Source organism: Variovorax fucosicus (assembly GCF_030316825.1).
Classification (GTDB): Bacteria; Pseudomonadota; Gammaproteobacteria; order Burkholderiales; family Burkholderiaceae_C; genus Variovorax; species Variovorax fucosicus.
Map to the genome: position 1 here is coordinate 221826 of NZ_JASZYU010000004.1, position 53878 is coordinate 275703.

Below are 53878 nucleotides of genomic sequence, written 5' to 3' on the forward strand. Positions count from 1 at the left end.
CGGCTTTGCCGAAGGCGAAAAGATCCGCGCCGATGCCGACCGTCAACGCGAAGTGACGGTGGCCAACGCCTACCGCGACGCGCAGAAGATCAAGGGTGAAGGCGATGCACAGGCCGCCACCGCGTATGCCGAGGCGTTCGGTAAGGATCCGCAATTCGCGCAGTTCTATCGCAGCCTCGATGCCTACAAGCAGAGCTTCAACAAGAAGAGCGACGTGATGGTGCTCGACCCGTCGTCCGACTTCTTCCGCGCCATGCGCGGTTCCGGGTCGAACACGGTGAATTCGGTGGCGCCGCCCAGCCGCCGTTAGCAGGCCGCGGCGATGAGCTCCGAGGTTTTCTGGAGCGCACTGGCCCTGGTGCTGGTGATCGAAGGCGCCATGCCGTTCCTCTCGCCGGGCAGCTGGCGCAAGGGCTTCCTGCAGTTGCTGCAGTTGCGCGACGGGCAACTGCGCTTCTTCGGGCTCTGCAGCCTCCTGCTCGGCCTGGCGCTGCTCTGGCTGGCGAACTAGCCGTCCGGGTGCGGACCGCGGTCGGGGGCCTCGGGGCACCCGGTAGAATCCGCATTTAACCCACGCCTCCTTTTCCCATGTCCGCTTGGGTCCTCCCGGATCACATTGCCGATGTGCTGCCTTCAGAGGCGCGCCACATCGAAGAACTTCGCCGTCAGCTGCTCGACACCGCCCGTGGCTATGGCTACGAGCTGGTGATGCCGCCGATGCTCGAGCACCTTGAATCGCTGCTTTCTGGCACCGGCGAGGCGCTCGACCTTCAAACTTTCAAACTGGTCGACCAGCTCTCGGGCCGGACGATGGGCCTGCGCGCCGACACCACGCCGCAGGTGGCACGTATCGACGCGCACCTGCTGAACCGGCGCGGCGTGGCCCGGCTCTGCTATTGCGGCCCGGTGATCCACACCCGGCCGGACCGACCACACGCCACGCGCGAACCGCTGCAGTTCGGCGCAGAAATCTACGGCCACGCCGGCCTCGAGGCCGATACCGAAACCCTGCTGCTGGCGCTCGACTGCTTGCGCGCCGCGGGTGTGGGCGAGGGGGTGCTGGTCGACCTGGCCGACGCCCGCATCGTGCGTTCGCTGCTCGCCGACGTGCCTGTCGACGCCCCGGCGCTGGCGCGCGTCCATGCGGCGCTTGCCACCAAGGACAGCAGCGAACTGCGTGCGTTGACGCGGGACTTCCCCGTGGCCGCACGCGAAGGCCTGCTGGCGCTGGTTCAGCTCTATGGCGATGCGGCGGTGCTCGCCGAGGCTGAAAAGGCGCTCAAGGGATCGCCTGCCGTGCGCGAGGCGCTGAACGACCTGCGCCAGCTCGCCACCCGCCTGCGCGGCGCCAACGTGAGCTTCGACCTGTCCGATCTGCGCGGCTATGCCTACTACAGCGGCATGCGCTTCGGCATTTACGTCGAAGGCGCGGCCGATGCACTGGTGCGCGGCGGCCGCTACGACGAAGTCGGCGCCGTGTTCGGCCGCAACCGGCCGGCCGTCGGCTTCAGCCTGGATCTGCGCGAGCTGGTCGAAGTGCTGCCGGCCCGGCCCCTGCGCGCCGCGGTGCGTGCGCCCTGGAGTGATGCCGCCGGCCTGCGCGACGCGATCGCGTCGCTGCGCCGGCAGGGCGAAACCGTGGTCTGCGTGCTGCCCGGCCATGACAGCGAGATCGACGAGTTCCATTGCGACCGCGAGCTCGTCGAGCGTGCCGGTCAATGGACCGTCAAAGCCATCTGAATTTCTGTTTGAGAAGCGAGTAGACATGAGCGTTACCACCGGAAGAAACGTGGTCGTCGTCGGCACCCAGTGGGGCGACGAGGGCAAGGGCAAACTGGTCGACTGGCTGACCGAAAGCGCCCAGGGCGTGGTGCGCTTCCAGGGCGGCCACAACGCGGGCCACACGCTCGTCATCAACGGCGTGAAGACCGCGCTGCATCTGATCCCCAGCGGCATCATGCGTCCCGGCGTCAAGTGCTACATCGGCAATGGCGTGGTGCTGTCGGCCGGCAAGCTGTTCGAAGAAATCGAGGGGCTCGAGAAGGCGGGCGTCGAGGTGCGTTCGCGCCTGCGCATCAGCGAGGCCTGCCCGCTGATCCTGCCGTTCCACGCCGCGCTCGACATCGCGCGCGAGAACTACCGCGAGAAGGGCGGGGTCGAGAAGATCGGCACCACCGGCCGCGGCATCGGCCCGGCCTACGAAGACAAGATCGCGCGCCGCGCGCTGCGCGTGCAGGATCTGAAGCACCCGGAGCGCTTCGCTACCAAGCTGCGGGTGCTGCTCGACCTGCACAACCACGTGCTGACGCAGGTGCTGAGCGCCCCGGCCATCGACTTCGACATGGTGTTCGAAGAAGCCATGCGCCATGCCGAACTGCTCAAGCCGATGATGGCCGACGTGTCGCGCGAGCTCAACGACGCGCACCGCAACGGCGCCAACCTGCTGTTCGAAGGCGCGCAGGGCACGCTGCTCGACGTCGACCACGGCACCTACCCGTATGTCACGTCCAGCAACTGCGTGGCCGGCAATGCGGCCGCCGGTGCGGGCGTGGGCCCGGGCATGCTGCACTACATCCTGGGCATCACCAAGGCCTATTGCACGCGCGTCGGCGGTGGCCCGTTCCCGACCGAGCTCGACTGGGAAGAGCCCGGCACGCCCGGCTATCACATGAGCACCGTGGGCGCCGAGAAGGGCGTGACCACCGGCCGCAGCCGCCGTTGCGGCTGGTTCGACGCGGCGCTGCTCAAGCGCTCGGCGCAGGTCAATGGACTCTCGGGCCTGTGCATCACCAAGCTCGACGTGCTCGACGGCCTCGAAAAGCTCGAGCTTTGCACCGGGTACGAACTCGATGGCGAGATCACCGACATCCTGCCGATGGGCGCCGACGAAATCGAGCGTTGCACGCCGATCTACGAAACGCTCGAGGGCTGGACCGAAAGCACGGTCGGCGTTACGCAATACGACAAGCTGCCGGTCAACGCGCGGCTCTATCTACAGCGCATCGAGCAGGTCACGGGCGTGCCGATCCACATGGTGTCGACCAGCCCGGATCGCGATCACACGATCATGATGCGCCACCCGTACCTTGCGGACTAGCCTCTCCCCCAGGCTTGCCCACTTCGTGTGGCCGCCAACCCCCTTCCGGGGGCAACACCAGCGGCCCGGCAAAGCCGGTTCCGCGGTGTTTCACGAATGAGTAAAGACTGAAGGAATCCACGCCATGTTGACCGAAGACGGCAAGCACCTCTACGTGAGCTATGACGAGTACCACAACCTGATCGAGAAACTCGCGATCAAGGTGCATCAGTCGGGCTGGGAGTTCGACAACATCCTGTGCCTGGCGCGCGGCGGCATGCGCCCGGGCGACATGCTCTCGCGCATCTTCTCCAAGCCGCTGGCAATCATGTCGACCAGCTCCTACCGCGCCGATGCGGGCACCGTGCAGGGCCATCTGGACATTGCGCGCTTCATCACCACGCCCAAGGGCGAGATCGCCGGCAAGGTGCTGCTGGTGGACGACCTGGCCGACTCCGGCCACACGCTGCATGCGGTGGTCGACATGCTGCGCACCCAGTACAAGCCGATCACCGAGCTGCGCACGGCCGTGATCTGGACCAAGGCGTTGTCGACTTTCACGCCCGACTATTCGGTCGAGTTCCTGCCGACCGACCCGTGGATCCACCAGCCCTTCGAAGGCTACGACACCCTGGGGGTCGAGAAGCTCATCGAGAAGTGGTCGGTGTGAGCATGGCGGTGTAGCGCCGCTGCATCTCCTCCGGTGAAAGGTCTTCGATGCTGTGCCCGACGTTCCAGCGGTGGCCGAACGGGTCGATGAAGCTGCCCGAGCGTTCGCCGTAGAACTGGTCTTGCACCGCTATCTGTAGCGTGGCGCCGGCCTCGATGGCGCGCCCGACCACGGCGTCGGCGTCGTCCACATGCAGGTGCAGGGTCACCGGTGTGGCGCCGATGCTGCGGGCGCCGCGAATATCGTATTCAGGAAACTCGTCCGACAGCATCAGCGTGCCGCCGCTGCCGAAGTCGAGTTCGGCATGGCCGATGCGGCCGCTCGGCTCGGTGAGTCGGAATTTCTCGGTTACGCCGAACACCTTGCCGTAGAAGGCGATGGCTGCGGCGGTGTCGTGCACGCAGAGGTAGGCAAAGAGTTCATGAATGATGGTCATGGCAACACTCCGATCGCGGCAATGAAGGCCTGATTCTGCGGGCACTGGCGGTGCGGTGTCTTGGAGAAAATTGAACTCATACGGTCTTGCATTCACAGAGTCCACGATGTTGATCTGAGCGCTGAGGTTCCGGGGCGGGCTCCCTTGTGCAGCTAGCATTGGCGACATGCGCCATCAACCCATCACCGATCTCATCCATCATCCGTACCAGCCCCCCGCCAGGTTCGCGGCACCACAGCCCGGCATCTACAAGGCCTCGACCGTGTTCTTTGCCGACGTCGCCGCAATGCGCGCGCGCGACTGGAAGACCAAGGCCGGCTATACCTACGGCCTGCACGGCACGCCGACCACCTTCACGCTCGAAGAGCGGCTGGCCACGCTCGAAGGCGGCACCCAGTGCCTGCTGGTGCCGAGCGGCCTGGCCGCGATCTCGCTGGTGTGCTTCGCCTTCCTGAAGACCGGCGACGAGGTGCTCCTGCCCGACAACGCCTATGGTCCGAACAAGGCGCTGGCGGCAGGTGAGCTGGCCAACTTCGGCATCACGCACCGCACCTACGACGCGATGAACCCGGGCGATCTGGCGGCCAAGCTGTCGGAGCGCACCAAACTCGTGTGGGTGGAGGCGGCAGGCTCGGTGACGATGGAGTTTCCCGATCTGCCGGCGCTGGTCGCCATCTGCCGTGCGCGCGGCGTCATTACCGCGCTCGACAACACCTGGGGCGCCGGCCTGGCCTTTGCGCCCTTCGATTTCAACGGCACGGGGCGAGGCGTGGACGTTTCGGTGCACGCCCTCACCAAGTACCCCAGCGGCGGCGGCGACGTGCTGATGGGCAGCGTGGTCACCCGCGACGACGGGCGCCTGCACCAGGCGCTCAAGCTCACGCACATGCGCATGGGTTTCGGTGTGGGCGTCGGCGATGTCGAGACGCTGCTGCGGTCGTTGCCGAGCATTGCGCTGCGCTATGCGGCCCACGACCTCGCCGCGCGCGAACTGGCGCGCTGGCTCGGCACGCGCGACGAGATCGTCCAGGTGCTGCATCCGGCCGTTGCCGGCTCGCCGGGCCACGCCAACTGGCGCGCACTCTGCGGTGCCGCCGACCTGGCGGCAGGGCTGTTCTCGGTGGTGTTCGACGAGCGCTTCAGCAGCGAGCAGGTCGACCGCTTCTGCGACGGCCTGCAGTTGTTCCGGCTCGGCTATTCCTGGGGCGGCCCGATCAGCCTCGTGGTGCCCTACGACATCGGCCTGATGCGCGACGCCAGCGTGGCGCGCTGGCCACACAAGGGCACGCTGGTGCGTTTCTCGATCGGGCTGGAAGCGGTTTCCGACCTTCAGGCCGACCTGGCGCAGGCGCTCGACGGCATGGCGTCCTGAGGCCCCGCCGGCGCGTTTTCGCGCCGTCCTTTATCGCTTACAGTGGGGTGCAGATTTTGCCCCGCTTCCGGGGCGCGCATCAGGAGCAACATGGCCGCACCCAACTACGGATACGAGAAGCGTCAGAAAGAACTGGCCAAGAAAAAGAAGAAGGAAGAAAAGCTGCGCGACAAGGCCAATCGCAAGCTGGGCCCGAGCAGCGAAGGCCTGATGCCCGGCGACCCGGAAACCGACGTGGCCTCGCTCGAGCGCGACGCGCCGATCGCGCCGGTGCTGCCGACCAAGAACGGCTGAGCCGTCTCTGCTGCACCCTCCCGTCCGAAGCCGCCGCCTGCCGGGTGCAGGGGCGGCTTTTTATTTGAGCAGTTTGCGCAGTTCCGGCCAGATGTTGTCGAGGATGCGCGGATGCGCGGCCGCGACCGGATGAATCCGGTCGGCCTGGAACATCGCCGCCGCATCCGGGCCATCGGCCACGCCCTTGAGCATGAACGGCACCATGGGCACCTTGCTGATCGTGCTCACGCTCGCGAAGATCTTCGAGAAGCTGTTGAGGTAGGCCATGCCGTAGTTCGGCGGCACCTGGATGCCGACGATCAGCACCTTGGCGCCTGCGGCCTTCGAGGCGTCGACCATGGCTGCAAGATTCGCTTGCGTCTGCGTGACGGGCAGGCCACGCAACGCATCGTTGGCGCCGAGTTCGATCACCACGGTGTCGGGCTTGTGCTGGTTCAGCAGGGCAGCAAGGCGCGACTTGCCGCCGGCCGTGGTCTCACCGCTGATGCTGGCATTGACAATGCGTGCAGGAATCTTTTCCTTGGCCAGCCGCTGCTCCAGCAGCGCAACCCAGCCTTCGCCGCGCTTGAGGCCGTACTCGGCACTCAGCGAGTCGCCCATGATCAGCACCGTGGGCCCGCTGCCCGATTGCGCCCACGCAGCGGCGGCCGGAAGACCCGCCGCAATGGCCAGCGTGGCGGCCGAGATAAAGTGTCTGCGATTCAAAACGAGAGCCCTTTCAATGTCCGCACCCCGAGCCGAGCAGATCGTTGCCGTCGAACATGTTTTCAAGTCCGTCACCGACTCGACCGGTACGCTGGACATTCTGCAGGACATCGATTTCACCCTTGGTGCCAGGGAGACCGCCGCCATCGTCGGCGCCTCCGGCTCGGGCAAGAGCACGCTGCTGTCGATCGTCGCCGGGCTCGACACGCCGACGCGCGGCACGGTCAGGCTGGCCGGTGCCGACATCTTCGCCATCGATGAAGACGACCGCGCCGCGCTGCGCGCGCAGAAGGTCGGCTTCGTGTTCCAGAGCTTCCAGCTGCTGGCCAACCTCAGCGCGCTCGAAAACGTGATGCTGCCGCTCGAGTTGGCCGACCGCAGAGACGCACGCAAGGCGGCCACCGAAATGCTCGGCCGCGTCGGCCTTGGCCAGCGGCTCGGCCACTATCCCAAGGTGCTGTCGGGCGGCGAGCAGCAGCGCGTGGCGCTGGCCCGCGCCTTCGTCGTGCAGCCGGCCCTGCTGCTGGCCGACGAGCCCACCGGCAGCCTCGACTTCGCCACCGGCGAGCAGGTGATGGAACTGATGTTCGACCTGAACCGCGAACTCGGCACCACGCTCGTGCTCGTGACGCACGACCGCGGCATCGCGCAGCGGTGCGAGCGCCGCATCACGATCGAGGCGGGCCGCGTCGCAAGTCCATGATCATTCCCGCGCACTGGGCCGAGGGCCGAATCCAGCAACGTGTCGACGGGCGCCAGATCACGGTGCGGCGCTTCGGCTGGTCGGACGAAAGCCCCGAGGCCGCCCAGGCGCATGCCGACGCACGAACCCAAGCCGCCTTCGGCCGCATCGTTTCCGGCGAGAAACTGGAGCGGCGCGAGCGCAAGGTGGCCTACAACGGCGCCGACGGCACGCCGATCCGCGAAGAGATCGTGGTGCGCGAGGGTGACACCGTCGTCACGCGCAACGGCTACGGCGCGCTGTGCCTCAACACGCCCGATGTGCTGTTCGTCGACATCGATTTCGACATGGGGCGGCCTGGCGGCGCCTTCGAATATGCGATCGGCCCGGCCCTCATCGCCGGCTTGCTCTCCGGCTACGCGGGCAGGTCGTGGATCGGCGGTGCGGTGGCGGCGCTCATCGTGTTCATCGTGGGGTACCGCATCGGCCTGCAACGCAAGCGGGGCGAGGGCGGCATCAACCCCGCGCCCGAGCAGCGCGCCGGCAAGCGCATTGGCCGGTTCATGCAGCAGCATCCGGACTGGCACCTGCGCATCTACCGGACGCCGGCCGGCTTTCGCCTGCTGGCGATGCACGACATCTTTGCGCCGGCGGATCCCGTCGTGGCCGAGTGCTTCAGCCAACTCGGCGTCGACAAGGTTTACGCGCGCATGTGCCTCAACCAGAACTGTTTTCGGGCGCGCGTGAGCGCCAAGCCCTGGCGCATCGGCATCGCGGAGCACATGCGTCCGCGGCCCGGCGTGTGGCCAGTGGCGCCCGAACGGTTGCCGGCGCGTGTGGATTGGGTGGCGCGCTACGAAGCGGCGGCGCGCGGCCACGCGGCTTGCCGATTCCTCGAGGCAGTCGGCAGCGGCACGGTGCACCCGTCCGCGCAGCGCGTGCAGGCCCTGCACGACGAACTCAGCCGCGCGCAGAGCGAACTGCCTATCGCCTGAGCGGGCCCGCGGATAATCCCCGCATGTCTTCCCCCAAAGTGATTTTCGGCTTCCATGCCGTGGGCGTGCGCATCAAGACCGCGCCGCAATCGGTGCTCGAGGTGTTGTTCGATGCGAGCCGGCGCGATGCGCGCATGAAACAGTTCATCGCCCGCGCGCAGGACGCCGGCGTGCGGCTGGTCGAAGCCGACGCGCTGCGCATTGCCAAGCTGGCCGGCAGCCATGGGCACCAGGGCGTGGCCGCGCGCGTGGAGCCGATGGCGCAAACCCACTCGCTGGACGAACTGCTCGAAGGCCTCGAAGCTGCGGGCACCGTGCCGCTGCTGCTGGTGCTCGACGGCGTGACCGACCCGCACAACCTCGGCGCCTGCCTGCGCGTGGCCGACGGGGCCGGCGCGCACGCGGTGATCGCGCCGAAGGATCACGCGGCCGGCATCAACGCCACCGTGGCCAAGGTCGCGAGCGGTGCGGCCGAGACCGTGCCGTACTTCATGGTGACCAACCTCGCGCGCACGCTCGGCGAACTCAAGGAACGCGACATCTGGTGCGTCGGCACCAGTGACGACGCACCCGGCACGCTCTACCAGTGCGACCTGAAGCGCGCCGTGGCGCTGGTGCTCGGTGCCGAAGGCGAGGGCATGCGCCAACTCACGCGCAAGACCTGCGACGAACTCATCAGCATCCCGATGGCGGGCGCGGTGGAAAGCCTCAACGTCTCGGTGGCAAGCGGGGTCTGCCTGTACGAGGCGATGCGCCAGCGCGGCGGCTGAACGCGAGCACGGTCATCGCCAATGGCGATGGTGTGCCGGGACACCGCTTCTTACACTCGGTGTCTCGAGACCGAGACTACAAGACGGCAAGTGAAGTGTGCGGCCGCAGGAAACAAAGAACCCCCCACCCCATGCAAAAGAGATCGCTCCTCATCGCCGCACTCGCCCTGAGTGCCGCCTTCACTGTCCCGGCCCAGGAGGCCTGGCCGACCAAGCCGGTGCGCATGATCGTGCCGTTCCCGCCCGGCGGCGGCACCGACATCCTGGCCCGCCTGGTGGCCAACAAGCTCACCGAAACGGCGAAATGGACGGTGATCGCCGACAACCGCGCCGGGGCCGGCGGCACCATCGGCATCGCCGAGGCCGCAAAGGCCGCACCGACCGGCTACGACATCGTGATGGGGCAGAAGGACAACATGGTCGTCGCGCCGTGGCTCTACAAGAGCCTGAGCTACGACCCGACCAAAGACCTGGTGGCCGTGGCCAGCGTGGCCTACACGCCGGTGATCATCGGCACCAGCGCCAACTCGCGCTTCAAGACGCTGGCCGATGTGGTGAACGCGGCGCGCGCCGCGCCGGACACCATCACCTATGGCTCGCCCGGCAATGGCACCACCATCCATCTGGCCGGCGAGATCTTCAAGACCTCGGCCAACATCTCGATGCGGCATGTGCCCTACAAGGGTTCCGGCCCGGCGCTCATGGATGTGCTGGCGGGCAATGTCGACCTGCTGGTGTCGTCGGTGCCGTCGGCCATCGCGCAGATCAAGTCCGGCAAGCTGCGGCCGCTGGCCGTGACCTCGGCGGCGCGCAGCACCTCGCTGCCCGACGTGCCCACGGTGGCCGAGCTCGGCTACAAGGGCTTCGACGTGAGCACCTGGTACGGCATCTTCATGCCGGCGCGCACTCCGCCAGAGGTGGTGAACGCGATGAACCGCAAGGTCAACGAACTGCTCGCCACGCCCGAGATGAAGGCCGCCATCCATGCCCAGGGCGCCGAGCCGCTGCCGATGACGCCGGCGCAGTTCTCGACCGTCGTGAAAGAGGACTACCTGAAGTGGAAGGGCATCGTGGCCGCCTCGGGCGCCACGATCGAATAAGCCTCTTCCGGTTCAGCGGCGGCCGAAGCTACCGCGGTCACGTCAGGCCAGCGCAAAGAAGCGCATCACGACCTGTGCCGGGTGCCGCACGCCGACGCCGACGAACAGGCGCTCGTTGATCCAGCGCAGTGCCGGCGCTGCAGTTTCGAAACGCGGACTGCAGCGAAAGTAAATCTGTGAGGGGTCGACCGGCTCGCCGCGAAGCAGCGACGCCATCACCTCGGCCGGCGCCGCGCGCACGGCGTGGTTCTGCACGTAGATCAACTCGCCGGCTTCGGTTTCGAGGCCGTAGCGCGCGTCCAGGATGGACAACGTGTCGCTCACGATCAGCTGGAAGTCGCTGCCACCCGGCAACACCCGAGCGCGCCAGCCATGCCCGCTCGCGCTCCCGCCGTGAATCGGCACCACGCGGCGCAGGCCGCCGGGGCCGCTGCCGAGCACCTGCGGCGTGCCGACCTCGACCTGCAGGTCGGCAAAGTGTTCGAGGGTAGGCGGGGCGAGCGGATCGGTCAGGATGGATCCTTGCTCCGCGTGCGGCTCACCGCGCTGAAGATGCCGAGACCCAGGATGATCAGCGCACCGATGCCGATGTAGAGCGTCGGCACGCCGGCGACCGAGGCGCCCCAGATGACGCCGGCCATGAAGATCAGAAACCCGACCATGTAGAGCGCGAAAGACATCGTTTTTCTCCAGGAGCTGTGATGCGCTGAAGTATCCGGAACCCGCCAGTGGCGCGACCCGGCGCGCGTCGCCAGTTGCTGTGGGAAAGTGCCTACTGTGCGGCCTTGGCGGTTTCGGCGCTGGCGGCTTCGAGCAGCGCAATCGATTCGGGCGGCAACTGGAGCTGGGCCGCTGCCACCAGTTCGTCGAGCTGTTGCAGGGTTGTTGCGCTCGCGATCGGCGCCGTCACCGCCGGGCGCGCAATCTGCCAGGCGATGGCGACCTGTCCTGGCTTTGCACCGAGCGCGCCGGCCACCTGGTCGAGCGCGTCGAGGATGCGCAGGCCGCGCGCGTTGAGGTACTTCTTCGTCGTGTTCGCGCCGCGCTGGCTCTTGCCGGCATCGGCTGCGCTGCGGTATTTGCCGGTGAGGAAGCCTGCGGCCAGCGCGTAGAAGTTGATCACGCCGACGTCGCGCGCCAGGCACAGCGGCTCCAGCGCCTCTTCGAACACCGCGCGGTCGTACAGGTTGTAGAGCGGCTGCAGGCTTTCATAGCGCGGCAGCCCGAGCCGCTCCGACACGTCGAGTGCCTCGGCCAGCCGCGGCGCCGTGAAGTTCGAGGCGCCGATGGCGCGCACCTTGCCGGCCTTGATCAGTTCGGCGAAGGCGCCGAGCGAGTCTTCCATCGGCGTGTTCGGGTCGTCGTCGTGCGACTGGTAGAGGTCGATGTGGTCGGTCTTAAGGCGCTGCAGCGACGCGTCCACGGCCGTGCGGATGTACGCCGGCGCGAGGCCGATCTTGCCTTCGCCCATCGGCTTGCCGACCTTGGTGGCCAGCACCACCCGGTTGCGCTTGCCGCTCTGGCGCAGCCATTTGCCGATGATAGTTTCGGATTCGCCGCCGCTGTGGCCGGGCACCCAGCTCGAGTACACGTCGGCGGTGTCGATGAAGTTGAAGCCGGCGTCGAGCCAGGCATCGAGCAGGCGGAACGACAGCGCTTCATCGACCGTCCAGCCGAACACGTTGCCGCCGAAAGCCAGCGGAGAGACTTGAAGGCCGGAGCGGCCGAGGGCGCGGAGTTGCAAGGCGATGTCCTTTCGAAGTTCAAACGAAGCCGAGGGCGCCCAGCGCGGCACCCGCGCCGAGCAGCCAGAGCAGATGGATACGGGTGCGCCACACCACCAGCGCGGCAATACCGCTTACCAGCCAGAGGTGCCAGTTCGGCACACCGACGGCATGGTTGCCGTTGGCCAGCACCCAACCGGTGGCGATCAGCAGGCCGATCACGATCGGTGCCATGCCCTGCTTGAAGGCGCGCACGCCGCGCCGGTCGCGGTTGCGATGGCCCCAGCGCGTCGCGAGGTAGGTGAGGGTGGTGCTCGGCAGCATGATGCCGACCATCGTGGTCATGAGGCCGAACAGGCCGAGCGCCCAGGCATGCCAGCCCGCGCCGATGCCGCCACCGGCGTTGATGCCGACGTTCCATCCCATCAGCGCGACGAACAGCACGTTGGGCCCCGGAGCGGCCTGCGCGATGGCCACCGACGAGGTGAACTGCGCGTCGCTGAGCCAGCCGTGTTCGGCCACCAGGTAGCGGTGCATGTCGGGCACGGTGGTGATGGCGCCGCTGATCGAAAGCAGCGACAGCATCAGGTACTGCGCGAACAGGCCCAGCCAGTCCTGCCAGTGCATCACGAAGGTCATGCCGGAATCTTTCGCCAGGTCCACACGCAGGCCGCGCCACCGAAGGCCAGCAGCACCCACAGCAGCGGCCAGCGCAAACCTGCGATCGCGATGGCGACGACGGCAACGAACGCGAGGCACACGCCGAACCCCAGCGGGTGCCGGCGCAGCTGCGGTACCAGCTTGATGCCGGTCGCAGCGATCAGGCCGCCCGCCACTGCGCCCATGCCGCGCAGCGCGCCTGCCACCTGCGGATGGCCGGCGTACTGCGCATAGAGCAATGCCAGCGCGAGGATCACGAACAGGGGCACGGTGAGCATGCCGGCCACCGCGGCAATGGCGCCACGCAAGCCGAAGTAGCGGTCGCCGATCATCAGCGACAGGTTGACCACGTTGGGGCCGGGCAGCACCTGCGCCACGGCCCAGTCTTCGAGAAACTGGTCGGGGCTGAGCCAGCGCTTCTTTTCGACCATTTCGCGCTGCACCACGGCCAGCACGCCGCCGAAACCCTGCAGGGCCAGCCAGGTGAAAGAGACAAACAGGTCGCGAGGAGATTCGGGGCGGGCAAGTTCGACCGGTGAGGCCGTCCCGGCGAGGGCTGGAGGCATGGGCACGATTATGGGCCGGGCCGGGCGTCGACGTGCGGCACCAAGTCGCGGCAGTGGCCGACACGGCGGTGCGGCGGTGCGGGCCTATGCTGGCCCGGTTTCAACATCGAAGGAGTCAACACCATGAACCCATACGGCACTTTGCTGCGTGCTTCCCTTGTGGCCGGCATCGCCACCGTCGCGCTCGCAGGCTGCGGAATGATGGGCGCGTCCAAGACGACGAGCTTCAGCGGCGCCATGAACGCGGCGAGCGAGGTTCCGCCCAACATGACGCGCGGCAGCGGCATGGCCGAGGCTTGGCTCAACAAGGACACCAACGTTCTCAAGTACAAGATCACCTACAGCGGCCTGAGCGGCCCGGCCACGGCGGCGCATTTCCACGGCCCGGCCTCGGCCGGCGAGAACGCAGGCGTGGTGCTGCCATTCGCCAGTGCCGCCAGCCCTATCGAGGGGCAGGCCACACTCACCCCGGCGCAAGCGGCGGATCTGATGACCGGCAAGTGGTACGCCAACGTGCACACGGCCGCCAACCCGGCCGGCGAGATCCGCGGGCAGCTGCTGCCGAAGATGTAAGTCAGCTTGGCCAAAGGAGGCTGGTGTCCAATGACGGCATGAGCACGCCGCCCACGAAAACCCATCCTTCTTCCCGCGCCTCCCGACCCACCCGCACTTCTTCTCCCACTTCCCACGCTTCCCCCGCTCTCCCCGACATGCGCTTCGCCCGCAAGGCCCTGGTCTTGCAGGGCGGCGGCGCGCTGGGCTCCTACCAGGCTGGCGTGTACGACGCGTTGAGCCGCCATCGGGACCAGCCGCAATGGATTGCGGGTGTCTCGATCGGTGCCATCAACGCGGCGCTGATTGCGGGCAACGCGCCGGAGCGGCGCGTCGCGCGGCTGCGCGAGTTCTGGGAACTCGTGTCATCCGGCCCGTCGCAGCGGCTGCCGAGCTGGATGGGGGACCGCGCCACGCTCAACCAGTGGAGCGCGAACCTCGCGTCGCTGTTCGGCATCCCCGGCTTCTTCAAGCCACGCGTGTCGCCGCAGCTGATGCTCGGCGGCGCCGCGCCGCTGCTGAGCTACTACGACACCTCCCCGCTCAGGGAAACGCTCGAGCGGCTGGTCGACTTCGATCGCATCAATGCGCGCGAAATGCGCTTGAGCTTGGGCGCGGTCAATGTGCGCAATGGCAATTCGGTCTATTTCGACAACGCCGTGCAGAAGATCGGCCCCGAGCACATCATGGCCAGCGGCGCGCTGCCACCGGGCTTCGCGCCGGTCGAGGTCGACGGCGAGCAGTACTGGGACGGCGGGCTCGTCTCCAACACGCCGCTGCAGTACGTGCTGGACAACCACCCGCGCAGCGAAGCGCTGGTGGTGCTGCAGGTCGACCTGTTCAATGCACGCGGGCCGCTGCCGACGACCTTGTCGGAAGTCATGGAGCGGCAGAAGGACATCACCTACTCGAGCCGCACTCGCATGAACACCGATGCGCTGGCCGCGAACATGAACCTGCAGCAGGCCATTGCCGACCTGATCGACAAGCTGCCGGCGGGGCTGCGCAACGACCCGAGCGTGGCGGCGATCCAGTCGCAACTCACGCACCAGCCGATCGACATCTTTCACCTGATCTACCGCGACAAGCCCTACGAGCGCGACTCGAAGGACTATGAGTTCTCGCGCGCGACGGTCGAAGAGCACTGGGAAGCCGGGGCTCGCGACATGCGCTGCACGATGGGCCATCCCGAAGCGCTGCGCAGCGACGTGCAGAGCAACGGCGTGACCACCTTCGACCTCGGCGAGCCGGGCGCGATCCGCGTCAAGCGGCCGATGTAGACAGGGGACACCTGACGCCTTACTTCACTCTCCCGCAAACAAGGAACACACCATGCAACTCAAGGACAAGGTCGCTTTCATCACCGGCTCGGCCAGCGGCATCGGCAAGGAGATCGCCATCGTGTTCGCGCAGGAAGGCGCGAAGATCGTGATCGCCGACCTGAACAAGGCGGCGGCCGATGCCACTGCCGCGGAACTCAAGGCGACCGGCGCCGAGGCCATCGGCGTGGGCGTCGACGTGACCAGCGAAGACCAGGTCAATGCCGCGGTCGAGGAGGCCGCTGCGGCCTTCGGCGGCATCGACATCCTGATCAGCAATGCCGGCATCCAGATCGTGCACCCGGTCGACGAGTTCAGCTTTGCCGACTGGAAGAAGATGCTGGCGATCCACCTCGACGGCGCGTTTCTCACCACCCGGGCCTGCCTGAAGCACATGTATGCGCAGGGCCGCGGCGGCAGTGTGATCTACATGGGTTCGGTGCACTCGAAAGAGGCTTCGATGCTCAAGGCACCGTACGTCACCGCCAAGCACGGCCTGATCGGCCTGTGCAAGACGGTCGCGAAAGAGGGCGCGAAGCACGGCGTGCGTGCCAACGTCATCTGCCCCGGCTTTGTGCGCACGCCGCTGGTCGAAAAGCAGATTCCCGAGCAGGCCAAGACGCTGGGCATCACCGAAGAAGAGGTCGTCAAGAACGTGATGCTCAAGGAAACCGTGGACGGCGAGTTCACCACCACCGACGACGTGGCGCGCGTGGCACTCCTGTTCGCGGGCTTCCCGACAAATGCGCTGACCGGACAGTCGCTGGTGGTGAGCCACGGCTGGTTCATGCAGTGATTGTTGCTCGCCCCCAGGCTGCGCGGCACTGCGTGTCCGCTTCGCCAACCCCCTGCCGGGGGCAACACCGGCGGCCCGGCGGAGCCGGTTCCGCGGTGTTCCGCGAAAACTCCCGCCCCTAGGATCGCTCGCTTAGAGTTTCAGGGTCCAGGTTTCGCCGACCAAGTGCTGGCCGAAGCCTTCGTAGGGTTCCGATTTGGTGAGGCGGAAGCCGCGCGTGGCGTAGATGCCGCGCGCGGCGGCAAGGCAGCTGTTGGTCCACAGCACCATCGTCTTGTAACCCTTGCGGCGTGCGAAGGCGATGCATTCGTCGGTGAGGCGCCCGCCGAGTCCCAGGCCGCGGGCTTGCGGCGCAAGGATCAGCATGCGCAATTGCGCCGTGCTGGCCGATTTGCGCGCGACGAACACGGCGCCGACGCGTTCGCCATTGAGTTCGGCGATCCAGCAGCGCTCCCATTCGGGCTGGAACTTGCGCAGGAACCGGCCCGCGATGTCGGCCACCAGCCCCTCGAACTCGCTGTTCCAGCCGTACTCGCGTGCGTAGATCTCGCCGTGCTGCTGCACCACCCAGCCGATGTCGCCGGGGGCCGGGTCGCGCAGCACGGCGGTGACCGGCTTCGTGAAGGCTGGCCGTTCGGGGTCGAGCAGCGTCTGCACGGTGGCCATGGCTTCGACCACCTGCTGCCGCTCGGCCGCAGTGAGCGGCGCCAGCAGCCCGGCGGCCTCGTCGCGTGATCGCTGCTGCAGCGGTGCGAAAGCGGCGTGGCCGGCTTCTGTTAGTGCCAGCAGGCTCTGGCGGGCATCGGCGGGGTGGGGTAGGCGTGTGAGCCAGCCCGCCTTGTCGAAGCGGCGCAGGATGCGGCTCAGGTAGCCGGGGTCGAGCCCGAGTGCCTTGCCGATCTCGCTGGCAACCGGCTTTTCGCGGTGCGCCAGCGCGTAGAGCACGCGCACGTCGGTCAGCGACATCTCGCTGCCGAGGTAGGAGCCGAGCGCGCCGATGCGCGCGGTATAGAAGCGGCTGAACTGGCGCACCGCCTTCACGGCGGCGGCATCGGGTGCGTGCGAACTCGACGACATGGTTGCCATTGTCATTCAATATGATTGACAAAAGCAACCATATGTCTGTGGCATCGCCACGTCGCCGCATGGCCTTGCAGGCGACAGAGTCGCCCTGAAACCTTAAAATCGCGGGTTGCCCGAAACGGGCCTCCACGGCGCTCTTGCATTGCGCCAGCCCGCTCCCCATGAACGCCCCCGTCGACGTCTCCTTTTTTCACCGCGCCGCCAAGCCGCTGACCAGCTACCGCAAGTACTGGGCGGCCCGCTTCGGCACGGCGAAATTTCTCCCGACTTCGCGCAAGGAGATGGACGCGCTCGGGTGGGACAGCTGCGACATCATCGTGGTGACCGGCGATGCCTACGTCGACCACCCCAGCTTCGGGATGGCCGTGATCGGCCGCATGCTGGAGGCGCAGGGCTTTCGCGTCGGCATCATCGCCCAGCCCGACTGGCAGAGCGCCGAGCCGTTCAAGGCGCTGGGCAAGCCGAACCTGTTCTTCGGCGTGACGTCGGGCAACATGGATTCGATGATCAACCGCTACACGGCCGATCGCAAGATCCGCAGCGACGATGCCTACACGCCCGGCGACGTCGGCGGCAAGCGGCCCGACCGCGCGGCCATCGTCTATTCGCAGCGCTGCAAGGAAGCCTGGAACGACGTGCCGATCATCCTCGGCGGCATCGAAGGCAGCCTGCGCCGCATCGCGCACTACGACTACTGGTCGGACAAGGTGCGCCGCTCGGTGGTGGTCGATTCGAAATGCGATCTGCTGCTCTACGGCAATGCCGAGCGCGCCATCGTCGAGATCGCGCACCGGCTGGCCGCCAAAGAGCCGGTGCAGCAGATCACCGATGTGCGCGGCACCGCGTTCGTGCGGCGTGAAACGCCGGAAGGCTGGTTCGAGATCAACTCCACCAGCGTGGACGAACCTGGCCGCGTCGAGGCGCACGTCAATCCGTACCTCATGGTGTCGGACCAGGCCAAGGCCAACGGCGCGACCTGCGCGCGCGAGGACGAAGCCGAGGCGGTCGCGGTGGCCGCCGAGGCGGGCGCCGTTGCCGCGGTATCCAACCCGGCCATCAAGCCGCTGACCTTCGTGCCCAACCCGGCGCTGCGGGCCCGCATCAAGGTGCCGCCGCGCGAGCATTCGGTGATCCGCCTGCCGTCCTACGAGCAGGTGCGCGCCGACCCGGTGCTCTACGCGCACGCCAACCGCGTGCTGCACCTCGAAACCAACCCCGGCAATGCGCGTGCACTGGTGCAGACGCATGGCGAGGGCGCAACCGCGCGCGACGTGTGGATCAACCCGCCGCCGATTCCGCTGACCACGGCTGAAATGGACCACGTCTTCGACCTGGCCTATGCACGCAGCCCGCATCCGCGCTATGCCGACGAGGCTGGCGGCCACGATGGCGCGACCAAGATCCCGGCCTGGGAAATGATCCGCTTCAGCGTGAACATCATGCGCGGCTGCTTTGGCGGCTGCACCTTCTGCTCGATCACCGAGCACGAGGGCCGCATCATCCAGAGCCGTTCGGAAGAGTCGATCATCAAGGAGGTCGAGGCCATCCGCGACTCGGTCAAGGGCTTCACCGGCACCATCTCCGACCTCGGCGGCCCCACGGCCAACATGTACCGGCTCGGCTGCAAGAGCCCCGAGATCGAGGCCGCCTGCCGCAAGCCCAGCTGCGTTTACCCAGGCATCTGTTCGAACCTCGGCACCAACCACGATCCGCTCATCAAGATCTACCGTCGCGCGCGCTCGTTGCGGGGCATCAAGAAGATCCTGATCGGCTCCGGCCTGCGCTACGACCTGGCCGTGCAAAGCCCCGAGTACGTGAAAGAGCTGGTGCAGCACCACGTGGGCGGCTACCTGAAGATCGCGCCCGAGCACACCGAGCAGGGCCCGCTCACCAAGATGATGAAGCCGGGCATCGGCAGCTACGACAAGTTCAAGCAGCTGTTCGAGAAGTTCAGCGCCGAGGCCGGCAAGAAGCAGTACCTGATTCCGTACTTCATCGCCGCGCACCCGGGCACCAGCGACGAGGACATGATGAACCTCGCGATCTGGCTCAAGAAGAACGGTTTTCGTGCCGACCAGGTGCAGACGTTCTACCCGTCGCCGATGGCCACGGCGACGGCGATGTACCACACCAACAAGAACCCGCTGCGTAAGATCACGCGCGAGAGCGAGACGGTGGACATCGTGCGCGGCGACAAGCGCCGCCGTCTGCACAAGGCCTTTCTGCGCTATCACGATGCCAACAACTGGCCGCTGCTGCGAGAGGCGCTCAAGAGCATGGGCCGCGCCGACCTGATCGGCAACGGCAAGCACCACCTGATCCCGACCTGGCAGCCGTTGACCGACGGCAGCTACACCAGCGCGCGCAAGAAGAATTCGAGCGCGTCGGTGGAAACGGTCAAGGCCTCACCCGTCACCAAGGGCCGCCTGCTCACGCAGCACACCGGCCTGCCGCCGCGTGACAACGGGTCGGGGCGCAAGGCCAAGCCAGTGATTCGCAAGGGCCGCTGACCTCCGTTACGGCCTGGTTGTTGGAAGCAATGGCCTCCTTGCGGGCGTCGCCGGGTATCTCGATCGTCATGGGATTTATCTGGTCGTCGGCGCGCCAGTCTAGGCCACGGCGAGATTGGTTTGCTGCTTGGCCCAGGCTGTTGCCGGCACTCAACTTGCTTGTGCGAGGGCCTGGCGCAGCCACTTCACGCCATCACTTCCAAGGAGCCGACCGTGTCCACCGCCCCCATCACCCGCCGTTCGGCGTTGCAGTTCCTGGCCGCCGGTGTGGCCGGCTCGCTCGCGTTGCCGGGCCTCGCAGCCGGCTGGCCCGACAAGCCGATCAAGATCATCGTGACCTTCCCGCCGGGCGGCGCCAGCGACATCGTGGCGCGCGTCATGGCCGAGCAACTCGGCAAGCTGCTGGGCCAGCCCGTCGTGGTGGACAACCGGCCGGGTGCTGGCGGCACCATCGGTGGCGCTGCCGTGGCTTCGGCCGCGCCGGACGGCTATGTGCTGATGCTGTCGAACACCACGCCGATTGCGCTGGGCCCGTTCACGCTCGACAAGCAACCCTACGACCCGGTCGAGGCCTTCACGCACATCGCCTATCTGGGCTCGGCGCCGCTGGTCATCATGGCCAGCAAGCCATCCGGCATCCGCACCTTCGCCGACATCGAGGCGCAGGCGCGCAAGGGCCAGCTCGATTTCGGCTCCGGGGGCCCGGGCTCGGTCGGCCACATCCACGGCGAACTGATGAAGAAGGTCACGGGCATGAACCTGGTGCACGTGCCCTACCGCGGCGGCGCACCGATGACCACCGACCTGATTGCCGGCACGATTCCCGTCGGCATCGACGTGATCACCGCCTACGTGACCTTCTTCAAGAGCGGCCAGCTCACCCCGGTGGCCGTGACCAGCCGGGCCCGTTCCCCGCTGATGCCGGATGTGCCGACCGTGACGGAACTGAACCAGCCCAAGCTGGTGCTCGAGAACTTCTTCGGACTGAGTGGCCCGGCGAAGATGCCGGCCGATGTGGTGGCGCGCCTGAATGCAGCGTGCAACCAGGTGCTGGAGATGACGCCGGTTCAACAGAAGCTGGTGGATCTCGGCATCGTCGCCAAAGGCGAAAGCGTGGCCCAGTTCAACAGCTTCGTAAAGGCACAGGTCGGGGTGCTGGGGCCGGCGGTGAAGGGCGCCGGCATCAAGCTCTGAGCAACCCCTACCGCAGCACCAGCACGGGCGTGTGCGAGTGCGTCAGGACGTGCATCGTTTCGCTGCCCATCAGAAGGCGCTGAATGGCACGGCGCCCGTGCGAGGCCATCACGATCAGGCCGCACTTGTGCTGTTTTGCCGCCTCGATGATGGCTTCCGCGATCTGGTTCGATTTCAGCGTGACAGGCATCACGTTGCGCACCCCCTTGGTCAGCGCCCGGGTCTTGACGGCCTCCACCACGCGCTGACCCTCTACATCTGCCCGCTCCTGCGTTCGGTGCGTCTCTTCCTGGCTCAACAGAAGCGCGCCTTCGAAATAGCTTTGCGCGTGGATACGGACCACGTGAACGGCAACCAAATCGGCCCGGGTCAGCACGGCCAGATCGATCGCGGTGGTAACGGCCTGTTCGGACAGGTCGGAGCCGTCGGTAGCAACAAGAATGCGCTCATACATGATGGCTCTCCTTGGTTGATTGCTCCTTGTCTCCCCCCTTCAAGATAGCGCGCGGCGCGGTGTTGTTCAACCGCCTCGCGTGGTTCTAGGGGAGTTCGCCTAGCACTCAGCCGTGGCGGAAGAGCAGCACCGAGTTCGTTCCACCGAAGGCAAACGAGTTGCTGATGGCGGCTTGCAGCTGCGGCGCTGCGGTGCCGGTCTGCAGCACCAGGTTCATGCTGCAGGCGGGGTCGACCACGTTGCAGTTCGCGTTCGGCGGCAACTGCCGGTGGTGCAGCGCCAGCACCGTGATCACCGCCTCGAGCGCACCGGCGGCGCCGAGCAGGTGGCCGTGCAGCGCCTTGGTGGAACTCACCCGCAGGCCATCGAACTGCGCGCCCCACACCGCCGCCAGCGCATCGTGCTCGACCACGTCGCCGATGCGTGTGGCCGTGCCGTGTGCGTTGCAGTAGCCCACATCCTCGGGCTGGAGGTTCGCGCGTCGCAACGCAGCGCGCAGGGCACGCGCCTGGCCCTGTGCATCGGGCTTGGTCAGGTGCGTCCCGTCGCAGCTGTTGCCCCAGCCGGCCAGCGTGGCATAGCTGCGCGCACCGCGGGCGCGGGCGCGCTCGGCCGATTCGAGCACCAGGAACGCGGCGCCTTCACCGAGTGCGAAGCCGCTGCGATCGCTCGCAAACGGGCGCACTGCGCCAGCCGTTTCGCCCGGCTGGAAGCCGGCCAGCGTCTGCATGGCCTGCCAGGCGAGCACCACACCGGGAACGATCAGGGCTTCGCTGCCGCCGGCGATCGCGATGTCGACCTCGCCCTGCTGCACCGCCTTGGCGGCTTCGGCAATCGCGACCGAAGACGAGGCGCATGCCACCGAATACGTGAGCACCGGGCCTTGCGCGCCGAGGCGCATTGCCACATGGGCGGCCGGCGCATTGGGCATGAAGGCCGGAATGGTGAGTGGCGGCACACGACCGCCGCTGCGGTAGGCCGCCTCTAGCGCTGCGGCCCCGCCCATGCCGCAGCCGGCATAGATGCCGATGCGTTCGGGGTCGACGTCGCCCATGGCGCCGGCGTCGCGCATGGCCAGGTCGGCGGCGGCCACGGCAAGCTGGCTGACGCGGTCGACGCCGGCGAGCTGCAGCTTGGTGAACCAGCGCGATTCGTCGAAAACCACCGTCGCAGCGGCGGCAGGCTTGGCCAGCTCAGGGAACACCGGCTGTACTGCCGATTCGCCGCGCATGAGCGCCGCGAACAGCGCGTGGGGATCGGCGCCATGCGGCGCCATCACGCCCAGGCCGGTGACGGCGACCTGTTGGTTCACGTGGTCGGCTGCGACGCCCGGATCTTGTCGACCACGTTGGCGAGTTCGGCCAGCGTGTCGATGTTCATGTCGGTGTCGGGCATCGTGATGCCGAACTTGTCTTCGATCGTGAAAACAAACTCGACCAGCGCCAGCGAATCGAAGCCCTTCTCCCGCATCGAAGCATGGGGGTCGAGGGTCGATGCCTCGATGCCGTACTTCTCGTGGATCAGCTCCTGCAACTCATTGAGCGAACTCATGGCCTGTATCGCATGGCCGCTGGATGGGCCTGTTGTCATTGAAAGCCGATGATATCCGCTCTACTTGCAGGGCCGGGTGCCAGTGCGCGCGCGGGCGCCGGCCGCCAATGCAGCGAGGGCAGGGTAAAGGCCAGGCCCAGCAGCGCGCCCGCGGCCACGTCGAGCACCACGTGCTGCTTGACCGCCAGCGTCGACCAGGCGATGGCCAGGAACCAGGCCAGGTTCAACAGCCGCAGGAACATCGGCGTGCGGGTTCGGCGCAGCACGTCTTCGAGCCGGATCGCCGTGAAGATGGCTACCGCCACGTGCATCGAGGGGCAGGCATTGCCGGCTGCGTCAACCCCTTGCAGCATCGCGAAGCCGGGGTAGCCCGAGACATCCATGGCCAGCGGCGGCACCGCCGTAGGCCAGAAATAGAAGAATGCCAGGCCGCTCAGGCACAGTCCGCTGATCCACAGCCCGTAGACGACCAGCTCGGCGAAGGTTCGCTGCAAACCCGGCGCAAAGCCGATGTACACCCACAGCGACAGGTAGGCGAACAGCGCCTGGGGCTGGAACGGGATCAGGTGATCGAGCGCGGTGAGCGGCATCACCATCACCGGGTAGGCCGGGTGCTGCAGCAGGTGGAAGTAGCCGATGAAGAACAGCCAGGTGAAAACGCTGGTGCCCACGAACTTCAGCAAGAAATGCCGGCGGATGCGAAAGGCGATCTCGGTCGTCCAGGGCTGCATGAAGGAGGGGGCAGGCGTCAAATCGATCGGAGGGTTCATGTGGGGTGGCGTCACAGGCCACAGCATATGCTCGACCCATGAACACCGTGTTGCCTTTGCGTCCTGCCGGCCTCCCTGCCCCTGTGAGCCTGGCGCAGGCCTTCTGGTTCTGGCTCCGGCTTGGCTTCGTCAGCTTCGGCGGCCCGGCGGGGCAGATCGCGATCATGCACACCGAGCTGGTGGAGCGGCGGCGCTGGATCAGTGAACGGCGCTTTTTGCACGCGCTCAACTACTGCATGCTGCTGCCCGGCCCCGAGGCACAGCAGCTCGCCACCTACATCGGCTGGCTCATGCACCGCACCCGCGGCGGCATCGTGGCCGGCGCACTGTTCGTGCTGCCGTCGCTGCTGATCCTGATCGCGCTCTCGTGGATCTACCTGGTCTATGGCAACGTGCCGGTGGTGGCCGGCATCTTCTACGGCATCAAGCCGGCCGTAACGGCGCTGGTGCTGCATGCGGCACACCGCATCGGCACGCGGGCGCTGAAGAACGGCTGGCTGTGGGGCATTTCGGGCGCTGCATTCGTTGCGATTTTTGCGTTGAACGTGCCGTTCCCGTTGATCGTGCTGGTAGCGGCGCTGATCGGGCACTTCGGCGCGCGGGTTGCGCCGCAGGTGTTCGCACCGGGTGGCGGGCATGCGGCAAGCCAGCTGGGCTACGGCCCCGCGATCATCGACGACGACACGCCGACGCCCGCCCATGCCCGGTTCTCGCGCGGCCGGCTCGTGCGGCTGCTCGCCGTCGGGCTCGGGCTCTGGGCCGGCGCCATGGGCTGGCTGGTCGTCGTCTATGGCTGGCAGGGCACGCTCACGCAAATGGGCTGGTTCTTCACCAAGGCCGCGATGCTGACCTTCGGCGGCGCGTACGCGGTGCTGCCCTATGTGTACCAGGGTGCGGTCGAGCAGCACCAGTGGCTCACGGCCCCGCAGATGATCGACGGGCTCGCATTGGGCGAAACCACGCCCGGGCCGTTGATCATGGTGGTGGCCTTCGTCGGCTTCGTCGGCGGCTGGGTCAGGCAGGTGGCGGGGCCGGATGCGTTGTTTCTGGGGGCTGCGCTGGCGGCCACGGTGGTCACCTTCTTCACCTTCCTGCCGTCGTTCGTTTTCATCCTTGCCGGCGGCCCGCTGGTCGAGGCCACGCACGGCAAGCTGGGCTTCACCGCGCCGCTGACGGCGATCACGGCGGCGGTGGTGGGCGTGATCCTCAACCTGGCGCTTTTCTTCGCGTACCACGTGCTGTGGCCGACGGGCTTCGGTGGGGGCTTCGACATCGCCTCGGCGCTGATCGCGCTGGCCGCAGCCATCGCGCTGTTCCGCTTCAAGGTCGGCGTGATGCCGCTGCTGGCTGCGTGTGGTTTGACAGGGCTGGCGATCACCTTGTTGCCGCGACTGATTCCTCACTGAAAGACCTGTGCGTGGCCGTCGGCAGCTCGCCAGGGTCAGTCGCCGACGGCCTTGACCAGCATCACGGGAATGCTGGCACCCTGCACCACGGAGTGCGAAACCGAGCCGAGCAGGGCGCTGCGCAGGTCGCCGGCGCCGCTGGTCTGCATGATGATCATGTCGCAGCCGAAGCGCTCGGCAATGTCCACCAGCGTGTGGCCCGGGTCGCCGGAGCCGACCTCGCTTTCGAACTCCAGCTTTGCATGCCGCAGCAGCGCTTCGGCCGAGGCCAACAGGTGGGTGCCGGCCAACTCGCTGACTTCTTCGAGCACCTGCACATCGGGCGCCGACACCATTTCGTAGAGGTTGGCGGGGCCCTGCACGTTGGCCAGCACGAAGTTGGCCTGCAGGCCTTCTTCGACCAGTCGGATCGCGTGGCGCACGGCCGCCAGGGCCTGTTCGGAACCGTCCACCGGCAGCAATATCTTCATCATTCGCGTTCTCCAGACTGTGAATGGGGCAAGGATACGACGACCGCGCAGCCACGCAGTAGAGTGGGCCCCTATGTTGCCGCTTGATGCCGTTGCCGCCCCCTTGCCGCTCCCCGTGCGGGACGGCGTCGGCCCGAGCTGCGTGGCGCTACCGGCCGACGGTCCGTGGCCGACCATGCTCGATTTTCTGGTGCAGCGCTTTCCAGCCATCGCGCGCGAAACCTGGGTCGAACGCATCGCCGCACGCGACGTGGTCGACGAGCACGGCGAGCCCGTCACGCTCGCGCGGCGCTACCAGCCGCGGCTTCGGCTCTACTACTACCGGGCGCTCGAATCCGAGCCGCGGCTGCCGGAAGACGAAGTGGTGCTACACCGGGACGCGCACCTTGTCGTCGTCGACAAGCCGCCCTACATGCCCGTCACGCCGTCGGGCCCCTACCTGCAGCAGAGCCTGCTGGTGCGATTGAAGCGCCGTCTCGGTATCGACGAATTGGTGCCGCTGCACCGCATCGACCGTGCCACCGCCGGGTTGGTGCTGTTCTCCGTCTCGCCGGCCACGCGTGGCCGCTATCAGGCGCTTTTCCCGGATCGCGCGATGCACAAGGAATACGAGGCCATCGTGCACTGGCCGCCCGGAACGAACCTGCCCGCCAGCTACCGCAGCCGGCTTGTGCCCGATGCGCACTTCATGCGCACGCGCGAAGTGCCGGGCGAGCCCAATGCCGAGACGCATCTGCAGGTGCTGGAAGTGTGCGGCGCCCACGCGCGACTGCGGCTGTCGCCGGTCAGTGGCCGCAAGCACCAGTTGCGCGTGCACTGCAATGCGCTCGGCGTACCGATCGTGGACGACGCGATCTACCCGACACTGCTGCCGTACGGCCCGGACGACTTCGCAAGGCCCATGCAGTTGCTGGCGCGCTCGCTGGCCTTTGTCGATCCGCTCACGGGCGTGGCGCGGTCGTTCACGAGTGCGCGCTCGCTGGGCGGCTGGCCGGATCGGCAGCCCTGAGCATAGACCTTCTCGGCGGCCTGTCGCCGTCAGGCGTCGTCGCGCAGCGTATAGAGCGGAATGTCTTTCTCGAGCGCCAGCGCATCGAGCTGGTCGCAGCTCAGCCGTGCCACATGGTCGGCAATCGCCTTGTGCATCGACGAGCGGAACATCGCCTTGCCTGATTCGGCGTCGTGGCCGGCCGCGGCGGCAAGGCGCTGCGCGAAGTGCGGTTCCAGCGCGGCGATGGCAACGCGCCCGTCGGCGCAGGGGTAGACGCGGTAGCCCGCATGCGCACCGCCGACCGAGCCGGGCGGCTGGGTCAGGCCCCAGTGCCGGGGCAGCGCCAGGTAGCGGGCCGCCTCCGACAACGCCACTTCGATCTGCACGCCCGCGCCGTCTTTCGAGGCGGCTCGCAGCAGCAATGCCTGCAGCACCGCTTCGCTGGCCATCAGCGATCCGGCCATGTCGGCGTAGAGCGTGGGCGGCAGGTCGAGGCCGGTGACCAGGCCGCTTTCCGCCAGATAGGTGAGATCGTGCCCCGGCTCCTCGGCGCGCGCTCCCGGCGCGCCGACGATGGCCACGAGCGACAGGCGTGGATAGCGCGCATGCAGCGTGTCCCAGGCCAGGCCGAGCTTCGTCAGCGCCGAGGGGCGGAACGAGGTGATGAGCACATCGGCCTGCGCCAGTTCGGCCTGCAGCGTCTGCTGGCCTTCCGGCGTCTTGAGGTCGGCCTGCACATGGTCTATGCCGTCGTGCAGTTGCGCGTAGGCGGTCGGCGCGTAGTGGCCCATCGGGTCGGACGAGTGGCCGCCGACGGCTGGCGGCTCGAGCTTCACGCAGGTCGCGCCCATCTGCCGGCAGCGCATCAGCGCCGCCGGGCCGGGCAGGTTGAGCGCGAGGCTCAGCACGCGCACGCCCTGCAATGCGGTTGAAGCCAGGAAGGGGCGGGCAGCGGAAGGCGGCATGAGTGGGAGTCCAACAGATGGGTTGAGCTCCCATTCTGTCGTCTTCACGCCGTGCTGCGCTGCCGCGCGGGCCTGGTCTTGAGAAATTGCCGAACCAGTCGATCCGCGAACGCGAGCGAGCCCGCCAGCAGGCCCGCCAACAGCAGGCCGGCCACGACGTCGAGCGGAAAGTGCACGCCCACGTAGATGCGTGCCCATCCGGTCAACACGGCCAGTGCCGTCACGACCCAGCCGATGCTGCGCAACCGCGGCCGCCACAGGAAACACAACGCCACCGTGAACATCACGGTCGCGTGTGTGCTCGGCAGCGAACCACGATGGCCGTGGCCGAGCCACGACGGGCTCAGGCCCAGCATGAAGGGGCGCGGCTGGTTCAGCGCGGCGGCGAGCGAATGCGCCAGCATGCCCGCGCCGGCGGCCAACAGGCACACGGCCACGAAGTAGGCGCGGTCGGCCGGCTGGCGCCAGGCGGCCCACGCCATCAACGCCACGCTGAGCCAGGAAGCGCCGAGTGCGAGTTGGGTCGCCAGCCACAGCAACGTGCCGTTCGGCGCATGACCGCCTGCGATCCACTGGAACAGTTGCAGGTTCAGCGTGTCCATGAGGGGCGCCCTGCAAACAGAAAATCATTCATCCAATACCTTTTCGAACAGAAAGAGAGGCGGCCGTGCAGGGGCGCGCGACCGGGCCCGCGGCGCAGCGATGCGTCGCGTTGTTCAGTTCGAAAGCGGTGGCGCGAGGGTGGGCGGCCGGCGCCGCCAGGGTGCGGCGAGCGGTGGGGCGCGGCTGCGCCGGATCAGCGCGCCGGGCAGCGGTGGCTGCCACGGCACGCCGAGCCCGCGCAGCGCGACGAGCAGCGGCAGCAGCAAGCCGACCAGCGCCATCAGCAGGTCGAGCCCGTGCTGCAGCGCGTGCGGCAGGTCGATGGTCGCGGCCGACGGAACGAACAGCGTGACCTCGGGCGTGTCGGCATGGCCTGAGCGTTCGTCGGGCTCGAAGCGCGTCACGTCTGCGCCGCGCACGCGCAACCCGGGCTCGTCTTCCCAGCCGTCGACGCGGAAATGCACCGCCAGCAGAGGCTGTAGCGCGGCCAGACACAGCGCGGCCAGACACCATCCTGCGAAGTGCCGCGTCACGAAACGCCGAAGCCATGCTGACTGCATGCCCCCAGCCTAAGGCAGTTGTTTGACGCGGATGTGAACAGCCGGTTCAGGAATCGCTCAGGTCGTGCGTGCGGACGTAAGGGGTGTGGCATTCTTCCTGGATGCAAAACCAAGACGCGAACCGGCCGCTGAAGGGCTGCGTGGCCGTGGTGACCGGCGCCAGCCGCGGGGCAGGGCGCGGCATCGCGGTGGAATTGGGTGCCGCGGGCGCCACCGTGTACGTCACCGGGCGAAGCACGCGCGCGCAGCCGGCAGACAGCTACGGCGGCTTGCTCGCGCTGTCGGGCCTCGCGGCATTGCCGGGCAGCATCGACGAGACGGCCGACGAAGTCACGCGCCACGGTGGCCGTGGTATCGCGGTGCGCTGCGACCACACGCGTGAAGACGAAGTCGTGCGGTTGTTCGACCGCGTGCAGAGCGACGAGGGCCGTATCGACCTGCTCGTGAACAACGCGTGGGGCGGCCACGAGACTTTCAACGGCGTGTTCGATGCACCGTTCTGGGAGCATCCACTGGCCAACTGGGATTCGATGTTCGACCGTGGTGTGCGCAACCATCTGCTGGCCAGCCGCTTTGCGGCGCCGATGATGGTGCGCGCCGGGCGCGGATCGATCGTGACCACGACCTACTGGGATCGCGACCGCTACCTGCGCGGCAACCTGTTCTACGACCTGGCCAAGGCATCGATGAGCCGGCTGGCATTCGGCATGGCCCAGGAGCTGCGCCCGCATGGCGTGGCCTCGCTCGCCGTATCGCCCGGCTGGATGCGCACCGAGCTTGTGCTGGCAGGCCACAAGACCGATGAAGCCCACTGGCAGGATCGCCCGGCGCTGGCGCGCACGGAGTCGCCACGCTACCTCGGCCGCGCGGTGGTGGCACTCGCGGGTGATCCGCTGGTGCTGGACAAGAGCGGCGCCGTGCACCGCGTCGCCGATCTCGCGCGCGAGTACGGTTTCACCGATGTCGATGGACGCCAGGTGGAGGCTTTCGAGATCGAGGGCAATTGACGCGCCGGCCGGCAACTTCACTAACATGCGAGAAGGAATTCCCGCCGAGCCCCCTTCATGTCCGTCATCTCCCTGCTGCTTCAACTCATCGTCATCCTCGCCACCGCCCGCGCTTGCGGCTGGGTGCTGCGCTATTTCGGCCAACCCGCGGTGGTCGGCGAGATGGCGGCCGGCCTCATGCTGGGGCCGATCGTCATGGGCGCGCTTTTTCCCACGCTGCACGCGCAGCTTTTTTCCAAAGCGTCGCTGGGGGGGCTGACGTCGCTGTCGACGCTCGGGCTGGTGCTGTTCATGTTCGTGGTGGGCCTCGAGCTCAGGGCGCACGACGGTGTGCGGGCACAGCTTCGGTCGGCCGGCTATGTCGGCGTGCTCAGCGTGATCGCGCCGCTGGTGCTCGGCATCGCAATCTCTCCGGCGCTCTATCCAACGCTGGCGCCTGCAGGTGTCGGCTTCTGGCCTTTCGCGTTGTTCATGGCCGCCGCCCTGTCGATCACTGCGTTCCCGGTCATGGCGCGCATCCTGAAAGACCGAGGCATGACGCGCACTTCGTTCGGCCAGCTTTCGCTCAGCTCGGCGGCCGTGGTCGACGTGTTTGCGTGGATCCTGCTCGCCTTCGTGGTCGCACTGGCCGGCGCGGGGGAGGGCTACACCGGCCTGCTCAAGACGGCGGGCGGCGTCGTGGGGCTGCTCGTGGCGCTGTTTTTCGTCGTGAAGCCGGCCTATGCCTGGCTGCTGCGCAAGCACGCACCGGACAGCGAGCCTTCGACGACCGTGCTGGCCTCCCTGATGATCGGCCTGCTGGTGTGCGCCTTGCTCACCGAGTGGATGCAGTTGCATGCCGTGTTCGGCGCCTTCCTCTTTGGTGCCTGCCTGCCGCGCGATGACCGGTTGCTGAGTTCACTGGCGGGGCGCATCGAGCCGATTTCCATCGTCGTGCTAATGCCGCTGTTCTTTGCGCTGGCCGGGTTGGGCACCACGCCCGACGCGCTGTCGGGTGCCAGCCTCGGTGCGATGGTGCTTATCGTGGTGGTCGCCACCGTCGGCAAGATCGCGGGCGGGGCGGTCGGCGCGCGCATGGCCGGCTACAGCTGGCGCGACAGCCTCGCCACGGGTTCATTGATGAATGCGCGCGGCCTGATGGAACTGATCGTCATGAAGATCGGGCTGGACGCGGGCCTGATCGGCCCCGAGCTGTTCACGATGTTGCTCGTGATGGCGCTGGTCACCACCGCGATGACCGGCCCGCTGATGACGCTTTTCGTCGGCCGTGCGGCCAAGCCCGCCGCAGACAGCGTCGTCGTCGACGCCACTTCGCCGCGCTGAACCGCGGCCCCTCACTGCACGTCCGCGTCAGCACTCCCGACATCGATCCAGCACGCGAAAATCGGGTGTCCGCCGACCACCATCGGCGGGCCCGCGCGGTGGGCGCGAAAGCCTTCGCGACGCAGCAGGCGTTCGACCCCCAGTGGAGACACGGTGATGATCCGCTCGGCACCGTTGCTTCGGGCGATAGCCTGCGCGCTCTTGAGCAGCGCAACCGCCACCGGCGAGGAGAACTGGCCCATCGCACTTCCCTGCGAGGCGGTGAAGTCGACCGCGGCGAAGCGGGACAGCTCCCAGACGCGTGGGTCGCAAGGGGGCGGCTCGCCGGGGAGCAACTGGGGGAAGACCTCGCCCAGCAGGTAAGGCCGTGTTGTTGGAAGCAGCCTGGCTGTTCCGATCACATTCCCGGATTCGTCGCGCGCCGCGAGATGGACAGTGTCGTCGCGATCGAACTGGTCCAGTTCAAGACCGTGCTCGGTCACGAGATCCCAGCCGAGTGTTTCGACGAATACTTTGTACCGATATCGCGCGACATCGTTCAATACCTGTTGCGTCATGTGGCCAGGTCGTCCAGATAGTATTTCCATTTGTGTCTTTCCCAGTTGTAGTGGGAAAGATTTCAGCCCCCGGCCCGATTCCGCGAAACTATCATTTCTGATAGGTCAGAACGAATAGCGTTGGCAGACCGCGCGAAAGGCCGGCGTGTTCCAGTCGAATGTGTCGATGAATGTCGCCAGAACGTGCAGGCTTTCGTTCCATGGCAACGGATCGCGCTCGCCGTCGAGCAAAAGGATGTTCGTGCGAGGCAAGCCGAGACGAACCACCCGCGGCGTCATCGAGGTTTCGAGTTGCCAGTCCCAACCCAGGCTCAGGCGCGGCTCCTGGGCGCAGATCCATTCGGTGTAGCCGGACAGCGAGGTGCTGGCGCCGCATCGCTGTTCGCATTCGTTGCAGGCTTCGTCATCGAGTCCGGAGACCAGATGCGTCAACGTGAAATTGCGCAGATCCTGCCGGTGCAGTCGCAACAGCCCGTCAGACAACAAGGTATTCATATCGTTTGCTTGCCCAGGTGTATGACGCTTTGACTCTCGCGGCGTCCGTTGAAGCTTGCGGGTGTAGAGTGGTTTCATCAAGTCGACTGAAGTGGATAGTTGGACGTGACTTGCGATGAATCGCACGGTTCACCCTGATTTGGAGTGGTAAGACCTCGGTAAACACCCAAGTGCTGCGCCGACATTTGGGTTAGATTGATCGTTCGGGAATTCAGGGAGGCAACGCAAAGCGCGCTGTCATCGCGCAACACCCTATTCACCTATGCAGAACCGGGAAGCGTTACGCGCCGACCCCGCCATGCGGCAGGGCGCCCATGCAGCCATTCAATGAGAACCTGCTGACGGCGCTCGATAGGGCGACCAGCGAGGAAGTGGTTTTTCGCGCGCTGCTTGCGGCCGCGAATGAACTGGGCTTCGAGCACTGTGCGTATGGCCTGCGGCTCGCCGTCCCCGTGTCGAACCCCAAGGTCATCACGCTGAACAACTACCCGAAGGCGTGGCAGGAGCGCTACCAGCAGGCGGGCTACCTCGCGGTCGACCCGAGCGTTCGGCACGGGCGGCTCAGTCAGCAGCCGCTCCTTTGGGGCGACGAGGTGTTCGACTCGGCCAAGCAGTTGTGGGCTGAAGCGAAGGAGCATGGCCTTCGCATCGGATGGGCCCAGTCCAGCCTGGACGGGTTCGGGGTGGGTGGAATGTTGACGCTTTCCCGGGCCACCGAGGTTCTGACGGCCCGTGAACTGCAGGTGAAAGAGAGTGAAATGCGTTGGCTCGTTCAGGCTGCGCATTTGTCGCTTTCGAGGCTCATGAAGCCGAAGTTCGCAGTCCAGCCGGAGGTTCCCCTGACCCCCCGGGAAATCGAAGTCCTGAAGTGGAGCGCCGACGGCAAGACTGCGGGAGAGATCAGTGACATTCTTTCCATTTCGATCCCCACGGTGAACTTTCACATCAAGAACGTGGTTCAGAAAATGAAGGCCGCGAACAAGACGGCCGCCGTGGTGCAGGCGCTGCTGTCGGGCCTGCTGAACTGACCGGCCGAAGGCTTGTTCGCCGGGAAATAAAACCGCGTCATCCGGTATTTTTCCACGCTGTCGCGCATTGCGTTGGTGTTTTCCCCGCCTACCTACCAACATTGCTAGTTACCGGCCGGGATGGTGTCGACTTGAATCGGGGCCTAGGGCTTGTTCCATGGAGTGCTGCGAAGCAGCAACCTGCCGCGCAGGCCGAACCCAAGGAGAGCAACCGTGACACCCCTACCCGTCAGCGCACAAATTCGAGTGCACCTTGCTTCGGACGCCTTGATCGCCTGCGAACTGAAGCGCGAGTGGCGCAAGACAGTCGTGACGCGCAAGGAACGTTTTGAATTCGACGCAGGGGAGCGTGCCGGCGCGATGGATGCGCTGGCAGCCTGGATCACGCAGGGACCGCCGCGCCGGTCGATCGTCTGGATCATCGGCCCCACCGAAGCGCAGTACTTCGTGCTTCCCTGGTCACCGGCGTTGATCGATCGGGGCATGCGGGATGCGTATGCGCGGGCGCGATACGAGCAACTGTTCGAGCAGGATGCGAGCGGCGCGGCGTTCTACTTTGCCGCACCGTCCGATGGCAACGGGCAGCTTGTGTCCTGCGTTCCGATCGAGTTGCCGGCCGAACTGGCCGCGCATGCGCTGCGCACGGAGTCCGAACTCCTGGGCATCAAGCCGGCGATCTCCATGGTGTGGGATCGCTTCCGGGATGTGCTGGAAACGGAGCAGGGAACACTCTGCGTCGTCGACGGCGACCGGCAGGCCATCGTGGAGCACGACAGGAAGCGCATCGAAGGCATCGTCGTGAAACCCCGTGGCAAGAGCCCGGCCCTTCCGGCGAAGCGGGAAGGTGTCGTGCGGCGGTTCTCGAACGAGCCGTCGAGGGCGCAGCCCAGCGCCTCGTCCGTCGACCTGAGCCTTCCCCCACAAAATGGCTTTGTTGCAACGCAAGACGCTGCGTATGCCTTCGCGCTGTGCGGCGCGCTCTGAGCCCCGCCCGGATCGGCGTCTTCACCGGCGGCGACCACCTCGCATCCAGGAAATGAGCAGTGCCGTCAACACGGCACCGCCTGCGGCGGCCATCAGCGCCGCGCGCACGGGCTGATCGGCGACGTACTGTTCGCCCTGCCTGCGCGCGCTGTCGACCTGGGCTTTGATGTCGTCGATTTTCCTGCCCGCCGCATCCACGACGTCCTGGCCCACCTGCCTGGCATCCTGTGCGCTCCCGCGCAGGGAACTCACGGCATCGGCCGCAATGCCCTTGGACGCCTGGGCAAAGTTTCTTGCGGAGTCGATGGCTTCGTTCGCCGTGGCACTGGCCTCGTCGGCGAGTTGGGAAGGAGTCTTGACGTCGTAGGTGTTCATGAGAACCTCCGGAGGAATCGGGCAGCACCTTGCCGACCGTAGTGTGGGAGTGTTCGAGCGGGGTGGCAACCACCCTGTCGGCATGCGCACGCAGGGGGCGTAGGTGACGGCCGCGCCAACGGCCTTCGGCAGGCTCAGGCCCGGCCGACGCCCAGGATTTTGGCGAGCCGTCGCAGCGCGGCCGCCGCCGAGACTTCGGTCTGCGTCGAGCGCGTCAGCATCAGGTTGAGGCGCTGCCCCAGGCCCTCCACCATCGCGCCGGTTTCCGCTTCTCTCGTTGCGCCTTCACTGTCCTCGATGCATGGGATGGTCTCGCGCACACGATCCGAATAGCTGCCTTCAGGGACGCCATACGCGACCACCGGCTTGCCGAGCGCAGTGGCGAAGCCCACCTCGAACACGGTTCCGGAATCGGGCTCGTGGCCCCGAAAGCTCATGAGATTGGCGATGACACCATCGGCCTCGTGGATGAGTTGGATGTTGCCTTCGTAGATGCGCTGCGCGCGCTCGTCGTCGCTGCCGGTGAAGCCGGTGCCGGTGTCGCCGTCGGACGGCTCCATGCCGACCAGGCCGAGACGGTCGCAATGGGCCTTCAGGGCGGCAAAGATCCGTTCGCGGTCGGGAAAGAAGACGTCGGGGCCGGCGAGGTAGATACGGGGACGGTTGGGCATGGATGCATTTTCGCGCTACGTCAATCAACGTATTCGCCGGCCGCGCGCCGCGTCACAGCCTCCTATTGCAGCGCGAACCGATCGCGCTGCGCCTGGGCGCATTCGCCCATCACGTTCAATGCGCGCTCCACGGCGGGCGTGCCGATCACGAACGGATTGGCCGCGGCGGACGGCTGCTGGCGCAGTGCAGCCAGCTTGGGCTGCGAGCCGTCGACGCCCGAGTGATTCGACAGCAGCACGTCGATCCGCTGTGCCTGTGCGACCGTGCTCATGCGCCGCGTTGAATCGATGTAGCCGTCCAGCCGCGGCATGTCCTTGCCGAAGTTGAAGCTGGTGCCGCCCCAGAGCATGACGCGGTGCTTCCTGCCGCCGTACTTCACGTCGAACACTGGCGAGATCGTGCCCATGGTGTGGCCCGGCGTGATGTACAGCGAAACGGAGGTATCTCCGAGCGTGATGCTCTCACCGTCCTTCACGGAAACGTCGTGTTTCGGCGGCGCGCCCCAGATCGGCGTTGCGAACTCGAGCCTGGTTTCGGTCATGATCCAGTCGGCCTCGCTCATCACGACGCGCGCACGGTACTTCTGCGCGAGGTACGGCGCGCCGCCGTAGTGGTCGCCGTGCCCGTGCGTCACGATCACGTACTTGATCTGCGCCGGATCGAGGCCCAGCTTGCGCATGCCGCCTTCGATCAGTGCAGCGGCCTCCGCCTGGGTGTTCAGCGCATCGATGAGGATGATGCCGTCAGAAGTCTTGATCGCCCAGGCGCTGACCCAGTCGGCGCCCACGAAATACAGGTTGTCGAAAGCCTGGCCCGGCGGCGGTGCGGGCTTGGCGATGAATGCTGCAAGGCCCTTGTCCAACTCGGCCTGGGGCGGCCGCGTGGCGGGAGCGGGATTGCAAAGAGTCAACAGCGCCGTCAGATCGGATCCGGCCGCACGCGTGGCGGCCGCAACATGTGCGGCGACTGTGGCGTCCGACGGGGCCTGCCGTTGTGCCGTGGTCTGCGCGCAGCCCTGGGCCAGAGCGACAGCCGCTGCAAGGACGGCTGCCTTCAGCAGAAGGGTATCTGCTCGATTCTTGCGGTATGCCATTGCTGTCTCCGAGCCGTCGATGCGGCTTATTGTGGACACGTCATTCTGCGACTCGGGCACTCTGGCCAAGCTGCTGGGTTGAGCGCCCTGTGCCATGCGGCACACTCGTGTCGATGAAAGCCCGACGCCACCTGTGCACGACCGCGCTGCTGCTGTGCGCAGCGCTCGTTGCCTGCACCATGCCCAAGCGCCCGCCGACGCTGGAGGAGCAGGCCGCGGATCGCACCGAAAGCCAGGCAGCCCGGCCGACCGTGACGATCGAGCCTGCGGTCGTCTCGCCGTCGCGCAGCATCAGCCCGCAACCGAGGCTCCTGGCCTTCGTGGAAGCGCCACGCCCGTTGACGCGCCCACCGCCGCGCTATCCGCCCGCCCTGGCGAACGACGCGATGCCGGGCCGCGTTGTCGTCAGCTTCGAGGTCAATGCCGAAGGGCGCGCCGAGGCCGTGGAGATCCTGCAGTCGTCGCATCCACTGTTCGCGCAGGCCGTGCAGGCGGCGCTCGTGCAGTGGCGCTTCGCGCCTGCGCGGGCCGCCTCGGGGGAGGCCGTGCCGGCGCGGTTGCGCATGCCGTTCGAGTTCCGGGTGGACGACTGAACCAGCGGCAGTGCGAATCGTCAGCTGCGATGCAGCGGCGCTGCGCGTTGGAACACCAGATCCCACACGCCGTGCCCCAGCTTGAGGCCCCGGTTCTCGAACTTGGTCAGCGGCCGGTAGTCGGGCTTCGGCGCATAGCCGCTGGCGTCGGTCGCCGTGTTGCGCAGCATCGGTTCGGCCGACAACACTTCGAGCATCTGTTCGGCATACGGCTGCCAGTCGGTCGCACAGTGCAGATAGCCGCCGGGTGCCAGGCGTTCTGCCAGCTTGCGCACGAGGGGCGACTGGATCAGCCGGCGCTTGTTGTGGCGCTTCTTGTGCCACGGGTCGGGAAAGAACACGTGCACGCCGGCAAGCGTGCCGGGCTGAAGCATGTGGTCGAGCACGTCGACCGCGTCGTGCGCCACGATGCGGATGTTGGCAATGCCCTGTTCGCCGCAGCGCTTGAGCAGCTTGCCGACGCCGGGCTCGTGCACTTCGCAGCAGAGGAAGTTCCTGTCCGGCATCAGCGCCGCGATGTGCGCCGTGGCCTCGCCCATGCCGAAGCCGATCTCGAGCACGGTCGGTGCGTGGCGGCCGAAGGCCAGGTCGAAGTCCAGCGACTCGGCGCGGTAAGGCACCAGAAACTGCGGCCCGAAGTCTTCGTACGCCTTGGCCTGGCCTTCGGTGGTGCGGCCGCCGCGCTTGACGAAGCTTTTGAGTCGGCGGTGCAACGGATGTGGCTTGGCATCGTCCGCAGGGTCTGCGGGCGGCGGCGAAGGGGGGAGAGAAGAAGGCATGGGGCTCACGGCCGCGGATTGTAGAGATCGCGCCACGCGGGCACCCAATCGGCCAGCGCGTCGGCGATCGCCGTTGCACTGCCCGTGGCCAGGCCGAGTGCCTGTGCGGCGGCTTGCAGCGCCTCCAGCGCGGCTTGTGGCGTGCGTGTGTCGAGTGCTTCGGCGCCGTTCTGCTTGGAGAGCTTCTGCCCGTCGGCCGCCAGCACCAGCGGCGTGTGCAGGTAGCCCGGCGTCGGCAGGCCGAGCGCGCGCTGCAACAGGATCTGGCGCGCCGTGTTGTCGGCAAGGTCTTCGCCGCGCACGACGTCGGTGATGCCCTGATCCGCATCGTCGACCACCACCGCAAGCTGGTAGGCCCAAGGGCCGTCGGCGCGCTTCAGCACGAAGTCGCCGACCTCGGCACGCACGTCCTGGCGCTGGGCGCCGAGCCGGCGATCCAGCCAATGCACTGCCCCGGCCTCTGACTTTTCCGTCGCAAAGCGCCAGGCCCGCGCAGCCTTGCCGTGCAGTCCTTCGCGGCAGGTGCCCGGGTAGATGCGCTCGCCATGCCGCTGGTGTGGCACGCCGCGCCGTGCCAAGGCCTCGTCGATGTCCTTGCGCGAACAGCCGCAGGGGTAGGCGAGGCCATCGGCCCGGAGCCGGTCGAGCGCCTGCTGGTAGTACGCAACACGTCGGGTCTGCCACGCTGGCGGTGCGTCGGGCACGAGGCCGCAGGCGGTGAGTTGCCGAAGGATCGTTTCGCCCATGCCGGGCAGGCAGCGCTCGGTGTCCGCGTCTTCGATGCGAACGAGCCAGCGCGCCTGCGGGCCGCGGGCCCGCACATCGAGCCAGCTGGCCAGCGCCGCGACCAGCGAGCCGGCATGCAGCGGCCCGGTGGGTGAAGGCGCGAACCGGCCGGTCGGAATCACGCCACGGCTAGGGCGAGCGACAAGCCCGAAAGAAATGCGTCTTCGACCCGGTGGCCCGTGCACCAGTCGCCGGCCAGCCCGATGCGGGCCTTGGCGTCCCACAGGTGCGGTTTGCCTGCCGGCACCTGCGTCTGGGCCTCGCTCCAGCAGCGCGCCTGGGCGTGGCTGGGCGTGGCATGGATGCCGGTGATCTCGGCAAAGGCGCGCAGCAGCTTGGCTTCGACGCGCGCTGCATCGTCGCGCAGATGTTCCTGCGACCAGGCGGCGCTGGCCTGCAGCGTCCAGCGTTCGATGCGCTCGCGGCCCGGCTTGGACGATTCGCGGGCCAGCCAGGCCACGCGGTGGTGCGTACTGCGTGCGGCGTTCCACTGCGGCCCGAGGTGCGACATGGTGGGCTGGTTGGCCTGCGGGAACGCGATCATCAGCGTCCAGCAGGGCGCGACGCGCACCGGATCGACCTGGCGGCTCAGCGCGGCCGACAGCGCGCCATCGCCGAGCAGCGCGCGGGCCCGTGCCGGCGGCACGGCCAGCAGCACGGTGTCGAAGCCGGAATACACATGGGTGCCGCCGCCGGCGCTTTCGGTGCGCAGTTGCCAGCGCTTGCCGTCGAGTGCGTCGCGCTCGATCCGGCTCACGGCCGTATCGGTCATCAGCGCGTCGCCGAGTGGGCCCGCCCATGCGGCCACCACCGCGTCCATGCCAGGTTGTGCGACCCAGTGCGGTTCGCGCGCGGGCAGTGCAGCCTCGGCCACACGGCCGTGGGCGTCGAGCACGCGCACGAGGTTGGCGCTCCACGGCCTGCACAGCTGCGGCGTGGTCTGCAGCGCCAGCGCAAAACGTTCGTCGCGCACGGTGAAATACTGGGCGCCGCTGTCGAAGCGGCCGAACGGCGTGCTTTCGCTGGCCATGCGGCCGCCGGGGCTGGTGCTGCGTTCGAACACCGTGACGCGATGGCCCGCCTGGAGGAGGGTGCGCGCGCAGGCCACGCCCGCGATGCCCGCGCCGACGATGGCGAAGTGGCGCGGCGCAGCAGCGACAGGGGTTCGGTGGCGGTCGGCGGGAGGGCGAGCGGGCATACGGTCTCTCTTCTTGTGTGTGATCTGGATCGGCACACTCTACAACGGCCGGCCGTCAACGACCCCTGTGGCGTTCTAGCAGGGCGCGGCGCGTACCTTCGTGTTCGAACTGCGCGAGCCACCATTCGAGCGCGCGGCCCGGCTTGCCGGCACTGCGTGCGCGCCAGGCGCAGTGCAGCACGACCGAATGCATCGGCCGCGCCGTGCGGCACTGCACCAGATGGCCCGCCTCGACATAAGGCCGCGCCATCGGTTCCGGCAGGTAGCCGCCGCCCAGGCCGTGCAGTTGCGCGGCGAGCTTGGCCTGCATGGTCGGCACCGTCAGCACGTCTTGCCCGCCGACCAGGTTGACGGTCATGCTGGGGCCGGCGCGCGACGAATCGGCGGCGGCCACCGCGCGGTGCTGTCGCAGGATGTCCTCGGTGAGCGCGCCCTCGAAACGGGCGAGCGGATGGTGCGGCGCCACCGCGTAGATGAAGCGCAGCTCGCCCAGCGGTCGGCTGAGAATGCCGCTGGTGGTGAACGCCAGGCTGCCGGCATTGAGCACGGTGCCGATCGCCAGGTCGGCCTCGCCGGTGGTCAGGGCTTCGGTGGTGCCGAGCAGAGTCTCGTCGCGCAGCTTGAGCCGAGTCGGTGGTTCCAGCGCATAGAAGGCGCCGACGACGTCGAGCATCGGATCGCGCGCGATGACGCTGTCGACCGCGATCGTGAGCATCGGCTCCCAGCCGGTTGCCACGCGCTTCACCCGGTTGGCCACGGCATCGATGTCGGCCAGCAGGCGTGCGGCTTCGCGCAGCAGCTCGGCGCCGGCTTCGGTGGGGCGGGCCTGGCGTGCGCTGCGGTCGAACAGCAGCACGTCGAGTGCGTCTTCGATCTGGCGCACGCGGTAGCTCAGTGCGCTTGGCACCAGGTTCAGGGTGCGGGCCGCACCGGCAAAGCTGCCCGCGCTGACCACGGTCTGCAGCATGGCCAGGGCATCGGGCGTGAGTACATCGCGGGGGCTGGGCATGCGGGCTCCATCGTTCAAATAATTTGAATGGTGCCATCAAATCGCGGCCTCTGGTGGCCGGGGGCTGCGCCCTAAAGTTCTTCACATCCGCTGCGCACAGGGCGCGGCATGCGAAGAGAGGGCCCGCAGGGGCCAGGAGTTCAACGATGTTGCAAGTCCGTAAATCACAGGAACGCGGTTACGCCGATCATGGCTGGCTGCGCTCGTTTCACAGTTTCTCGTTTGCCGGCTACTACGACCCGGCCCACATGGGTTTCGGCAATCTGCGCGTGATCAACGAAGACCGCGTGGCGGCGGGTGCCGGTTTCGGCACCCATGGCCACAAGGACATGGAGATCATCAGCTACGTGCTGTCGGGCGAGCTCGCGCACAAGGACAGCATGGGCAACGTGAAGTCGATCCCGCCCGGCGACGTGCAGCGCATGAGCGCAGGGCGCGGCGTGATGCACAGCGAGTTCAACCACAAGGCCGACGAGACCACGCACTTCCTGCAGATCTGGATCGAGCCGAACGTGCGCGGCATTGCACCTGACTACGAGCAGAAGCAGTTCGACGTGGCCGAGAAGCGTGGCAAGCTGCGCCTCGTGGCTTCGCCGGATGGCGCCGAGGGCTCGGTGACGGTGCATGCCGATGCCAGGCTGTTCGCCGGCCTGCTGGACGGCGACGAAAAGGCCAGCCTCGCGCTCGACCCGCAGCGCAAGAGCTATGTGCACCTGGTGCGCGGCGAGCTCGAGGTCAATGGCCGCAAGCTCAGCACAGGCGATGCCGCCATGCTCGAAGGCGAGTCGCAACTGGCATTGGCCGGCGGCAAGGACGCGGAAGTCCTCGTCTTCGATCTCGCCGCCTGATTTTCCGGGCCGCCTGCGGGTGGCCCGGTTCTTGTTTGTCTTTTCTACTTTTCTTTCAACCAGGAGTTCTCAAATGTCCGCTTCCACCACCGCCTCGATGTCTTCCGGCGTCACCACCACCTCGCTGCAAGACACGCTGGCCCTGGTCGGCCGCATCCTGATCGCGTACCTGTTCATCCCTGCCGGCATCGGCAAGCTGATGGGCTTCGCGGGCACTGTCGGCTACATCACTTCGGTTGGCTTGCCCCTGCCGCAGGTCGGCGCAGCGATCGCGGTCATCGTGGAACTCGGGCTCGGCATCGCGCTGCTGCTCGGCTACAAGACCCGCATCGTGGCGATCGTCATGGCCCTGTTCACCATCGCTGCTGCCGTGTTCTTCCACAAGTACTGGTCGGCACCTGACGCGATGAAGATGATGCAGCAGATCAACTTCAACAAGAACATCGCCATCGCCGGTGGCCTGCTCGCATTGGCTGGTTTCGGCCCCGGTCGCCTGAGCATCGACAAGCGTTGATTCTCTTGATTGCCTGAGCCAAGGAAATTCACGTGTCGAAGATCGCAGTCGTTTTTCATTCGGGCTATGGCCACACGCAGCGCATGGCCCAGTCCGTGGCGGATGGTGCCGGTGCCGAACTCGTCCAGATCGATGCCGATGGCAACCTGCCTGCGGGCGGATGGGAGGTGCTGGCTGCCGCCGATGCCATCATCATGGGCTCGCCGACCTACATGGGCAGCGTGAGCTGGCAGTTCAAGAAGTTTGCCGATGCTTCGTCCAAGCCCTGGTTCACCCAGGCCTGGAAGGACAAGCTGTTTGCCGGCTTCACCAACAGCGCCACCATGAACGGCGACAAGCTCTCGACGCTGCACTACCTGTTCACGCTGGCGATGCAGCAGGGCGGTATCTGGGTCGGCACCGCGATCATGCCGAGCAACGCCAAGGCGGCGCTGCGCAGCGATGTCAACTATGTTGGCTCCTTCAGCGGCGCGATGGCGCAGTCGCCGTCGGACTCGTCCCCGGCTGAAATGCCGGCGGGCGACCTCGAGACGGCACGCCTGTTCGGCGAGCGCGTGGCCAAGGTGTCCGAGCGCTGGTCTGCCGGAAAGGGCTGAGGCATGATGCAGCATGGACTCGCTTTTATTGCTGCATCCCGCTGACAAGGACCTCGGCGGCGGCTTCAAGGTACGGCGCCTGCTGCCGGCCGCGAAGCGCCGCTCGGTTGGGCCTTTCGTCTTCTTCGATCACTTCGGGCCGGCTACCGAGCAGCCCGGTGCCCAGCACGATGTGCGGCCGCATCCGCATATTGGCCTGGCCACGGTGACCTACCTGTTCGAGGGCGCGATGATGCACCGCGACAGCCTCGGCAGCGTGCAGGAGATCCTGCCCGGCGCCATCAACTGGATGACGGCCGGCCGCGGCATCGTGCACTCCGAGCGCAAGCCCGAACGGCTGCTCGAATCCACCTACACCAACCACGGCCTCCAACTCTGGGCCGCGCTGCCGCAAGCCTTCGAAGAGACCGACCCGAGCTTCGAGCACACGCCGGCCGCCGCGATCCCCGAGGCGGTGGTGCAGGGCGTGCCGGTGCGCGTGCTGATCGGCGAAGCATTCGACCTGCGCTCTCCGGTCAAGACCTTCGCGCCGACGCTTTACCTCGACATCGCGCTGCCGGCCGGCAAGCGCTTCGAGCTGCCGGCACTGGCGGCCGAAATGGCGATCTATCCGGTGGATGGCGACGTGTCGGTCGACGGTACGCCGCTCTCTGCGTACACCATGGCGGCGCTGCCCGATGGCACCGGGGCCGTGCTGCAGGCAGAAGCACCGGTGCGCCTGATGGTGGTCGGCGGCGAGGCGCTCGATGGCCCGCGCTACATCACCTGGAACTTTGTTTCGAGCCGGCGCGAGCGCATCCTCGAAGCGGGTGCCGACTGGGCCGCCCAGCGCATGGGCCACGTGGCTGGCGAAACCGAGTTCATCCCGCTGCCGGGCCATCCGTTCGGCGTGCAGGAACCCGACGTCAAGACCACGCCGGTCTAGGTCAGCGGCGCATCGTCTCGCGGAGCGTGACCGGGGCCGCGTCGTTGCCCCACGCGCCGCGCACGTAGGTCAGCACCGCGGCAATTTCCTCGTCGTCGAGCAGGTGCCCGAACGGCGGCATGCCGTAGGGCCGCGGGTTGCCGGCCGTGGCAGGCAAGAAGCCGCCGCGGCGCACGGCCTGGATCAGGTTCACCGGTGTTTCCATGTTCACGGCGCGACTGCCGGCCAGAGCCGGATAGGCGCCCGGCTGGCCCTGGCCCGCATCGCCATGGCAGTAGGCACAGCGCTGGTCGTAGACGCGTGCGCCGCGCGCCATCACGCCGGTGTCGCGGCGCTGCGCCACGGCGCTGGCCGGAGCCGGCGTGCTGTCCGGCAATTGCTGCAGGTAGGTCGCCATCGCCCCGAGGTCGTCGTCGCTGAGGTACTGGGTGCTGCGGTACACCACGTCCGCCATCGGGCCCATGACCGATGCGCGCGGCGAGGTGCCGGTCTTCAGCAGGTCGACCACATGCTGCTTCTCCCAGCCGGCGACGCTGGCCTCGCGCTTCGAGGTGAGCGATGGCGCATACCAGCGCTCCACCGGGATCGAACCGCCCGACAGCCCGCGCTCGCCTTCGGTGGCGCCCAGCGCATTGCGCGGGCCGTGGCATGCGATGCAGTGGCCGAGGCCGTTGACCAGGTACGCGCCGCGGTTCCATTCGGCCGGCCTGGCAGCGTCGGCCACGAACGTGCCCGGCGTGAACGAGAGCATCCGCCACACCGCGAGCGCCGCCTGTGTGTCGTACGGAAAGCGCAGCTTGTGCGCCGTGTTCGGCGCGTCGGTGGCCGGCACGGTGCGCAGCCATGCGTAGAGGGCGTCGGAATCGGCGCGCGTCACCTGCGTGAAGCTGGGGTATGGAAACGCCGGGTACAGCAGCCGGCCATCCTTCGAGCGGCCGTTGTGCAGGGCGCGCCAGAACTGCGCGGCGCTCCAGCTGCCGATGCCGGTGCGTTCGTCGGGCGTCAGGTTGCCCGCGTAGACGGTGCCGAAGGGCGTGTCGATGCCGAGGCCGCCCGCATAGGCCGCGCCGCCGCGGGTGGTATGGCAACCCGCGCAATTGCCGGCCAGCGCGAGGTAGCGGCCGCGCTCGACCTGTTGCGGCGTGGCGTCGAACGTCAGCGGCGGGTCGGGCAGCGCGTCTTCGCCGCGCAGGTTGAGCGCGACCACGGTGGCTGCGGCCAGCGCGAGCAGTGCCACCATCACGGCAAGCAGGGACACGGTGCGCCGAAGCATCGGGGACTTCATTTCGGCATCGCGCTGCAGGGCAGCGGCAGCGGGCCGGGCAAGGCGGCCAGGGGCTTGGGATCGGCCGGCATCGGCTGCAGCGCGAGCCAGCTGGCAACGGCGTTGATGTCCGTCGTCGTCAGCTTGCGGCCCACCTGCGCCATGCAGTCGGGCGCGAGCGCATGACGGTCATCGGTCAACCACGCCCCCAGCTGCGACGACAGGTACAGGCGCGGCAGGCCGACCAGCGCAGGAATGCCGGGTTGCACGCCGGTGAGCGCCGCGCCGTGGCACTGCACGCAGGCCGGGATCTTGCGCGTTGCGTCGCCTTCCTGCGCCAGCGTCTTGCCGCGCGCCAGGGTGGCGGCACTGGCATCGGTGCGTTCGCTGACCGGCGGGTAGGGCAGGTCGAGCGCAGCAAAGTACCCGGCGATCTCGCGCAGGTAATCGTCCGACAGGTGCTGCACCAGGTGCGTCATGTCGGAATTGAAGCGGCGGCCGTCGCGAAAGCTGACCAGTTGATTGAACAGGTAGCCCGCCGGCTTGCCCGCCAGGCGCGGAAAGTAGGCCGTGCTGCTGGCGGCGCCTTCCCGGCCATGGCAGGCGATGCAGGCCGCCACGCGCGGTGCGATGTCATCGGCCGGTGCCGCGTGCGCGAACGGGTTCAGCGTGAAGGTCAGCGCAAGCAGCGCGGCGAGAGGGTGCAGGGGTTTCAAGGTAGTCCAGCGAACGGGGCGCCCGGTGCCGTACTGTGCCACCTGCCGGCGGCGGATACAGCATCCGGCACGATCAGGTCGGGTATAGCAGTCGCATGGCAGCCGCGCCCGCCTGCTTCGGTACACTGGGAACCGTCCTGCTCCGCGCTGCGGAAACGTCTTTGCGACCGCGCCCGCTTCTGCTCCGAGCCGCGCCAGGCACCCACCCAACTCCTACAGTTTTCGCATGCGTCGACCACCTCTCCAATTGCGGTTGGGCAACCAATGGTCTTTCTTTTGCCAGCCACGGGCCGAACTGCGCCTGCTCGGGACGGTTCAGGATGGCATGCAGATCGGAGCGCTCGCCCAACTGCCCGATGGTGCCTATGCCCAGGTCAATGGCGATTTGGTCCGGATCCTGAACACCAGCCGGGTCGAACACGCGCTGGATCGCGCCACCGGCACGCCGCGGGCGGCGCGCAACGCGCCGCCACCGCCCCGGCCGCCCGAGCATCAGCCGATCGTCACGATCAAGAAGAAGCGGCGCATCATCATTGCGCCCTGAGCGCATGAGGGTCGATGGGGCGCTGGCCGCGCGGCCGCGGCCTGACCGGCGGCCGCGAAAGGTCAATCAGGGCGCTGCTAGACTTTGCGCGATGCGTCGTTGGCTCGCCCTCTTTCTGCTGGTCTTGCTGCCGCTCCTGTCGAGCTGGAGCGTGGCATCGGCGTACTGCGGCGACGAGTCCGGTGCGCGTGCACAGCACCTCGGCCATCATGTGGACAAGCACCACGGCGATGGTCAGGACGTCTCGCCGGACAACCCAAGCGCAAACGCGGCCGATGCCGACTGCGACCATTGCCACAGCCCCGGGGCCACGCCGTTGAACCTTGAACGCGCCGTGCAGCCTGCAGTGCCCCGTTTGCCGATGCGTTGGCGTGAAGTGGCACTGCGTGCGCCACCGACGTCTCTGCCGGAACGCCCGAAATGGGCACGCCTCGCCTGATCGGCGAGGCGGGTCATCAACTTCCCTGGTTCCCGTTTGCGTGCGGCTTCGCGTCGCGCGTGGCGATCGTCCTGATCGCACCTTGCCGATCTCTCGTGAGTTCAATCATCACCGGAGAATCGGATGCACCGAAGAAGACGAAGAGTGGGCCGCCTGGCGCTGGCCCTGGCTGGCCTGGTCGGCGCTGCGAGCGCTTTCGCCCAGGCGCAAAACGCTGAAACGGGCGCCGCCGCCCCGACGCTCAAGCAGGCCTTCGAGGCCGCCTGGTCGCGGCAGCCGGAAGCCGTCGCGCTGCGCTTGCGCCGGGACGCCGCCCAGGCACAGCAGCAAGCCGCACAGGCCTGGACGCCCGAGCCGACGGCGCTGACGCTCTCGAACAAGACCGATCGACTCAACCGAAACCTGGGCGCGCACGAGCTCGAGGTGGGCGTCGCCATTCCGCTGTGGCTGCCCGGCGAGCGCGCGCGCAGCGGCGCTTTGGCCGAGGCGGAAACGAGTGGCGTCGAAAGCCGTGTGCTGGCGGCGCAACTGCGCATGGCCGGCGTGTTGCGCGAGGCCTGGTGGCAATGGCAGCGCGCGCTGGTCGAAGCCGGTTCGGCGCGCGACCAACGCGCCAATGCAGGCCTGCTCGCGGCCGACGTGGCGAAGCGCCTGAAGGCGGGCGACCTTGCCCGTGCCGATCAGCACCAGGCCGATGGTGCGGTGGCGGCGGCCGAGTCCGCCGAAGCGCGGGCAATGGCTGCGCTGGCCGGTGCGGCGCAGCAATTGCGCATCGCCTCGGTAGGCGCTGCGCCGCGCGGGGGCAACGCCACGCCGGCTGGCCTGGAACCGGAGCCACCGGTCGATGCGGCATCGGCGCGCGATGTGGCCATGCACCCGGCCTTCAGGGATCTGCAAGACCGCGCGACCGTGGCCGAAAGCGCTGCGGCGCTCGGCGCCGTGCGCACGCGCGCCAACCCCGAACTGACGCTGGCTGCAACGCGCGAGCGTGACCTGCGCGGCGAGCGCTACGAACCGTCGATAACCCTCGGCCTGCGCATTCCGTTCGGCGGCGGCAGCCGCCATACCGCCCGCACGGCCAGCGCACAGGCTGAAGCCACCGAGTTGCAGACGCAACTGCTGCTGGAACGCGAACGCATCGAGGCCGAGCAGGAGGCCGCGCGCGCTCGCGTGGCATCGGCCCGCGCACAGCTCTCGGCCGCCGAGCGCCGCGCACAACTCGCCAGCGAGTCGCGCGGCTTCTTCGACAAGTCGTTCCGGCTCGGCGAAACCGATCTGCCGACACGGTTGCGCATCGAGGCCGAAGCCGCCGAGGCACGACGCCAGGCCGCGAGCGCCCGCATCGAGGTGGCCGCTGCCATCTCGCAATGGCGACAGGCGCTGGGCCTGCTCCCCGAATGAACGCACAGGACAACTTCTTCATGAACACTCTTTTGATCCGTGTTGCCGCGTTCGTGGCGATGCTCTTTCTGCTCGCGGGTGCCGCATCGGCGGACGGCGACCATGACGCCCCGGCCGCTTCGGCCGGCCCGGCGCTGCCGCGCTTCGCCGCCGTTTCCGACACCTTCGAATTGGTCGGCGTGCTCAATGGCAAGCAACTCACGATGTACCTCGACCGCTTTGCCGACAACAGCCCCGTGAAGGACGCACAACTCGATCTCGAGATCGACGGCGCGAAGGTTCAGGCAACGCCGCACGGTGAAGGCGAGTTCGAGGCCCTGCTGGCCGAGGCGCCCAAGGCCGGTGTGCTGTCGATTGTGGTCACCGTCGTCGCGGGCAAGGAGTCCGACCTGCTGGCTGGCGAACTCGATATCCATGAGGCTGCGCATGCCGATACGGCAGCGGCAAGACCGCGCTGGCAACGCATGGCGACCTGGGCCATCGGCGCGCTGCTGGCCCTGGGCCTGCTCGCGTGGCTTGGCCGCCGAATGACGGCCGCGCGGCAGCGCCGCATCGGAGGTGCCGCATGAAGCGCGCGCTACTTCTCCTGATGGCCGGGCTGACGCTGGCACTGACCGGTTCGCCGTTGCTCGCCGGCGAAGGCCATGACCATGGCGACGCGCCCGCGGCGTCCAACGCCAACGGCCCGCAGCGCCAGCCCGATGGCAGCGTGTTCCTGCCCAAGCCCGCCCAGCGCCAGCTTGGCGTGCGCACGCTGGCCGCCGTGGCCGGTGAACTGCCGCGCACCGTTGAACTCAACGGCCGCGTGCTGATGGATCCCAACGCGGGCGGCAAGGTGCAGGCGGTCGTGGCCGGCCGCATCGAGCCCGGGCCGAAGGGCCTGCCGGATGCCGGCCAGGCGGTGCGCAAGGGGGAGGTGCTGGCCTGGGTGCTGCCCACGGCAGCGCCGATCGAGCGCTCGAACCAGGCCGCGCAACTGGCCGAACTGCGCGCCGGCCTGGCGCTGGCCAACAAGCGCGTGGCGCGGCTGAAGGAACTGGCCGACACAGTGCCTCGCAAGGACATCGAGGCCGCCGAGAGCGAGGCAGCGAGTTTTGCGGCCCGCGCTGGCGCCGTCGGTGCGGGCCTGAGCAGCCGCGACGCGCTGGTCGCGCCGGTGTCGGGCGTGATCGCTGCGGCGAACGTGGTGGCCGGGCAGGTGGTCGACGCGCGCGAACTGGTCTTCGAGATCGTCGACCCTTCGCGCCTGCGGATCGAAGCGCTGGCGTTCGATGCTGCGCTGGCATCCGATGTGGGTGGCGCAACGCTGGCGCTGGGCAACGAGCGGGTGCCGCTGGTCTTCATCGGCGCGGCGCGCAGCCTGCGCGAGCAGGCGCTGCCGATGAGCTTCCGCGCCGAAGGGGCGGTGCTGTCGAAGCTCGCGGTGGGCCAGCCGGTGCGGGTGTTCGTGCAGACGAAGCAGAAGGTCAAGGGCATCGCGCTGCCGGTGGTGTCGCTCATGAAGAACCCGGCGAACCAGACGATCGTGTGGGTCAAGACGGATGCCGAACGCTTTGCGCCGCGCACAGTGACGACGGAGCCGCTGGACGGTGTGAACGTCGCGGTGACTTCGGGGCTGGAGCCGGGCGATCGGGTGGCGACGCAGGGCGCCACGTTGATCAACCAGGTGCGCTGACATGAAACGTAGCTTTTCGATTCGATGTGGGTCGGGTGACTTGGGGATTGCATGTCGCTCCGGGCGGGATCACGCCGACGGGGTACCTTGCTCCGCGAATGTCCCCCGGCCTGCGGCCTCCTCCTTTATTTCGCTGCGCAAGGCACCCCATCGGCGTGATCCGTCAGGGCGGTGTTTGATCGGCCCGCACCACCGCCGCGTCTCTCGTGCACAGGGCATCGGGTGCTCCCCGCAGCGAAATAAAGGAGGAGCCGAAGGCGGGGGACATTCGCGGAGGGGAGTACCCGGTGCCCTGTGCACGCCCCCCGAACGCCTTCGCCCCCAGCGCCTTCGCCCCGAACCGACGTGCCCCGCATGCAGCAATGCAAGCCACCGGCAACACAACCCGCTGGGGAGCAACTGACATGTTCAAGTGGCTACTGCAAAACAGCCTGCGCAACCGGTTGCTGGTGATCATCGGCAGCGTGGTGTTGATGGCCTACGGCGCCTTCACCCTCTCGCGCACGCCGGTGGACGTGTTCCCCGACCTCAACAAGCCCACGGTAACCATCGTCACCGAGGCCGGTGGCATGGCCGCGGAGGAGGTCGAGCAGCTCATCACCTTCCCGCTGGAGACGACCATGAACGGCCTGCCCGGCGTGGAGACCGTGCGATCGGTGTCGTCCGCCGGCCTGTCGTTTCTCTACGTGACCTTCGATTGGAGCACCGACATCTTCCGCGCCCGGCAACTGGTGTCCGAGCGGCTGGCGTCGATGGAAGAGGGCATCGCCGCCGGGGTGACGCCGCGCATGGGCCCCATCAGTTCGATCATGGGCGAGATCATGCAGATCGCGATTCCGGTCGACACTGCCAAGATCAGCCCGATGGCCGTGCGCGAGTATGCCGACTGGGTGCTGAGACCGCGGCTGCTGTCGGTGCCCGGCGTGGCGCAGGTGATCCCCATCGGCGGCGAAGTGCGGCAGTTCCAGGTGCAACCGAACACCGTGCGCATGGGCGAACTGGGCATCACGCACGAGCAGCTGGAGGCCGCGCTCAAGGGCTACTCGGGCAACACCTCGGGTGGATTCCTGGAACTGAACGGCCGCGAATACCTGATCCGCAACCTGGGCCGGACCTCGCGCCTGGACGACCTCAGCAACCTCGCGCTCACCGCGAAAAATGGGCAGGCGATCCTGCTGCGCCAGATTGCCGAGGTGACTTTCGCCGCGGCCACCAAACGCGGCGATGCGGGCTTCGAAGGCAAGCCGGCCGTGATCCTCGGCATCCAGAAGCAGCCGACGGCCGACACCATTGCACTCACGCTGGCGCTCGAAGGGGCGTTGGCCGGCATGAAGGCCTCGCTGCCGCCCGGCATGGAGGCGCCACAGGTCACCTTTCGGCAGGCTAGCTTCATCGAAGCCTCGATCACCACGCTGCAGGGCAAGCTGATCGGCGCCTCGGTGTTCGTTGCGGTGATCCTGTTCTTCTTTCTTGGCACCTTGCGGCCGACCATCATCGCGCTCACCGCAATCCCGGTGTCGATCTTCATCACGGCGCTGGTCTTCAAGTACTTCGGACTGTCGATCAACACCATGACGCTCGGCGGCCTCGCGATCGCGATCGGCGGACTGGTCGACGATGCGGTGGTGGGCGTGGAGAACGTGCTGCGGCGCCTGAAAGAAGATCGGGTGAAGCATCCCGAGCACAGGCTGAATCCGATCGAGCTGGTTGCCCGCGCCACCATGGAAGTGCGCTCGGCGATCCTCTATGCCACGGTGATCATCGTGCTGGTGTTCATTCCGCTGTTTGCGCTGCCGGGGCTGGAGGGCAAGCTGTTCGTGCCGCTCGGCATCGCGTTCATCGTGTCGACGCTGGCCTCGTTGATCGTGTCGGTCACGGTCACGCCGGTGCTGAGCTACTACCTGCTGCCGCGCATGAAGTCGCTCGACCGTGGCGACACCAGGGTGCTGGCGTGGCTCAAGGCGCGCTACAGCAGCGGGCTGCAGGGCGTGCTGGCGCGGCCCAGGGCGGTACTGGTGGCGGCCGGCGTTGCCGTGCTGGCCGCGGCGGCGGCGGTGCCGTTCTTTCCGACCACCTTCCTGCCGCCATTCAACGAGGGCACGCTGCTGATCGGCCTGCGCCTGAACCCGGGCGTCACGCTGGCGGAAACCTCGGCGCTGGCGCGCCAGGCCGAGGTGCTGGTCAAGCAGGTACCGGAGGTCACGCACGTGGGCCGGCGCAGCGGCCGCGCCGAGCTCGACGAACACGCCGAGGGCGTGCATGTGAGCGAGCTCGATGTGGGCCTCAAGCCGACGGCCGAGCTGACGCGCAGCATGGACGAGATCAAGGGCGACATCCGCGCGCGCCTGGTCAACCTGCCGGCCGCGCTGGAGATCGGGCAACCCATCTCGCACCGCATTGACCACATGCTGTCGGGCGTGCGTTCGCAGATTGCGATCAAGATCTTCGGCGAGGATCTCGACGCGCTGCGCGGCCAGGCCGATGCATTGCGCGCGAAGCTGGCGGCCATTCCCGGCATCGCCGACCTGCAGATCGAGAAGCAGGTACTGGCGCCGCAGATCAAGGTGCGCATCGACCATGCCGCCGCCGCGCAATACGGTGTGCCGGCGCCGCAGGTGCTGGCCATGCTGCAAAGCCTGGTCGAAGGCGAGAAGGTGGCGCAGATCGTCGAGGGCGGCCGGCGGTTTGCGCTGGTGGTGCGCTTGCCCGAAACGGCGCGCTCCATCGAGGGCCTCGGTCAGATCCTGATCGAGACTCCGAGTGGCCGCATCCCGCTGTCGAAGATCGCGACCATCGAGGACGGCGACGGCCCCAACCAGATCAGCCGCGACGATGGCAAGCGCCGCATCGTGCTGTCGGCCAACGCGCAGGGGCGTGCGCTATCGGAGGTGGTGGCCGACATCCGTGCCGCCGTGGCGCAGACGAAGCTGCCCGAGGGCACATTCATCACGCTCGGCGGGCAGTTCAAGGCGCAGGAAGAGGCGTCGCGCCTGGTCGGGTTGCTGTCGCTGGTGTCGCTGACGCTGATGTTCGTGGTGCTCTACAGCCGCTACAAGTCGGCTGTGCTGTCGGCGCTGATCATGGTCAACATTCCGCTGGCACTGGTCGGCGCGGTGCTCGGCCTGTGGCTGTCAGGCCAGCCGCTGTCGGTTGCGGCGCTGGTGGGCTTCATCACGCTGGCCGGCATCTCGGTGCGCAACGGCATCCTGAAGGTGAGCCACTACATCAACCTGATGCGCCTGGAAGGCGAGGACTTCGACCCCGGGATGATCGTGCGCGGCTCGCTGGAGCGGCTGGCGCCGGTGCTGATGACGGCGCTGGTGACCGCCTTTGCGCTCGCGCCGCTGCTGTTCGAGGCCGAGCAGTCCGGCACCGAGGTCCTGCACCCGGTGGCGGTGGTGATCTTCTCGGGCCTGATCAGTTCGACCCTGCTCGACACCTTTCTCACGCCGGTGATGTTCTGGCTGTTCGGCCGCAAGGCGGCCGAACGGCTGATGGACGACAAGGATGTGGAGGCGCTTTGAGGATCACGAATGGCAGATGCATGCCTCGCCGTGCGCAGCGGACACCAGCTCACCGAGAATTCCGCATTCCCGGGCGCGGTGGCCCTGTGCGCATTGCGCCCGCAACGCGGTCAGCTGTTTTTCCAGTGCCTTGAGGCTTTTCAGCCGCGCGCGCACGCGCTCGATCTGCTCGTCCACGAGCAGGTTGATGTCGGCACAGTCTTCCAGGGGCGAAGTCGTGAAATCCAGCAGCTTCTTGATATCGGCCAACGGAATGTCGAGTGCCCGACAGTGGCGCACGAAAGACAAGCCCTCCAGATGCTCGCGCCCATAGGCACGGTAGCCATTGGCTTGACGCGCGGGCTCGGCAAGCAGGCCCGCACGCTCATAGAAGCGGATGGTGCCGACGTCGACACCGGTCGCGCTGCTCAGGTCGCCGATCTTCATCGTCTTCTCCAGTTGCGGTAAAGCGATTCATCGTAGCCGCTTGACCCTGTAGTGGGTGCAGGGTGTGAAATACCCCTGAAAGCGAAAACACATGGCAAAACACGAGCACTCACACCACGCAACTGCGGTCGATTCCTGCTGCGCGCCATCGGCCGCTGCAGGCCCGGACGTGCCGGTCGTGGAAGCGCCCAACACGTTCCGCATCGCGACGATGGACTGCACCGTGGAGGAATCCGAGATTCGCCGGCTGGTCGAACCGATCCCCGGTGTTCGCGGCCTGCATTTCCGGCTGCCCCAGAGAACCTTGCGCATCGATGCCGCCGACGAGGCCGTCGCGATCGCGCTCGCGGCCATCCGCAAGGCCGGCTTCGTGCCGGAGCCGGTGGCCGTCTCGACAGGCCAGGCCGACACCGGTGGCGGCGCGATGCACGAGCACGGCGCCAACACCGGCTATCTGCGGTTTGTCGCCGCGCTCGGGTTGGCCATGGTTGCGGAAGGCGTGTCTTTCTTCGCGCCGGACGCCATGGCGTGGAAAGTCGTCGGCATGGGTGTCGCTGCAGCGGCGATCTGGCTGGCCGGGCTGGAGACCTATGCCAAGGGCCTGACCGCGCTGCGCCACGGCAAGCTCAACATCAACGCCCTGATGTCGGTTGCAGTGACGGGCGCATTCGTCATCGGCCAATGGCCCGAGGCCGCCATGGTGATGGCGCTGTATGCCATCGCCGAACTCATCGAGGCGCGCGCGGTCGACCGTGCCCGCAACGCGATCAAAGGCCTGGTCGAGCTGGCGCCGGACGATGCCGAAGTGCTGCAGGCCGATGGCAGCTGGGGCC

The 53878-nt window shown here is 67.4% G+C and carries 62 protein-coding genes (2 of these 62 only partly in view); 34 read left to right on the top strand and 28 right to left on the bottom strand.

The annotated features are described in order from the left end of the window. The 5 genes from hflC to QTI05_RS23210 all read left to right on the top strand — a co-directional run. On the top strand, positions 1-310 hold the 3' end of the coding sequence (gene hflC / locus QTI05_RS23190; RefSeq protein ID WP_286543023.1) for a protease modulator HflC. It extends 605 nt beyond the left edge of the window; only the last 310 of its 915 coding nucleotides appear in the window; its start codon lies off the left edge, out of view; the stop codon is at positions 308-310. A 12-nt stretch (positions 311-322) separates the two neighbouring features. Next, positions 323-511, top strand: coding sequence for a DUF2065 domain-containing protein (locus tag QTI05_RS23195; RefSeq protein WP_286543024.1), 189 nt, complete (start codon positions 323-325; stop codon positions 509-511). 77 nt (positions 512-588) lie between these two features. Then, positions 589-1740: an ATP phosphoribosyltransferase regulatory subunit gene (locus QTI05_RS23200; protein ID WP_286543025.1), complete on the top strand. Its 1152-nt coding sequence runs from the start codon at positions 589-591 to the stop codon at positions 1738-1740. A gap of 25 nt (positions 1741-1765) precedes the next feature. Further along, positions 1766-3097: an adenylosuccinate synthase gene (locus tag QTI05_RS23205; protein ID WP_286543026.1), complete on the top strand. Its 1332-nt coding sequence runs from the start codon at positions 1766-1768 to the stop codon at positions 3095-3097. Between the two features lie 124 nt (positions 3098-3221). Continuing rightward, positions 3222-3746 carry a phosphoribosyltransferase gene (locus tag QTI05_RS23210; RefSeq protein WP_286543028.1) on the top strand — a complete coding sequence of 175 codons (525 nt, stop codon included), beginning with the start codon at positions 3222-3224 and terminating at the stop codon, positions 3744-3746. Here QTI05_RS23210 and QTI05_RS23215 read toward each other — a convergent pair. Next, complete coding sequence (locus QTI05_RS23215; protein WP_286619767.1) at positions 3724-4182, bottom strand: VOC family protein; 459 nt, start codon at positions 4180-4182, stop codon at positions 3724-3726. The two genes, QTI05_RS23210 and QTI05_RS23215, sit on opposite strands and share 23 nt — an antisense overlap. Positions 4183-4348: 166 nt before the next feature. Between QTI05_RS23215 and QTI05_RS23220 the strand changes: the two genes are divergently transcribed. Then, positions 4349-5554, top strand: a complete 1206-nt coding sequence (locus QTI05_RS23220) for a PLP-dependent transferase (protein ID WP_286543030.1) — start codon at positions 4349-4351, stop codon at positions 5552-5554. Positions 5555-5644: 90 nt separating this feature from the next. Beyond that, positions 5645-5848, top strand: coding sequence for a hypothetical protein (locus QTI05_RS23225; RefSeq protein ID WP_286543031.1), 204 nt, complete (start codon positions 5645-5647; stop codon positions 5846-5848). Between the two features lie 60 nt (positions 5849-5908). On the opposite strand, the gene QTI05_RS23230 is transcribed toward QTI05_RS23225, so the two are convergent. Further along, positions 5909-6553: an arylesterase gene (locus tag QTI05_RS23230; protein WP_286543033.1), complete on the bottom strand. Its 645-nt coding sequence runs from the start codon at positions 6551-6553 to the stop codon at positions 5909-5911. A 16-nt stretch (positions 6554-6569) separates the two neighbouring features. On the opposite strand from QTI05_RS23230, the gene QTI05_RS23235 reads away from it, so the two are divergent. The 4 genes from QTI05_RS23235 to QTI05_RS23250 all read left to right on the top strand — a co-directional run bounded on the left by QTI05_RS23235 (position 6570) and on the right by QTI05_RS23250 (position 10100). Next, positions 6570-7256: an ABC transporter ATP-binding protein gene (locus tag QTI05_RS23235; RefSeq protein WP_286543035.1), complete on the top strand. Its 687-nt coding sequence runs from the start codon at positions 6570-6572 to the stop codon at positions 7254-7256. After that, positions 7253-8230: a hypothetical protein gene (locus QTI05_RS23240; RefSeq protein WP_286543036.1), complete on the top strand. Its 978-nt coding sequence runs from the start codon at positions 7253-7255 to the stop codon at positions 8228-8230. Before QTI05_RS23235 ends, QTI05_RS23240 begins: the two co-directional genes overlap by 4 nt. Positions 8231-8253: 23 nt before the next feature. Beyond that, positions 8254-9000 carry a 23S rRNA (guanosine(2251)-2'-O)-methyltransferase RlmB gene (gene rlmB / locus QTI05_RS23245; protein ID WP_286543038.1) on the top strand — a complete coding sequence of 249 codons (747 nt, stop codon included), beginning with the start codon at positions 8254-8256 and terminating at the stop codon, positions 8998-9000. 131 nt (positions 9001-9131) lie between these two features. Next, entirely contained in the window at positions 9132-10100 is a 969-nt protein-coding gene (locus QTI05_RS23250) for a Bug family tripartite tricarboxylate transporter substrate binding protein (RefSeq protein ID WP_286543040.1), read from the top strand. Positions 10101-10142: 42 nt separating this feature from the next. Here the strand turns inward: QTI05_RS23250 and QTI05_RS23255 are convergent, their stop codons facing one another. The 5 genes from QTI05_RS23255 to QTI05_RS23275 form a co-directional block, all read right to left on the bottom strand. Next, on the bottom strand, positions 10143-10613 hold the full coding sequence (locus tag QTI05_RS23255; protein ID WP_286543627.1) for a DUF3237 domain-containing protein: 471 nt from the start codon (positions 10611-10613) through the stop codon (positions 10143-10145). Then, a complete protein-coding gene (locus QTI05_RS23260) occupies positions 10610-10780 on the bottom strand; it encodes a hypothetical protein (protein WP_286543041.1) in 171 nt (56 codons plus the stop codon). Before QTI05_RS23260 ends, QTI05_RS23255 begins: the two co-directional genes overlap by 4 nt. A 92-nt stretch (positions 10781-10872) precedes the next feature. Continuing rightward, positions 10873-11844, bottom strand: a complete 972-nt coding sequence (locus QTI05_RS23265) for an aldo/keto reductase (RefSeq protein WP_286543044.1) — start codon at positions 11842-11844, stop codon at positions 10873-10875. 19 nt (positions 11845-11863) lie between these two features. After that, entirely contained in the window at positions 11864-12463 is a 600-nt protein-coding gene (locus QTI05_RS23270; protein WP_286543046.1) for a chromate transporter, read from the bottom strand. Further along, the gene (locus QTI05_RS23275; protein ID WP_286619769.1) at positions 12460-13050 is read right to left on the bottom strand and encodes a chromate transporter; all 591 of its coding nucleotides are present in this window, start codon (positions 13048-13050) and stop codon (positions 12460-12462) included. Before QTI05_RS23275 ends, QTI05_RS23270 begins: the two co-directional genes overlap by 4 nt. Before the next feature lie 123 nt (positions 13051-13173). On the opposite strand from QTI05_RS23275, the gene QTI05_RS23280 reads away from it, so the two are divergent. The 3 genes from QTI05_RS23280 to QTI05_RS23290 all read left to right on the top strand — a co-directional run bounded on the left by QTI05_RS23280 (position 13174) and on the right by QTI05_RS23290 (position 15717). Beyond that, on the top strand, positions 13174-13623 hold the full coding sequence (locus QTI05_RS23280) for a CHRD domain-containing protein (RefSeq protein ID WP_286543050.1): 450 nt from the start codon (positions 13174-13176) through the stop codon (positions 13621-13623). Positions 13624-13760: 137 nt separating this feature from the next. Beyond that, positions 13761-14882, top strand: coding sequence for a patatin-like phospholipase family protein (locus tag QTI05_RS23285; protein WP_286619770.1), 1122 nt, complete (start codon positions 13761-13763; stop codon positions 14880-14882). Between the two features lie 52 nt (positions 14883-14934). Beyond that, entirely contained in the window at positions 14935-15717 is a 783-nt protein-coding gene (locus QTI05_RS23290; RefSeq protein WP_286543054.1) for a 3-hydroxybutyrate dehydrogenase, read from the top strand. A gap of 132 nt (positions 15718-15849) precedes the next feature. Here the strand turns inward: QTI05_RS23290 and QTI05_RS23295 are convergent, their stop codons facing one another. Beyond that, the gene (locus tag QTI05_RS23295) at positions 15850-16809 is read right to left on the bottom strand and encodes a bifunctional helix-turn-helix transcriptional regulator/GNAT family N-acetyltransferase (RefSeq protein WP_286543055.1); all 960 of its coding nucleotides are present in this window, start codon (positions 16807-16809) and stop codon (positions 15850-15852) included. A gap of 152 nt (positions 16810-16961) precedes the next feature. Between QTI05_RS23295 and QTI05_RS23300 the strand changes: the two genes are divergently transcribed. Both QTI05_RS23300 and QTI05_RS23305 read left to right on the top strand, forming a co-directional pair. After that, a complete protein-coding gene (locus tag QTI05_RS23300) occupies positions 16962-19310 on the top strand; it encodes a YgiQ family radical SAM protein (protein ID WP_286543057.1) in 2349 nt (782 codons plus the stop codon). Positions 19311-19523: 213 nt separating this feature from the next. Then, positions 19524-20504: a Bug family tripartite tricarboxylate transporter substrate binding protein gene (locus QTI05_RS23305; protein WP_286543059.1), complete on the top strand. Its 981-nt coding sequence runs from the start codon at positions 19524-19526 to the stop codon at positions 20502-20504. A 7-nt stretch (positions 20505-20511) separates the two neighbouring features. Here QTI05_RS23305 and QTI05_RS23310 read toward each other — a convergent pair whose 3' ends face one another. The 4 genes from QTI05_RS23310 to QTI05_RS23325 form a co-directional block, all read right to left on the bottom strand. Further along, positions 20512-20958: a universal stress protein gene (locus tag QTI05_RS23310; protein ID WP_286543061.1), complete on the bottom strand. Its 447-nt coding sequence runs from the start codon at positions 20956-20958 to the stop codon at positions 20512-20514. A gap of 106 nt (positions 20959-21064) precedes the next feature. Next, entirely contained in the window at positions 21065-22270 is a 1206-nt protein-coding gene (locus tag QTI05_RS23315) for a beta-ketoacyl-[acyl-carrier-protein] synthase family protein (protein WP_286543062.1), read from the bottom strand. Next, on the bottom strand, positions 22267-22509 hold the full coding sequence (locus tag QTI05_RS23320; RefSeq protein WP_286543063.1) for an acyl carrier protein: 243 nt from the start codon (positions 22507-22509) through the stop codon (positions 22267-22269). Before QTI05_RS23320 ends, QTI05_RS23315 begins: the two co-directional genes overlap by 4 nt. Positions 22510-22544: 35 nt before the next feature. Continuing rightward, entirely contained in the window at positions 22545-23240 is a 696-nt protein-coding gene (locus tag QTI05_RS23325; RefSeq protein ID WP_286657920.1) for a phosphatase PAP2 family protein, read from the bottom strand. Positions 23241-23317: 77 nt separating this feature from the next. Between QTI05_RS23325 and chrA the strand changes: the two genes are divergently transcribed. Further along, positions 23318-24685, top strand: coding sequence for a chromate efflux transporter (gene chrA / locus QTI05_RS23330; protein WP_286619772.1), 1368 nt, complete (start codon positions 23318-23320; stop codon positions 24683-24685). A 35-nt stretch (positions 24686-24720) separates the two neighbouring features. Here the strand turns inward: chrA and QTI05_RS23335 are convergent, their stop codons facing one another. Then, entirely contained in the window at positions 24721-25158 is a 438-nt protein-coding gene (locus tag QTI05_RS23335; RefSeq protein ID WP_286543067.1) for a universal stress protein, read from the bottom strand. Positions 25159-25228: 70 nt separating this feature from the next. Here QTI05_RS23335 and QTI05_RS23340 point away from each other — a divergent pair, with 70 nt between their 5' ends. Further along, complete coding sequence (locus tag QTI05_RS23340) at positions 25229-26164, top strand: pseudouridine synthase (RefSeq protein WP_286619773.1); 936 nt, start codon at positions 25229-25231, stop codon at positions 26162-26164. A gap of 29 nt (positions 26165-26193) precedes the next feature. Here the strand turns inward: QTI05_RS23340 and QTI05_RS23345 are convergent, their stop codons facing one another. From QTI05_RS23345 to QTI05_RS23355, 3 genes are all read right to left on the bottom strand, one after another. Continuing rightward, entirely contained in the window at positions 26194-27111 is a 918-nt protein-coding gene (locus QTI05_RS23345) for a CoA transferase (RefSeq protein ID WP_286619774.1), read from the bottom strand. A gap of 44 nt (positions 27112-27155) precedes the next feature. Further along, complete coding sequence (locus QTI05_RS23350) at positions 27156-27713, bottom strand: phosphatase PAP2 family protein (RefSeq protein WP_286543073.1); 558 nt, start codon at positions 27711-27713, stop codon at positions 27156-27158. A gap of 114 nt (positions 27714-27827) precedes the next feature. Next, positions 27828-28274, bottom strand: coding sequence for a hypothetical protein (locus QTI05_RS23355; protein ID WP_286619775.1), 447 nt, complete (start codon positions 28272-28274; stop codon positions 27828-27830). Positions 28275-28375: 101 nt separating this feature from the next. Here QTI05_RS23355 and QTI05_RS23360 point away from each other — a divergent pair, with 101 nt between their 5' ends. Then, positions 28376-29281, top strand: coding sequence for an SDR family oxidoreductase (locus tag QTI05_RS23360; protein WP_286619777.1), 906 nt, complete (start codon positions 28376-28378; stop codon positions 29279-29281). 57 nt (positions 29282-29338) lie between these two features. Beyond that, complete coding sequence (locus QTI05_RS23365) at positions 29339-30604, top strand: cation:proton antiporter (protein WP_286619779.1); 1266 nt, start codon at positions 29339-29341, stop codon at positions 30602-30604. A gap of 11 nt (positions 30605-30615) precedes the next feature. Here QTI05_RS23365 and QTI05_RS23370 read toward each other — a convergent pair whose 3' ends face one another. Beyond that, positions 30616-31191: an acyl-homoserine-lactone synthase gene (locus QTI05_RS23370; protein ID WP_286657921.1), complete on the bottom strand. Its 576-nt coding sequence runs from the start codon at positions 31189-31191 to the stop codon at positions 30616-30618. A 75-nt stretch (positions 31192-31266) separates the two neighbouring features. Further along, positions 31267-31734: a DUF4902 domain-containing protein gene (locus QTI05_RS23375; protein ID WP_286619782.1), complete on the bottom strand. Its 468-nt coding sequence runs from the start codon at positions 31732-31734 to the stop codon at positions 31267-31269. Positions 31735-31970: 236 nt separating this feature from the next. On the opposite strand from QTI05_RS23375, the gene QTI05_RS23380 reads away from it, so the two are divergent. Continuing rightward, positions 31971-32684, top strand: coding sequence for an autoinducer binding domain-containing protein (locus tag QTI05_RS23380; protein WP_286543084.1), 714 nt, complete (start codon positions 31971-31973; stop codon positions 32682-32684). Positions 32685-32951: 267 nt separating this feature from the next. Continuing rightward, positions 32952-33668: a hypothetical protein gene (locus QTI05_RS23385; protein ID WP_286657922.1), complete on the top strand. Its 717-nt coding sequence runs from the start codon at positions 32952-32954 to the stop codon at positions 33666-33668. A gap of 21 nt (positions 33669-33689) precedes the next feature. Here the strand turns inward: QTI05_RS23385 and QTI05_RS23390 are convergent, their stop codons facing one another. From QTI05_RS23390 to QTI05_RS23400, 3 genes are all read right to left on the bottom strand, one after another. Continuing rightward, positions 33690-34043, bottom strand: a complete 354-nt coding sequence (locus QTI05_RS23390) for a hypothetical protein (RefSeq protein WP_286619786.1) — start codon at positions 34041-34043, stop codon at positions 33690-33692. Positions 34044-34177: 134 nt separating this feature from the next. After that, on the bottom strand, positions 34178-34714 hold the full coding sequence (locus QTI05_RS23395) for a nucleoside 2-deoxyribosyltransferase (protein ID WP_286619788.1): 537 nt from the start codon (positions 34712-34714) through the stop codon (positions 34178-34180). Between the two features lie 62 nt (positions 34715-34776). Then, positions 34777-35808 carry an MBL fold metallo-hydrolase gene (locus QTI05_RS23400; RefSeq protein ID WP_286619789.1) on the bottom strand — a complete coding sequence of 344 codons (1032 nt, stop codon included), beginning with the start codon at positions 35806-35808 and terminating at the stop codon, positions 34777-34779. Between the two features lie 113 nt (positions 35809-35921). Between QTI05_RS23400 and QTI05_RS23405 the strand changes: the two genes are divergently transcribed. Next, a complete protein-coding gene (locus QTI05_RS23405; RefSeq protein ID WP_286619791.1) occupies positions 35922-36401 on the top strand; it encodes a TonB family protein in 480 nt (159 codons plus the stop codon). A gap of 20 nt (positions 36402-36421) precedes the next feature. Here the strand turns inward: QTI05_RS23405 and trmB are convergent, their stop codons facing one another. Genes trmB through QTI05_RS23425 form a run of 4 tightly spaced genes read right to left on the bottom strand, consistent with a single transcriptional unit; the run spans position 36422 to position 40173 of the window. Further along, complete coding sequence (gene trmB, locus QTI05_RS23410) at positions 36422-37180, bottom strand: tRNA (guanosine(46)-N7)-methyltransferase TrmB (RefSeq protein ID WP_286619793.1); 759 nt, start codon at positions 37178-37180, stop codon at positions 36422-36424. A 5-nt stretch (positions 37181-37185) separates the two neighbouring features. Then, positions 37186-38088, bottom strand: coding sequence for a tRNA glutamyl-Q(34) synthetase GluQRS (gene gluQRS, locus QTI05_RS23415; RefSeq protein WP_286619795.1), 903 nt, complete (start codon positions 38086-38088; stop codon positions 37186-37188). After that, a complete protein-coding gene (locus QTI05_RS23420) occupies positions 38085-39164 on the bottom strand; it encodes an NAD(P)/FAD-dependent oxidoreductase (RefSeq protein ID WP_286619797.1) in 1080 nt (359 codons plus the stop codon). Before QTI05_RS23420 ends, gluQRS begins: the two co-directional genes overlap by 4 nt. Before the next feature lie 55 nt (positions 39165-39219). Beyond that, positions 39220-40173 carry a LysR family transcriptional regulator gene (locus QTI05_RS23425; protein ID WP_286619802.1) on the bottom strand — a complete coding sequence of 318 codons (954 nt, stop codon included), beginning with the start codon at positions 40171-40173 and terminating at the stop codon, positions 39220-39222. A 146-nt stretch (positions 40174-40319) separates the two neighbouring features. Between QTI05_RS23425 and QTI05_RS23430 the strand changes: the two genes are divergently transcribed. From QTI05_RS23430 to QTI05_RS23445, 4 genes are all read left to right on the top strand, one after another. Beyond that, entirely contained in the window at positions 40320-41021 is a 702-nt protein-coding gene (locus tag QTI05_RS23430) for a pirin family protein (protein WP_286543104.1), read from the top strand. Positions 41022-41094: 73 nt separating this feature from the next. Further along, on the top strand, positions 41095-41535 hold the full coding sequence (locus QTI05_RS23435) for a DoxX family protein (protein ID WP_286619804.1): 441 nt from the start codon (positions 41095-41097) through the stop codon (positions 41533-41535). Between the two features lie 32 nt (positions 41536-41567). Continuing rightward, entirely contained in the window at positions 41568-42131 is a 564-nt protein-coding gene (locus tag QTI05_RS23440) for a flavodoxin family protein (RefSeq protein ID WP_286543105.1), read from the top strand. 13 nt (positions 42132-42144) lie between these two features. Next, positions 42145-43056, top strand: a complete 912-nt coding sequence (locus tag QTI05_RS23445) for a pirin family protein (protein ID WP_286619807.1) — start codon at positions 42145-42147, stop codon at positions 43054-43056. 1 nt (position 43057) lies between these two features. Here the strand turns inward: QTI05_RS23445 and QTI05_RS23450 are convergent, their stop codons facing one another. Then, positions 43058-44329 carry a c-type cytochrome gene (locus QTI05_RS23450; RefSeq protein WP_286619808.1) on the bottom strand — a complete coding sequence of 424 codons (1272 nt, stop codon included), beginning with the start codon at positions 44327-44329 and terminating at the stop codon, positions 43058-43060. An 8-nt stretch (positions 44330-44337) separates the two neighbouring features. Next, positions 44338-45036: a c-type cytochrome gene (locus QTI05_RS23455; protein ID WP_444812955.1), complete on the bottom strand. Its 699-nt coding sequence runs from the start codon at positions 45034-45036 to the stop codon at positions 44338-44340. A 325-nt stretch (positions 45037-45361) separates the two neighbouring features. Between QTI05_RS23455 and QTI05_RS23460 the strand changes: the two genes are divergently transcribed. The 6 genes from QTI05_RS23460 to QTI05_RS23485 all read left to right on the top strand — a co-directional run bounded on the left by QTI05_RS23460 (position 45362) and on the right by QTI05_RS23485 (position 52619). After that, the gene (locus QTI05_RS23460; RefSeq protein WP_286657923.1) at positions 45362-45580 is read left to right on the top strand and encodes a hypothetical protein; all 219 of its coding nucleotides are present in this window, start codon (positions 45362-45364) and stop codon (positions 45578-45580) included. Between the two features lie 91 nt (positions 45581-45671). Next, positions 45672-46019, top strand: coding sequence for a DUF2946 family protein (locus QTI05_RS23465; RefSeq protein WP_286619812.1), 348 nt, complete (start codon positions 45672-45674; stop codon positions 46017-46019). A gap of 123 nt (positions 46020-46142) precedes the next feature. Next, on the top strand, positions 46143-47420 hold the full coding sequence (locus QTI05_RS23470) for a TolC family protein (protein WP_444812956.1): 1278 nt from the start codon (positions 46143-46145) through the stop codon (positions 47418-47420). A gap of 20 nt (positions 47421-47440) precedes the next feature. Continuing rightward, complete coding sequence (locus QTI05_RS23475) at positions 47441-47989, top strand: hypothetical protein (RefSeq protein WP_286619814.1); 549 nt, start codon at positions 47441-47443, stop codon at positions 47987-47989. Next, on the top strand, positions 47986-49095 hold the full coding sequence (locus QTI05_RS23480; protein ID WP_286619817.1) for an efflux RND transporter periplasmic adaptor subunit: 1110 nt from the start codon (positions 47986-47988) through the stop codon (positions 49093-49095). Before QTI05_RS23475 ends, QTI05_RS23480 begins: the two co-directional genes overlap by 4 nt. 404 nt (positions 49096-49499) lie before the next feature. After that, positions 49500-52619, top strand: a complete 3120-nt coding sequence (locus QTI05_RS23485) for an efflux RND transporter permease subunit (RefSeq protein WP_286619820.1) — start codon at positions 49500-49502, stop codon at positions 52617-52619. A gap of 3 nt (positions 52620-52622) precedes the next feature. Here QTI05_RS23485 and QTI05_RS23490 read toward each other — a convergent pair whose 3' ends face one another. Beyond that, the gene (locus QTI05_RS23490; RefSeq protein ID WP_286543121.1) at positions 52623-53045 is read right to left on the bottom strand and encodes a Cd(II)/Pb(II)-responsive transcriptional regulator; all 423 of its coding nucleotides are present in this window, start codon (positions 53043-53045) and stop codon (positions 52623-52625) included. Positions 53046-53136: 91 nt separating this feature from the next. Here QTI05_RS23490 and QTI05_RS23495 point away from each other — a divergent pair, with 91 nt between their 5' ends. Further along, a protein-coding gene (locus QTI05_RS23495) for a heavy metal translocating P-type ATPase (protein WP_286619822.1) crosses the window boundary here: on the top strand, positions 53137-53878 show its beginning. It continues 1475 nt past the right edge of the window; the window shows 742 of its 2217 coding nt (coding positions 1-742); its start codon is at positions 53137-53139; its stop codon lies off the right edge, out of view.

Coding starts and splice junctions, on each gene's coding strand:
- QTI05_RS23195 (WP_286543024.1), top strand. CDS start 323: ATGAGCTCCGAGGTTTTCTGGAGCGCACTGGCCCTGGTGCTGGTGATC.
- QTI05_RS23200 (WP_286543025.1), top strand. CDS start 589: ATGTCCGCTTGGGTCCTCCCGGATCACATTGCCGATGTGCTGCCTTCA.
- QTI05_RS23205 (WP_286543026.1), top strand. CDS start 1,766: ATGAGCGTTACCACCGGAAGAAACGTGGTCGTCGTCGGCACCCAGTGG.
- QTI05_RS23210 (WP_286543028.1), top strand. CDS start 3,222: ATGTTGACCGAAGACGGCAAGCACCTCTACGTGAGCTATGACGAGTAC.
- QTI05_RS23215 (WP_286619767.1), bottom strand. CDS start 4,182: ATGACCATCATTCATGAACTCTTTGCCTACCTCTGCGTGCACGACACC.
- QTI05_RS23220 (WP_286543030.1), top strand. CDS start 4,349: ATGCGCCATCAACCCATCACCGATCTCATCCATCATCCGTACCAGCCC.
- QTI05_RS23225 (WP_286543031.1), top strand. CDS start 5,645: ATGGCCGCACCCAACTACGGATACGAGAAGCGTCAGAAAGAACTGGCC.
- QTI05_RS23235 (WP_286543035.1), top strand. CDS start 6,570: ATGTCCGCACCCCGAGCCGAGCAGATCGTTGCCGTCGAACATGTTTTC.
- QTI05_RS23240 (WP_286543036.1), top strand. CDS start 7,253: ATGATCATTCCCGCGCACTGGGCCGAGGGCCGAATCCAGCAACGTGTC.
- rlmB (WP_286543038.1), top strand. CDS start 8,254: ATGTCTTCCCCCAAAGTGATTTTCGGCTTCCATGCCGTGGGCGTGCGC.
- QTI05_RS23250 (WP_286543040.1), top strand. CDS start 9,132: ATGCAAAAGAGATCGCTCCTCATCGCCGCACTCGCCCTGAGTGCCGCC.
- QTI05_RS23260 (WP_286543041.1), bottom strand. CDS start 10,780: ATGTCTTTCGCGCTCTACATGGTCGGGTTTCTGATCTTCATGGCCGGC.
- QTI05_RS23270 (WP_286543046.1), bottom strand. CDS start 12,463: ATGACCTTCGTGATGCACTGGCAGGACTGGCTGGGCCTGTTCGCGCAG.
- QTI05_RS23275 (WP_286619769.1), bottom strand. CDS start 13,050: ATGCCTCCAGCCCTCGCCGGGACGGCCTCACCGGTCGAACTTGCCCGC.
- QTI05_RS23280 (WP_286543050.1), top strand. CDS start 13,174: ATGAACCCATACGGCACTTTGCTGCGTGCTTCCCTTGTGGCCGGCATC.
- QTI05_RS23285 (WP_286619770.1), top strand. CDS start 13,761: ATGCGCTTCGCCCGCAAGGCCCTGGTCTTGCAGGGCGGCGGCGCGCTG.
- QTI05_RS23290 (WP_286543054.1), top strand. CDS start 14,935: ATGCAACTCAAGGACAAGGTCGCTTTCATCACCGGCTCGGCCAGCGGC.
- QTI05_RS23295 (WP_286543055.1), bottom strand. CDS start 16,809: ATGACAATGGCAACCATGTCGTCGAGTTCGCACGCACCCGATGCCGCC.
- QTI05_RS23300 (WP_286543057.1), top strand. CDS start 16,962: ATGAACGCCCCCGTCGACGTCTCCTTTTTTCACCGCGCCGCCAAGCCG.
- QTI05_RS23310 (WP_286543061.1), bottom strand. CDS start 20,958: ATGTATGAGCGCATTCTTGTTGCTACCGACGGCTCCGACCTGTCCGAA.
- QTI05_RS23320 (WP_286543063.1), bottom strand. CDS start 22,509: ATGAGTTCGCTCAATGAGTTGCAGGAGCTGATCCACGAGAAGTACGGC.
- QTI05_RS23325 (WP_286657920.1), bottom strand. CDS start 23,240: ATGCAGCCCTGGACGACCGAGATCGCCTTTCGCATCCGCCGGCATTTC.
- chrA (WP_286619772.1), top strand. CDS start 23,318: ATGAACACCGTGTTGCCTTTGCGTCCTGCCGGCCTCCCTGCCCCTGTG.
- QTI05_RS23335 (WP_286543067.1), bottom strand. CDS start 25,158: ATGATGAAGATATTGCTGCCGGTGGACGGTTCCGAACAGGCCCTGGCG.
- QTI05_RS23340 (WP_286619773.1), top strand. CDS start 25,229: ATGTTGCCGCTTGATGCCGTTGCCGCCCCCTTGCCGCTCCCCGTGCGG.
- QTI05_RS23345 (WP_286619774.1), bottom strand. CDS start 27,111: ATGCCGCCTTCCGCTGCCCGCCCCTTCCTGGCTTCAACCGCATTGCAG.
- QTI05_RS23350 (WP_286543073.1), bottom strand. CDS start 27,713: ATGGACACGCTGAACCTGCAACTGTTCCAGTGGATCGCAGGCGGTCAT.
- QTI05_RS23355 (WP_286619775.1), bottom strand. CDS start 28,274: ATGCAGTCAGCATGGCTTCGGCGTTTCGTGACGCGGCACTTCGCAGGA.
- QTI05_RS23360 (WP_286619777.1), top strand. CDS start 28,376: ATGCAAAACCAAGACGCGAACCGGCCGCTGAAGGGCTGCGTGGCCGTG.
- QTI05_RS23365 (WP_286619779.1), top strand. CDS start 29,339: ATGTCCGTCATCTCCCTGCTGCTTCAACTCATCGTCATCCTCGCCACC.
- QTI05_RS23370 (WP_286657921.1), bottom strand. CDS start 31,191: ATGGAAATACTATCTGGACGACCTGGCCACATGACGCAACAGGTATTG.
- QTI05_RS23375 (WP_286619782.1), bottom strand. CDS start 31,734: ATGAAACCACTCTACACCCGCAAGCTTCAACGGACGCCGCGAGAGTCA.
- QTI05_RS23380 (WP_286543084.1), top strand. CDS start 31,971: ATGCAGCCATTCAATGAGAACCTGCTGACGGCGCTCGATAGGGCGACC.
- QTI05_RS23390 (WP_286619786.1), bottom strand. CDS start 34,043: ATGAACACCTACGACGTCAAGACTCCTTCCCAACTCGCCGACGAGGCC.
- QTI05_RS23395 (WP_286619788.1), bottom strand. CDS start 34,714: ATGCCCAACCGTCCCCGTATCTACCTCGCCGGCCCCGACGTCTTCTTT.
- QTI05_RS23400 (WP_286619789.1), bottom strand. CDS start 35,808: ATGGCATACCGCAAGAATCGAGCAGATACCCTTCTGCTGAAGGCAGCC.
- QTI05_RS23405 (WP_286619791.1), top strand. CDS start 35,922: ATGAAAGCCCGACGCCACCTGTGCACGACCGCGCTGCTGCTGTGCGCA.
- trmB (WP_286619793.1), bottom strand. CDS start 37,180: ATGCCTTCTTCTCTCCCCCCTTCGCCGCCGCCCGCAGACCCTGCGGAC.
- QTI05_RS23420 (WP_286619797.1), bottom strand. CDS start 39,164: ATGCCCGCTCGCCCTCCCGCCGACCGCCACCGAACCCCTGTCGCTGCT.
- QTI05_RS23425 (WP_286619802.1), bottom strand. CDS start 40,173: ATGCCCAGCCCCCGCGATGTACTCACGCCCGATGCCCTGGCCATGCTG.
- QTI05_RS23430 (WP_286543104.1), top strand. CDS start 40,320: ATGTTGCAAGTCCGTAAATCACAGGAACGCGGTTACGCCGATCATGGC.
- QTI05_RS23435 (WP_286619804.1), top strand. CDS start 41,095: ATGTCCGCTTCCACCACCGCCTCGATGTCTTCCGGCGTCACCACCACC.
- QTI05_RS23445 (WP_286619807.1), top strand. CDS start 42,145: ATGGACTCGCTTTTATTGCTGCATCCCGCTGACAAGGACCTCGGCGGC.
- QTI05_RS23450 (WP_286619808.1), bottom strand. CDS start 44,329: ATGCTTCGGCGCACCGTGTCCCTGCTTGCCGTGATGGTGGCACTGCTC.
- QTI05_RS23460 (WP_286657923.1), top strand. CDS start 45,362: ATGCAGATCGGAGCGCTCGCCCAACTGCCCGATGGTGCCTATGCCCAG.
- QTI05_RS23465 (WP_286619812.1), top strand. CDS start 45,672: ATGCGTCGTTGGCTCGCCCTCTTTCTGCTGGTCTTGCTGCCGCTCCTG.
- QTI05_RS23470 (WP_444812956.1), top strand. CDS start 46,143: ATGCACCGAAGAAGACGAAGAGTGGGCCGCCTGGCGCTGGCCCTGGCT.
- QTI05_RS23475 (WP_286619814.1), top strand. CDS start 47,441: ATGAACACTCTTTTGATCCGTGTTGCCGCGTTCGTGGCGATGCTCTTT.
- QTI05_RS23480 (WP_286619817.1), top strand. CDS start 47,986: ATGAAGCGCGCGCTACTTCTCCTGATGGCCGGGCTGACGCTGGCACTG.
- QTI05_RS23485 (WP_286619820.1), top strand. CDS start 49,500: ATGTTCAAGTGGCTACTGCAAAACAGCCTGCGCAACCGGTTGCTGGTG.
- QTI05_RS23490 (WP_286543121.1), bottom strand. CDS start 53,045: ATGAAGATCGGCGACCTGAGCAGCGCGACCGGTGTCGACGTCGGCACC.